Genomic DNA, 57,671 nt, shown 5'->3' on the forward strand with positions numbered 1-57,671 from the left:
AAGCGCAGCACTGGCAGTTCAAGGTCCTTGCGGGTGACGGATGCCGTAGAGAAGTCCATCACGTTGACCTGCAGGTTATCGATCAGGCCGTTGAAGTACACCTTGGCGTAATGACTGCCCTGTTTGTGTTCGAAGGCTTTCTGTTCATCCGTGAGCTGTTTTTCGAACCCTTGCGACCAGGCCTTCTGCTTTTGCATCTCAGCCAGTTGTTTCTCGTAGAACGCCACTTGCGCAGCGCTCTCGTTGATCGAGCCTGCGCGCGTGAGGAATTGGCCTGTACTGTCCCGCGCTTGCACCAGCAGAGGGTTCGGCGATTCGTCGCCGACTTGCGGTGCCAGCGGCGCGCTGTTGGTCAGCTCGATTTCCGCGTAGTTCTTCTCCAGCAGCAGCAAGTTGAGCGTGATAGTGCCTTCGGTGCGCTTGTGGCCCACGTCCTTTTTCGACAGATCAAACGTCAGCACCTTGCCCGGCGCGATGACTTCGACCGCGCCTTTGAGCGTGACGGGCTGCGGTTGGCTCTTGTTTTCCGTCTCGATACCGTCGATGAAGGGGTAGGTCACCGTCAGGTCATCGGGGTTGGTCAGGTTGGAGCTGCTGGGGCTTAACTGAATGCCGGGGTCGGTTTCCGACCATTCTGGCTGGAAGGGCACAACTTTGTTGTTGCTCAAGGTGACCGACTGCCATTCCAGGCCATGGGGGAAGGGGAATTGGTCGGGCATGTTGAAACTGAACGGGAAGACCGGTTGCAGATCCGTCAGGTAATCGGAATGGGAGGTCTTGCGCAGCACGAACAGGCCGTTGATGTAGGTGTCCACCAGCGCCTGGGGCGTTGGGTAGTGCTTGAGCAAGGCGAGGGTGTCTTCGCCGTACTCGGCTTCGATGGGCTTTGTGGCCAGCTTGACTCGCGCCCGTTCCAGCAATAACAGCGAACCGCCGAGGTCGGCGATGGCGTCGCGCAGTTTGGGGTCTTGGATGCTGTCGAGGGACTGCTCGAACGTGGCGGTTTTCTCTTCAAGCGTCGTCTGTTTCTGCTCGTCGCTGGGAGAGCAGCCGCTGGCCAGCAGCAATGCCGTGCACAGGCCGATGCTGGCCAAAGGGGATCGCACATCCATCATCTGAGTTTCTTCCTGTCCGACATCATCGAGCCGAGTTTAGGGGCTCGACACTAGCAGAAAAATTCTCTTACAGATGCCGCCTGGGTCAGTTTTCTCGTGCTTACAGGTGTCTTGTAGCGGCTGGTATACTCGCCGCCATTTTTAGCCAAGCTGTGTGAGATCCCATGGAACGCTTTATCGAAAACACTATGTACGCTTCACGCTGGCTGCTGGCGCCGATCTACCTGGGGCTGTCCCTGGGTTTATTGATCCTGGCGCTGAAATTCTTCCAGGAAATCATTCACGTGATTCCCAACATTTTTTCCATGCTGGAAGCGGAAGTGATCCTGCTGCTGCTGTCGTTGATCGACATGGCGCTGGTGGGTGGCTTGCTGGTGATGGTGATGATTTCCGGCTACGAGAACTTCGTGTCGCAGCTGGATATCGATGAAAACAAGGAAAAGCTCAACTGGCTGGGCACCATGGACTCTTCCTCGCTGAAGATGAAAGTGGCGGCGTCCATCGTGGCGATTTCCTCGATCCACCTGCTGCGCATCTTCATGGACGCCAAGAACGTCGATCCCGATCACCTGATGTGGTACGTGATCATCCATATGACCTTCGTGGTCTCGGCCTTTGCCATGGGCTATCTGGATAAGCTCACCAAGCACTGATCCCGCCGTGCGCTGGCCTTACTGCTCGATGAAGTAGTAAGGCTGGCGACCGATCTTCATCTCTTTGATCACCGTGACCTTCCCGCTCAGTTGGCGGGTGTTGTCCAGCAATGCAATGTTGCCGGGCTTGGCCGTGAGAAAGCTGCGTAACTGCGCTTCGGTTTGCAGGATCGGCAAGTAGGCCTGCAGATAGAACACGCTCGCCCCGGCAATGCGTTCATTGGGCTGGAACATCACCACATCCCGACCATCGGCTTGAAACGCCCGGGCCTGACTGATCACCGGCACGAAAGACTCACGCTTGTCTGCTTTGGGGGCGAACCAGAACGCAGCCGTCAGGTAGCTGGCAATTGCCAGGCTGAATGCGCTGATGATCACGCCCCGGTGGTAGCGGTACAGCGCTGGCTTGTGTGCCTTGAGCCACTCCAACAGCACCCCTGCATATTCTGCGGCGAGCACCGCAGCGGCCGGGGTCAGAGCCATCAGGTAAACCGTGCGCTTGCTGGAAGCCAGGGTCAGCAGGGTGAACTGCGCCACCAGCCACACGCTGAAAAACAGACGATATCGGTTGTGTACCAGGCTTTTTCGAAAGTGCCACAGGCCCAGGTAAACGAGGATATTCCAGGGTAGAAACGCCTCTGGCAGCTTCGCGATGTAGTAGTAGAACGGCTCGTAATGCCCGGCCTCGACAAACGAACCGCTGAAGCGCCCAACGCTGTTGGTCCACAACACTTCGCCGACCGCCTGCATCCCCCCACGTTGAAACAGAAACCCCAGCCAGATCAGCAGCGGCACCAAAGCCAGTAGCGTGAACAAGGCCGGCTTAAGCCAGTCGCCGATGCGCAGGCGTTTATCCATCAGGCTGGTGCTGGCCAGGTACACAAAGATCACGATGCCCGGCAACGCCAGCCCCAACACGCCTTTGCTCAGGGTGGCGATCACCATGCCGGCGGTAAACAACGCCCAGGCCCACACACTGGAACCTTCGCGCTCGGGCCGCAGAGCCTGGTAAAACCCAAGCAATGCCATGGTCACGCCGAGGCTGAGCAGTGAATCCTCACCCACACCGCGCACATTGCCCCAATAACTGGCCATGGTCGCCAGGATCAGCGCGGCGCTGAACGCCAGCGTCTGCGGCCGCCCGAAGCGACGCAGCATCCCATACAGCAGCATCACGCTGAACAACCCGGCAAACGCCGAAGCCAGGCGCACCGCCCCGGTGCTGGCGCCGAACAAACGAATCGCGCCGGCGTCCAGCCACAGGCTCAGGGGCGGTTTTTCCAGGAAAGGCTCTTGAAACAGGCGCGGCACCACCCAGTCATTGTCCAGGTGCATCGCCATGGCAATCCCGGACACCCTTGCCTCGGTGGAGCCCTGCAGCTCGTGGTTGCCAAGGGCGAAAAAGAACAACAGACCAGCAAGCAGGAGCAGCAGGGGAGCGGGACGCGTCATGGAATCTGGCTACCGGGGCATGAGACCGATCGGGCGACCGGTCATGGGTAGTCAAGGAGTATACGAGCGCGATTCTTAACCTTTGGTGAATGGCTGTGGAGTTTTTCTCGGGAGCATCAGGGCAGTTTCAACCTGGGCACTGCCGCTTTGCCTTGTTCGGTCAGCACCGGTTCCAACTGCTCCCAGGTGAAGGTCAGGTCGTTGTCGCAACCGTCACCATTGGCCGGTGTGGCGAGCCGCAGGCCCTGGGTGTTGAAGCTCAGGTCAAAGCTGGAGTAATCGGTAATCGCGGGGCAGCCCTCGTCGGTGCTGGTTTGCTTGGCCAGCCAGGTGCTGAAGGCGGCCGGCAGCTTCAAGTGCCCGGAATAGGCGTCGTACCACTGCTGATGGCCGCCGAACCAAGTCCAGGGGTCCACACTCTCGCCGGTTTGCAGATTCCAGGAGTGCAGCCCCCAACTGATGCCCCTGGCGCCTGTGCCCGCGGCCCAGCGGTAGAACCGCACGGTAATGAATTGCGACGACCAATAGCTAGGCTCAACCTCGATTTCACTGGTATAGGCCGAGCCGTTTCGACCCAGGTATTCACGTCGTTCATGAAAGTAGTCGGTTAGATCATCGTCATTGACGGCCAGAGCGGCGAGTTGCTGATTGATCTTCTGCACCGCCGGGCCGTCGCCCTCCAGCTTGAGCGTGACGCGGGGGCCCTGAGTCTTGAGTTGGTAGGCATGGTTTTCGAAAGTCTTCTTCTCGGTCTTGATAGGCAGCGGCGCGGCTTCCAGGGGCGCGTTATAGGCATCGCTGCCGCAGCCGTCCGTGGCAATGCGGCGTAAAGCCAGTGGCAGCGGCGTGCCGCCGGTGGTTTTGCTCCAGGCACCAGAAAGGGCATCGCCCTGAGGTTTTTGCAGGGCCCAGAAACCGGTGTTGCCTTCCTCCACCCAGGGAGCGTTGTCGTTGGCCTGAGTCAATTGGATAGGGGTACGAATGCGCTGGTAGTAATAACTGCCATGCTCCCCGTCGGCACCGTTGAAACAGACGGTGATCGCGGACTTGCCCAAAGTACCTTGCCAAACCCCGGCCAGCTCGGCAGCGGTGGCGAGTAAGGGCATGACAGAGAGGGCGATGATGGCGAAGGGCTTGAACACGGGTATCTGACTTCCGGTTGTCTGATAAAGGCCGTCAGGGTAATGGGAAGTGTGAGGGGATGCCAGCGGGCGAGAAACGGTGAGGTGCCTCGCCCGTTTTCGTGTTTTAGGGTTGTGGCGGATGGGTAGTGAATGGCTGGATGTTCAAGACTCGTTCGACCAGTAGCTCACCCAGAACGATCAATTGCTGAGCGGCGAGCAACTTGTGGCGGTGCGCGCCTTCAAGCTCGAAAGCCAGGTCGGTGGTCATCGCGTTGAGAGAGGCGAGGGTTTCGCTGGCTTGGATTAGCAGGGTTTCGGGGTGGATGTTTTCGGCGAGGGTGAAGAGGGTGGTTGGGGGATTGGGGGTGATTTTTTTCATGGCTGAAACTCCTTGATTGATGGAGTCGCCAGACATCGCTGCTAAACGAAAAGGGTGGCGACCGTACGCGGGTTAGCAGACCAGGAATCAAGGAACCCGGCGCACCCGAAAGTGCCCCACGCACAGCCGCCATGATACGAACCAGCGGATGCTGAGAGCATCGCTCGAACGGATGGTGGCTTTGCAGGCCTTGATATTAACCGAGCTGCTAAACCCGGTCGCTGATTTTGCAGCGACCGGGGGAGGCTAGGCTTGTTGGTTGGAGTGCGCTAGTTCATCAACAGCGCGGCATCTTGCGGGAAAATTCCGAAGCCCGGCCCTGTTGACCTCTCCCGTCGTCAGGTTCTGCTAAAAGCTCCAGTCCTCAGCCCGAACCAACTGGCAGAACGGTCCATTGAGCGTGGCGTTGTGATGAGCCACAATGGCCTCGGCTTTCATCAAGGGCGTATCAGAACAGGTATGACCGTCGGCGATAAGTACCGCATCGAAGCCAAGATCACGCGCGGCACGGCAGGTGCTGTCGACGCAGTATTGCGTTTTCATCCCCGTGACCACCACGCCGGTGGCGCCGCTGGAGCGCAGATTGTCAGCCAGGTCAGTCATCGAAAAAGCGTTAGGCCGACGCTTTTCGAACACCACTTCCCCGCCTAACAACTTCAGTTCCTGTGCAACCTGCGTAAGCGCGCTGCCAGGTTCGATCGGCGAGCCAGCGGGGCCGATATGACGCGCAAGAAAAATCGGCGCCCCTGCGCTGCGGGCCTTGTCCATCAGGGTGTTGAGCGTTTCCAACAGCTCGGCGCAGCGCCAGGGTTTTTCCGGCCCGTGGATGAGTCCGACTTGGATATCGAGTATCAACAGGGCGTACATGGGTGCATCTCCTTGCGTGTGAACCAGCGACACAAGGGCACAAAAAAGGCCCTGTCCATCGCTGGCGGGCCTTTGAAGTGTTCGTTTGCTATTGGCTCACGACACCTCGCACGCTCCGCTTGAAGCGGTCGTGGTGGTGGTTGTTGTGGTGAGGCAATGGGTAGTCATGGGGTGACGCTAGCATTGTGGGTGGTGGAATGCTAGGCACAAAAAAAGACGTCCGTGGACGTCTTTAGATGATGAAGTGGTGGGCCGGGGTGATCTGAATTGATTGGCTAAGCCACTCTTTTAGTTGAAAAACCTCGATTTAAAAATGGTCACGGAATACCAATTGGAATACCGAAAGCCCGCTTTCATGAGGCGCGGTCTCATTTAAAGCTGTGACGACGACCGTTCACTCTGAGGCTTTGTGTCTCAGAGACTGCACCACTCAAAGCTGACGGTCAGGATCAGAGCAGGTGGCGACTGGTGAAGACGCAGCCAAACACTGCGAAATTCGCATGAGCTGCATCGCCCTCAGCGAACCTATCCCTGCCGCACGGCATACCAACCTGCAATAGACACATTCCGGGAGGATCGAGTAGTGTTGTAGCCACGTTTGGTCGAGTAAACGCGGCTGCCCTTCCATGGTGTATAACTCCCTTATACGCTCATCTGCATGCTGAAAGCCTCAGCCTAGATACAGATAGCCAAAGGAACAAGGAGTGTTATACATCATGCCCGTGCAGGGAGTTATCCGCCACTTGGTGTCTATTTTCAGTTATGTGATTTGATGAAAATGAAACTTACCCCAAAAAGTGATTTGCATTTTTATAATTGTGAAAACACGGATTATAGACACGAGCTAGGAGAGTGGCTAAAAGCTCTTGACTTACTTTTAACAAAAAAACAAATGAAGTCACTTGTGGCGCATAAATTGCAATTTGAAAGATCCATATTCGATGTGGATCAATATATTCAAAGCGCATGCGAGTTTACTGTAATGTCCAGGATGTATGTTGATTTTAAAGATGGCTTTGAATATGAGCCGAAGCACAATGAAGGTAATCCCGAGCATCGAAAAAAAGATATAGACTTCTCTTTTAATTATTACCTTCTTCAGGTAAATGTTGAGGTTAAATGCTTCAGTAGACTGAAATTACAAGATCCTGCCCCCAGCGGAGAGCAAGGTGAGGGCCGCCCCAAAAGTAGATTCTTGCCGTTAAAAGATTTTTTTAAGAGCGCAAACGAAAAATTTCGCCCCGCAGGAGATTTTGAGTCAAATATTCTAGTCGTATGCTGTTACAGTCTTGATGACTTCATCGACGTTGCAAACTCACTGGCCGGGAGCTCAGGCGTATGCTTTAGAAAGAATAGACCTGATGAGCAAATTGAGTGTATTTTTGATGTAAAAGATTTTGATAAGGTTGATGGCGTGATAGTAACCAATCTAGCTTTTCATCATGAAAACTTTAATCGGCGCAGTGGCGGAAAGTATCTTAGCCCTTGGGAATTCACAAAAACATTTACGATGGGATTCCAAGTTCACGACAAGAGCAAGCCCGGTTTTAAAGGGGTTGTAGATCAATTAATAAAGCATGCTTTTAATATTCAAAACGATCGATACACTTCTTTTTGCAAAAAGGAAAATCTGGATAGATTTGATTTTAATGTTTCCCTAAGAAAACTTATCGAGCATTTAAATAACGATTTAAACGGTTACTACTTCGTGTCTGAGTGCGAATGAAAGCGCCACCAACATAACAACAGGCTCAAATCATTCGCTTCGCTCACTGGCACGGGCTTAAGCCCGCACTTTAGCCAAACGTTAGACCATAACAGGGAAAGTCCATGGCATTCGATGCAGAAATTCAGAAGACCATCAACGCATATGTTTCTGCGCACGTTGCCGACGAGGCTTGGCACGCCGCATACTTCGACTTCGTTGGTAACGCGACTCTTGCACAACGCCTTGGTGAGGAGTTCATCTCTACGCGCTATATCTACAAGATCCTGGAAGGACTTGAAGCCGATGACTGGATGCTGCGATCACAGATACGACTGCAAGTAATGTCATACGCTTCCATTTACGAAGCGGTACTTCATCACTTGCTCTTTGATTTTCTTAGTACAGAGCCACGAGTTGTCGCTCTTACGGAGTACCCCAAGAAGAAGATTTCAATTCCGCCGGCTAGCCTCGCGTTGCTTGAGAAGCATCTTGAGCATGATGGAAAGAAGATCATTCCCACGTATGAGGCCGTTGGGAGGACTGATGACACGAAGGTCCGATTCGACAAAAAAGCCGAATGTGCTGCCGCACTTGGAATGATTGAGCCTTGGCTCAAAGATGAGCTGGTCGAGTTCTATGAAGCGCGCAATGCGATACACATTCACGCAGAGATTAGAAAGAGCTTGAACTACCAACTGGACTTGTCAAAGCGGGCCTACCTCAGGATGCAGCCATTCAAGGAACAACTCTCGGCTTGGCGGTCCGCGCATGTGGGCTAACCAGTTGCTCGCGTTCGTCACGGTTCATGTGAAAACGCTGAGGGCAGAGCTGATTGTCAATCTTGACACCAGGTAGTCACCGGGCTAAGAACGAACTGAGCCAGTCCGCTGCGACATACAGAAAACGGTCAGGAGCTGTCTTCGGTTAGTCCGTCAACCAATTTGGGCTCAGCCACGTCGAGAGCCCATGCGATGTGTGACCTCAAGCCTGTGACAAACGCCGACCGGCATGTTGTGCATCTGCTCGAACGTAAAAGCGCGGAAAATTATTTACTGATTTTCCGCGATATTATTTGGTGGTGGAGCGATGGCGTATTGGGTCCAAATTCTAATAGGAATTTGAACCCGCCGTGCAAGCCCACAGGGGATGAACCAAATTGCCATAGGCGTTTCTTACCGTCATACCTCGGAACCGTAGGGTAGCAGCGGCAGCCCAAGTTCCTTGAGGAATTCATTGTGTTTATCGGTGGCTGTCTTGATCTTCTGATCCAGTGCCACAAGCTCGGCATGCACGGCCGTCAGGTCTATTTCTTCATCGGCCACCGCCGTGCTGACGTAGCGCGAGATATTCAGGTTAAAATCGTTCTTCTCGATCTCCTGCATGCTTACCCGTCGAGCATAGCGCAGCACTTCCGTTGGGCGTTGCTTGTAGGTCTCAATAATCTTGTCGATATGTCGATCTGCTAGCTGATTCTGCCGCCTACCCTTTTCGAAGTGCTCGGCCGCGTTGATAAACAGCACATCGTCCGATCTTTTGCACTTCTTCAGCACGAGAATACAAACCGGGATGCCTGTTGAATAAAAAAGATTGGCCGGAAGCCCGATCACGGTATCAATGTTTCCATCCTGCAGCAGTTTGCGGCGAATACGCTCTTCCGCACCACCCCGGAACAGCACGCCGTGCGGCAGGATGATGGCCATCACTCCATCGTCTTTGAGGTAGTGCAGCCCGTGCAGCAGGAAGGCGAAGTCCGCCGCACTCTTGGGTGCCACGCCGTGGTTCTTGAAGCGCATGTCTTCGCTGATGGCATCGCTCGGGTTCCAGCGATAGCTGAACGGCGGATTGGCCACCACCGCGTCAAAATGCGGTTTCTTCGCCGGATTGGTCTCGCGCAGGAAGTCCCATGCATTGGTCAGCGTGTCGCCGTGGTAAATCTCGAACTCGGTGTCCTTCACCCCGTGCAGCAACATGTTCATGCGCGCCAGGTTGTAGGTAGTAATGTTGTATTCCTGCCCGTAGATTTTGCCGATGTTACCACCCGCGTCCTTCATGCGGTGCCGGATGTTCAGCAGTAGCGAGCCCGAGCCACAGGCGAAGTCGAACACACTTTCCAGTTTTTTTCGGGGACCGGTCTCGGGCGCCTGGCCGTCGAGCGTGACGATGGCCGAAAGAATGTTCGAGACCTGCTGCGGGGTGTAGAACTCGCCCGCCTTCTTGCCCGAGCCTGCGGCGAATTGGCCGATTAGGTACTCATAGGCGTCGCCCAACGTGTCGGTGTCGGTGGAGAAAAGCGATATGCCGCGCGCCAGCTCCGAGAGGATCGAACACAGCTTGGCATTTCGATCCTCGTACTTTCGACCGAGCTTGTCGGACGCGAGGTTGATTTCCGAGAACAATCCTTGGAAGTTACTCTGGAAGGACTCGTTCTCGATGTACTTGAAGCCCCTTTGCAAGGTATCGAGCAGCTTGTCGCTCTGGGTCTTGGCCAGTTGAGCGATGTTGCCCCATAGGTACTCTGGCTCGATTACATAGTGCACCTTGCGGCGCATCTGCTTCTCGAACGCCACCACGTCGCTGGCATTATCTTCATACCAGATTTGCAGCGGTGTCGTGGCTTCGGTCTGCTCCATCACGTCCGGCGCCACGTCCGGATAATCCGGCCCCAGCTCCCGCTTCGCAGCCTGTTCGTAGTTGTCCGAGAGGTAGCGCAGGAAGAGGAAGGACAGCATGTAATCGCGAAAATCGTCAGCGTTCATCGACCCGCGTAGTTGGTCGGCAATCGCCCAAAGGGTTTTGCCCAGCTGTTTCTGGTCTTGTTCGGTCATGGTTTGGGCCGTTTCTTAAGTGTGTTTTCCAACGTCTTGAGTTCAGCTTCGTCCTGCGCGTCCGCCTGACGTGCCTCCTCCTGTTTGCGGCGTTGGTCATAATCGAGATAAAGCGCAATGGTGGCACGTTAAATTTGCGCGTAGCTCATCTTGCCGGCATGGGTGAGCAGCGGAAAACCGTTGCTATCGGTGATCTGGTCCACGTTCTGGCACCAGAAACTCATAGGTAACGCCTCGCGGCTCAACTCGCCATCGTGAAATATATTCTTCAGGTGCAGGCTGACTTTATTGGTACTGACGTCGAACAACTCCGCCCTTTCACGCTGAGAGAGCCAGACCGTCTGATCCTTGGCTAGCAGCTTGATCTGGCAGCGTTCGGCGCCAGTCGTATAGAGGATGGGTCCTCTCATGCGTCAACAGCCTGGGTCGCGCCCGCAATATTGAAAAGGTTCGGAAACAGTGTGCGATTGAAGGGGTGTCCGGTAATGAACTGCCGGAAGATCGTCCGGAAGTACGCTTTGTTCTCTTCCATCATTTCCCGAGGCTCATAGAGCGAATAGTCGCCATGGCTCATCAGATCAATGAAGCGCTTGTGCAGTGCCTTGTCTGCACCATCCGGCGCGGCAATGCAGGTCTTCCAGTCGTCCAGCCCCAGGAAATTTGCGGTCTGCTCCATGACTCGTCGCATCATGTTGAAGTGGTGGGTGTAAAGGGAACCACTAGACTGCGCGTCATACAGCTCAACTAGGTTTGATAGATGGTGAAGAAAGGGCCTGGCCGAGGTATCCACTAGCGAATAGCTACCCAGCGCAGCCCCCCTCTTCAGCAGATGCTTGTAGGCCTTGCCCTTGAACTCATTGCATAGCACGTTGAAGAAAAGTACATGATGCGTGGACACGACAACGCGCGGCCCTTTATCGGTGGTCATCAGTAATTGGGCCAAGTGGTGGGCCACAGCGATAGCATTGTTTTCGTCAAGCGATGAAATCGGATCGTCGATGTAGACGTACTTCACCCACTCGTATGCCTCGTCACCATCGAGCGCGAGCTGCACTATGGCCAGAAAGAAACACCAGATGAAGATGTTCTCTTCGCCACGTGAGACCTTGATGTCTTCTACCGTTGTCCTCTTACCGTCGATCTCCACTTCTCGGGAGAAGCTCACCTCCCACTCGGTGGTGTCGATGCGAAAGTCAAAGTCTGCGTAGCGGTTTAGCAGCGGGCGGATACGGTTATCCATTTCCTGCGTTTCTAGCCCTGAGAAGAAACGAGAATCGCCGTTGATTTTTAGCACTCGCTTTCGGTCGTTTTTGAGGTCGTTATCCCAGTTAAAAAGATCTTCAGTGAACGCATTGAAATAAAGCGTATCACGCTGCGTAACCTCGCGGTCCTCGCCGAACTTCTTACCCTGCTCCTTGAATTCTCCAGACAGCCTTGTTTTTCCCGTCCCATTGTAGGCGTAAATAATCGAGAACTTCTTTAATTCAAGACTCTCACGTAGGTATTGAGCTAGTGTCGACAAGTCTGAAAGCAATATGGCAGCCATTTGTCAAGCCACCCCTTGAGACGGAAACAACTGCTGCACGAGTCCTGCCTTATGAATTTTAATTGTTTCGATTGTTTTATATTCGGCAAAAATCTGCGCATCTAGAGAGGAAAGGCAAATAGCAATGCAGAGCTGCTCCTCTACTTGGGGGAAAACGAACTCCATTCCCTCTAGAACCTTATTAGAGCTATGTTTGACGGTAGTCCCAGTTGCAGTTCCTACTATAACCTTGCGGTAGGAGTCGCTTAGCAGAAACTGTTTTAGAAACCTCTTGTCAACCCGCGTCGATATTGGTTCGATCTTCACCACTCGTTGATTGAGTAGCAGGTTGCCGTCCGCCTCAGTCACTTCTAAGGGCTGGCCTAAAAGTGCGCAAGTAGGAGTTAGATCTGTCAAAAGCACAAGTAGATCACCTGGGCGACACTGGTATTTTTCTGGCACTTCCTCTTTTGTATATTTCGAGGTTGAACTCTCAAAATTTCCGAAGCCCGTCTTTGTAAAGTTCTTTGGGGTCACCAATTTCTGGCCTGAGTCCGAGAAGAAAATGCTTGAGAACGCGAATCCAGACTGCAGTTGGACAAGCTCTCCTAATGGCTTGGTTTGCCACTCTGGCGCACCTTGGAACTCGGGAAAGCGGTTACGGGGAAGGGTTTCACCTTCGCGGGGGAAGAGCTGCTGCATCAGGCTGCGCTTGTAAGTCTTTAATGCCTCGACCTTTCGCTCCTGGGCTGTAATCAGCTCGTCCAGAGAGGTGAGGCAGTCGGCGATTTTTTGTTGTTCTGCGACCGATGTTGTGCCCGCAGGAACGGGAATGGGCAGTGCCATCAAGTCGCCATCACTGATACTCAACGAACCATGCGCCCTAGCCCCAACCTGAATGAACTTGCGCAGCCAACGCCCGTGCAGGTTGTCTGAGAATTGATAGTTCAGAAACCGCGTATTTGGCGACGCGCCGTTGATCCGAAAGCAAGTGAATATACTGTTCGGAACCGCAGCCAGCTCAGTGCCCGAGTATAGAGTGAGAAAACCTTCAGGAAATTCCTTGGTGGCGCTCTTGTTGTAAGCAAAATCGTTTGGTTTCAAGAGCAAGTAGCTTTTGTATGAGTCGCCAGCGATTACACGGCCAAACTTGTCTTCTTGACTTACAAGCCCCACGCCGGATGTGATACTCATCGGCACGCAAATGTTATTGCCAACTTTTTCTGTGCTAATCGTCGCAACAGCCCCAAGCTTTACTGTCGTCCAGTCTTCCCCGTGTTGAAACTCCAGAAACCGCAACTGAGGTACCATCGCTTTATTGCCCGCCTTCACCATTGATCAATCCTCATATGCCTGGAGGCCTGAGATATCCTGCCCGCCGGCGCGCTTCTTCAGCATCGGTGCCAGCTCGCTCATCAAGACCAATTCCTTCTGCGTACGCGCCTTCCAACCCAGTTCCAGCGGGGCGAGCAATTCGGTTAGCTGTTCGCCGTCGAAGATGCGGCGCTCCAGTACCTCATCCATAAAACTTTGCAGTGCTGCAGTGGGGAGACCGTGCTTGGCCGCTAGCTCGGTCAGTTCACGGGAGGCTTTTACCGTCTTAAATTGCTGGTAGCCCATGCGAATGGCGCGTTCGTCCAGGCCCTCGCCGGCCTTGAGGCTCATCACGTATTCGGTGATGTTATCGCGCTCATCGATAAATTTGGCGTCGTTCGCGATCAGGCTGGTCAGCTGTTCGCGGCTCATGGTGGCTTTGCCAGGCTTCTTGGTGGAGAAGTCGGCGATCAGTCTCATGATGTAGTCGTAATCGATGGTGGTGGAAGCGAAGAGCACGAACTCGAAATCGAGCTGCTCCAGCTCCTCGCGCTTGGCATCGCCAGGCTTGGCTCGCTCGTCGCGCAGGCGTCTGGCCGTCTCCAGGTACTGGCCACGGAAGGCGTTAAGCTCGTCCGCCGGCAGGATGGTCTGGATAGCGACTTCCTGCTCGGGGGTGAGGTCGGTGTATTGATCGAGCTGGGTTTGCAGCTTCTGCACTTTCTTGAAGGCTTCGACAAAGCCAATGCGGGCTTCGTCGCCCTTGAGGGTGGCGATCTCCTCGGGCTTGCCTGAAAGCCCGTACGCCTCCATGAAGCTGTGCAGGCCTAGTGCGGCTTCTTGCAGCTTTTCGATGACGGCGGGGGCTTTGTCCACCAACCAGATCGTGCGCGCTTCATCGGCCTTCGCGCCGGAGAAAAGCGCGATGGCGGAGTCCACCGCGGCTTGCTGCCCACGGAAGTCTAGGATATGGCCAAAGGGCTTGGTGTCATTCAGTACGCGGTTGGTACGGCTGAAGGCCTGAATAAGGCCGTGGTGCTTGAGATTCTTGTCGACGTAAAGCGTGTTGAGGTACTTGCTGTCGAAGCCGGTGAGCAGCATGTCGACGACGATGGTGATGTCGATCTTGTGTTGCGGGGCCCTGGGGTTGACTTTGCGCAGGTCGGCATCCGGCCATTGCTGATCCTTGATGCGCTGCTGCACGTCCTGATAGTAGAGATCGAATTCCTCAATGCGGTGGTTCGTATCGAAGCGGGCGTTATAGCGGGCGATGATCGCTTGCAGCGCCGCCTTCTTGGCGTCCGGTTCTTGCTTGTTGTCCTCCAGTTCGGTCGGCAGGTCTTCCTGCAACTGCCGCACATCGGCACTCACGTCGCCCGGCGGAGAGAACACGGCGGCGATATTGAGTGGCACAAAGCCGGGATTGGCCTGCTGTTTCTCAGTCTGGGCCTCTTCAAATAGCGCGTGATAGGCGATGGCGTCATTGATGGAGGACGTGGCCAGAATCGCGTTGAACTTGCGCCCCCCCGTGGCGGCATCGTGCTTGCCGAGAATGGCGTCGACGACGGCGCGCTTGGCCAGGGTTTCACCGGGCTTGGGTGGGTTCTTCCCGTCGGGCTTGTAGTAGTCGACGTGAAACTTCAAGACATTGCGATCGTCGATGGCATCGCTGATGGTGTATTCGTGTAGCGACTGCTGAAACAGGTCCTGCGTGGTCTTCAGCGTCTTCTCCTCGCCACTGATCTGCTTAATACTGGCATTGGCCTCGAAGATGGGCGTGCCGGTAAAGCCGAAAAGCTGGGCATTGGGGAAGAACGTCTTAATGGCCTGATGGTTCTCGCCGAATTGGGAACGATGGCATTCATCGAAGATAAAGACCATGCGTTTGTCGCGCAGCGCTTCGAGCTGCTCGGCATAGGTGGCAAGCCCACGCTTCTCGCGGCTTTTGTTGCGTTTGCTGCTCTCGTCCAGCGCCAGGCCGAGCTTCTGAATGGTGCAGACGATGACCTTGTCGGCCGTATCGTCCGACAGCATACGGCGGACGAGCTCGCTGGTGTTGGTGTTGCTTTCGACGCAGCCTTCTTGGAAACGGTTGAATTCCTCGCGGGTTTGCCGGTCTAGGTCTTTGCGATCGACCACGAACAGGCACTTTTCGATGTTCGGATTGGCCTTAAGCAGGGTGGAGGCCTTGAAGCTGGTGAGCGTCTTGCCGCTGCCGGTGGTGTGCCAGATATAGCCGTTGCCACTGTTTTCTTCAATGCACTTGACAATATTTTTGACGGCATAGATTTGGTAGGGCCGCATCATGAGCAATTTCTGCTCGCTGGCGACAAGCACCATGTATCGGCTGATCATCTGGCCGAGCGTGCACTTGGGCAGGAAGGCATCGGCAAAATCATCCAGCCCAGTGATCCTGTTGTTATCCAGCGCAGCAAACTGGTAAATGGGTAGGAAGCGCTCATCGGCGTTGAAACTGAAGTGCCGAGCGTTGTTGTTGGCGAAGTAGTGGGTGGAGTGCTGGTTGCTGACGATAAACACCTGCATGAAGCACAACAGCGTGCGGCTGAAACCGTTACCAGGGTCGTTCTTGTATTCGACTATCTGCTCGATGGCGCGGCGCGGGTTGATGCCCAGCGTCTTTAGTTCGATTTGCACGACCGGCACACCATTGATGAGCAGAATGACGTCAAAACGGTGGTGGCTGTTGTCGGTATTGATTCGTAGCTGATTTACAACCTCGAAACTGTTCTTGCACCAGTCTTCGATGTTAACGAGGGTGTAGTTCAGCGGCGTGCCGTCTTCGCGAATGAAGCTATTGCGCGTGCGCAGCGTTTGCGCGGCGGTGAATACGTCGGGGCTAATAATCTCTTCCAGCAGGCGCGAGAACTCCTCATTGGTGAGATTGACGCGGTTGAGCTGCTGGAACTTTTCGCGAAAGTTGGCTTCGAGCCCGGCGCGGTCGCGGATCTCGGGCCGATACCTGTACTTGAGATCGCCGAGCTTGGCCAACAGGCCCTGCTCGATCTGGTGTTCGGTGATGGTCATGAATCAGTCCTGCCGTCGTAGAGGCTTCGATGTGGCGGATAGGCGACTACCTGTGGCGAATCAGAGCCACATCAAGCATTCGTCTTGGGCTCCCCGCCTGGGTGGTTCAGACTCAAGCCATGATTGCGCGCGTACTCGAGCACCAAAATCTCAACCATCGACGCCACCGAGCGGCGTTCGCGATCAGCCGCCATACGCAAAAGTTGCTTGATCTCAGCAGAGGTACGGATCGAAAGGGTTTCGTCCTTAAGGCGTGACATGGCAGGGCCTCGTCAAAAATGTCACGCAAATGTACTGCCTTTGCATATAATGTGACAACACAAATAAATAGCTCTGATGAAGTTGCAACGGGGTCGGGTTAGTCTGGGCGAATGCGCGAGCGGTGTCGGTCAGCTGCCAGTCGCCACGCTTGGCGCTGCTGGAGTAACCATCACGCTTTAGCCGATCATGCGCCCAGCCTGATGGATTCTTGTAGGTGGCCTGCCACTTGCGATGGTCTCCTGCCGCTGTGACTCGCTCAGGCCAAGAGACATGGCGGCGGCGTCGAGAGCCTCGCTCGCGGTGGAACTGTCAGGATGTGTGGCGAGAAAATGTAGGATGGGCTCTATGAACTGGTCGTAGGACAGGACTGACATGGCTCTTTCTATTCCTGATTAGAGGCTTAGTCCAACGTAGCAGCTCAGTGACTGCGCTTTGTCTTAGTGAGCCAAATTGCTGATCTCAACGCGGTGCCTACCATATTCACACCCATGACTTTTCTAAGCGCCGAGCGAGCAGTCGCAGGGTTAGGAGGTAGTAATACAGCGTTGCATTGCTGCGCTGGGCTAGACGTTTTTCGAGGAGCCAAATCACATGCTTCCGCTGCCAAGTCCAAGGCGTTTCTCGCTGCCAGTGCTCTGCAATCTCGGCCTGGATGATTTTCGCCTGTCGTACATGGCGTTGTCGAGTTGCGTGCGAGCCCGTCAACACCGCAGACAAGAACAGCTCCATGTCGAATGACTTGCTCATGCGCACCCTCCAATGTAAGCAGCGACCACGTCGATCCGCCCGTGCCCTAGCTCATAGCTGATTTGCCTTCGGGCCTCACGATCAATGTTCCTGTCAACCTGGCAACATTGGACGCCATTGATTGGCGCGGGGTATTGGGTTATCTGCTCGTAGCGCTCACATGCGTACGCCGCTCGTAGCTCATGGAAGCCCTTGAGGTTGTGCCCATGGAGGATGTCCCGCGCAGGTCGGACGAAATCCTGCAGAACCTCCAGGTAACGTTCGTTTGGTGCAATCAGGTTGCGGCTACCCGCAGGTGACACCTGCCGTGCAAACCCAAGTGCATCTCGAACACTGTCGTCCACCGCAATCCAACGTGGCACCGAGGCGCCGGCGCGGCCGCCTTTGGTGCCGTCCTGAATATTTATCCTGCCTAGGTCGTTAGCCTCACGGCTTAGCCGTGGCAGGTCAGCCAGGATGGCTTCACGTAAGCGAATGCCGGTGGCCCTTGCCAACAGAATGATCGCCGCAGCTCGTAACTGATGATGGCTGCAAAGCACATCAACAATCTGCTTAATCTGTTCGCGGTCTTGGCCCTGCGGCACTGAATGTCGAACTCCGGTACGCTGCATTCCCAGCGGCTTGCTCGGACTTGGCAACTTCACGTACTGATCACCGCGAAGCGCTGCCATGGTCCTGTTAACGCTGGATAGCCGATTTTGTGCGGTGCTGACGGCGACGTGACCGCGCCCAACATCGTCGCGCAAATACGCCGCGTAGTCAGCCAACACCTTCCGATCAATCCGCCGCGCATCATTGATACCCGGCCCCTTTTCGGAGCGGCACCACTTCACGAATGCCTGCCAGCGATCACAGTGCGCTTTGGCCGTGCCGTAGTGGCCGCCGCCGAACATATCTTTCAGCGCCTGCGGCCCTGCATAGCTCAATTGCCTGCCGTAGCCGAAATTACGACCATCGCGTTTACCCATCAATGGCATGGCGCTCACCTCATCTTTCGATCTTCGATCCTTGCCCCACGTCATCCCGCCAAGAATGCTGAGTGTTATCAGGGATCAAGGCCCCTGCGACCTGTGGGGATGTCCTCTAACGCGGGACTTGCGGCTCCTTACGACCGGGAGCAAGGGCATCTCATGATCTGGCCTCCTGAGCACCGTTACCGGTGGGCGGGTGGAGGCAGCACTGGCTGACGAGACCAGTGCTCGAGATCCTGAGCCGGGTGAAGGCAGTGAAGCGATGACCGGGGCATGCCTGACTGTCAGTCAGGTGCAGTCCATTCCCTGGGCTGCGGCACCATCATCTGCATCGCTGTTGCTGGTGACTTCGGTGTTTGTCACGCCGATTGTCACGAAGGGGAATGCCGCAAAGCCTTGTGCGATCAGAGCTGCAGCAGTGTTAGAAGCGCCCGTCTCTTTCCAGGAGAAAGAGACGGGCGCAGGTTGTCGCAAGATTTTGCCAAGCGGATAGGTTGCTGCAGGGCAGCGAAGTAGGAAGTGTCGTCTGGCGCACGTGGGCCATGATCTGAAGTAGGCATCCATCACCGGGGAGGTGACCGGGCGAGCTGCCGGACGCGAATCGCCTTTTGGGGGGAACCACCGCGAGAGCGGCGTGACCTTCAAGGTTCGGGCCACCTGGGTTGCTGTCATCGACAGCGCTTGCACGGCCAGTTCTACGCCTGTGGATAAACCCGGTCAAGGTTTGAAATTCAGCGCCACTTTGGACCTGAAGAACGGTTATCTACCGGTGGAATTCCGTGGTAAATCCTGGACAACGTCGTAGCTTTTAGCTCTTCAAAGTGAGGTCCATCCAAACAGGGCGGCTTTGCAGCCCTGTTTGGATGGACCCGCGCTGAGAAGCGGATAAGCGAGGCTGCTCGCCCTGAATCTTGAACGCTCAGTTGTTGCTGCCGTTATTGCGCCTGCATAGCGCTAGCGTATCGGCACCACGTTCTTGTCTCTGACTTGACCGTATGCAGAGGCGAGCAGGCTACCGGTGGCGGCCTTCTGGATGTACTCACTCCACCAAGCCATCATCGGGCGTCGGCGCTCGATGTAGTCGGCTCGGTTGTAGGCGCTGCGCACCTCATCCTTGTCGACATGCGCCAGTGCGACCTCAATAAGCTCCGGGTCCCAGCCATGCTCATTCAAGATGGTGCTGGCCATCGAGCGCATGCCGTGGCTGACCAGTCGATCTTGGAAGCCCATACGTTTCAACGCCATGTTGGCGGTCTGGCTATTGGCATGTGTGCGCGGATTTCTGTCTGCCGGAAAGACGTATTCGCGATGTCCGCTGTGAGACTTGAGTGACTCCAACAAGGCGACAGCGTGATCACTCAACGGGATGCTATGTGGGCGGCGCTTCTTCATCCGCTCCGCGGGGATAGTCCAAACACGCCTTTCAAAGTCGATGCCTGCCCAGCGAGTGGTCGCCGCCTCGGCGGGGCGAGTCATCGTGTGCAACTGCCATTCGATCAGGCAGCGGGTGGTGCGTTTGATGCTGGCGTTCGCGATCTCCAGCATGAGCTCGGGGAGCTCTTCGGGAGGCAGCGCAGCCATGTTCTCTTTCTTGGGCTTCTTGAATACTGCCCTGATGCCGGTGAGCGGGTTGGCGAAGATTAGGCCGGAATTTACGCCGTAGGTCATGATCTCGTTTAGCCGCTGGCTAAGACGTTTGACCGTTTCCAAGCTGCCTTTCGCTTCGATTGGACGAAGTAATCCGATCACCATCGGCGCAGTGATTTTTGCGAGTGGTGTCGTCCTCAAGTCGGGGAACACGTGCAGCGTGAGCGACCGCCAGATGTCCTCGGCGTAGGCCGGGGTGACCGAGTCTTTCTTGAGCTCGAACCAAGCGGTGGCCACGTTCTCGAAGGTGTGTTCCGTTTCTGCGCGCTTGGCTTCATTCAGCGTATTGCGCTGCACCTTCGGATCGATGCCCTGGGCGAGCAGCTCGCGCGCATCGACTGCCATCTTTCGTGCATTCGCCAGTGACAGTTCGGGATAGGTCCCGAAGCCAATGTTGATACGCTTCTTGGTCACCGGTTCGCGGTAATTGAAATTCCACAGTAACGAGCCGTTGCTGCGTACTCGGAGCTGCAAACCGTCACCGTCAGTAAGGACGTAATCCTTGGACGCGGGTTTGACTCCCTTGAGCTGTCGATCGGAGAGGCGGAGGGTTTGAGCAGGCATGAGATTGTCCTCAGGCACTGATTCGGTATTCCAAAGATTAGCACCGGATGAGCTGGAATACCGTCTGGAATACCCGAATGGCTGGAACTCCAAAACTCTCAAAAGACCGCAAAAGCGCTGGAAGCCGCGTATTTGCTGGATCGCAGGCACAAAAAAAGACGTCCGTGGACGTCTTTAGATGATGAAATGGTGGAGCCGGGGGGATTTGAACCCCCGTCCGCCAGTACTCCGCTGTCGGTACTACATGCGTAGCCGTTTCTATTAAGTTAACCCTCAGCGACCCGAAGGGCAGGGTGCTTTGGGCGAGTTGTGTAAGTTTTAGCCGCTTCGTCCACAACGTACTGCACGGCGATTCTGTTCTATATGACAATCACTTTGGGTTTACAGACATCCCCTGGTGATTGCTGGACCCGAAGGTACCAGAAGCTCAGGTCTAAGGCTGCTTACGCAGCGATAGCGAATTCCTGGCCGTAGTTTTCGTCATTGGCAACTATAAGTAGTTGCAACAGTGGATTTACGAGTTCTGTTACCAACTCGGCATGCACCTAAAGTTTCGCGACCGGCGTCGAATCCTAAACGGCCCCGTGCTTGTAACTCGTTGTTTCTTAGTGAGTGACAAGCCTGTGCAGTGTACGCCAAACGGTCACCGAAGGCCAACCCGAAGGTTGGCCCTATTGCTTACTTGCCGCCTTTGTTGCTGTTTTGCAGGTCTTGCAGGGCTTTGTTGGTGACTTCGATGCACTGCTTATCATCGCCAGACGCGTGAAATGCCATGGCTTGGGAGACGATCGTGTCGATTTCGCCACTTTTGCCGGTGGTGTCGGTGGCGAGCGTCGCTTTGGCGTTGTTGAGTTTATCCAGGTTGATCTGGCACAAGTCTTTGTCACTGCCGGCCGCGAAGACCGGGGACGCCAGCATCGCAGCGGTAATGAACAAGCCAGCAAGAGCGGAACGCTTCATAGGGTATCTCCTTGCGCAAAGGGCTCGACGCTGCTGGCGTTGAAGGGCTGCCAGCGACATCACTGATTGGCCTCGTTCGTTGAGGCCTATTCAAGTGACTGCATTGGCGCACAGGGGTTCTGTTTTTTTTCAGGATTAGTGGGCGCGGGCCTGGGTGACGCGGTCTACGAGGTACACCAGCCCGTGATAATCAATGCCCCCATGCTGACTCAAGCCGATTTCGCAGGTTCGGCTGGTGGAGATGCCTTCACTGCAATATTGCACGGCTTCCTTGAGGGATCGCAGTGAGTGGGCATTGAGTTCTGGCGTGGTAAAGCCCTTGTCGCCGGCAAACCCGCAGCAGTGGATGCCTTCCGGGATCACCACCGTTTTGGCGCAGCGGCGGGCAAGGTCGATCAGCGCCTGGCTTTCTCCCAGGTGTTGGGTGCTGCAGGTCACGTGTACGGCGATCGGTGCTTCCTGGGGCAGGAAATCCAGGCGGTCCATCAGGTGCGTGCGGATAAAACGGACGGGGTCGTAGAGGTCCAGCCGGGTTTCGCCCAGGTCCTGCACCAGGCGCAGGGTGCATGGGCTGGTGTCGCAATAGATCGGGTCAAGGCCGCCACGGCTGGCGTGGAGCAGGGCGCCGATCAACTCCTGGCGCTTGTGCTCTGCCTGTTCGGCGTAGCCTTTGGAGGCGAAGGGCTGGCCACAGCACAGGCTGTCCTGATTGTCGGGAAAGACGACCTGGTAACCAGCTTTTTCCAGCAGGCCACGGGTTTTGTCGTACAGCGACATTTGCTCTTTATCACCGGCCGCCGGGCCCATTGCACGTGAGACGCAGGCGGCCAGGTAGACCACCCGAGGCCGCTCATCCATCACAGTTGGGTTGAACCGAATGGCTTTTTCCGGCTGTGGCATGGCGTTGCTCCACTGCGGAATTTGCCCCTTGGACAGTTTGGTCACGCAGGCAGACAGCTTCGCCAGGCGAGGTGCGCCGAGCAGCATGCGTGCACCATTGGCCACATGTAGGGTAAAGCGCGCACCTTGCAATGCTGTGGCGAAATGGGTGGCGAGCCATTCGGCGGTTTTCGTACGGTCGGCGTCACGGCTGCGCAGCTTTTTCACCAGCTCGCCGGTATTGATTCCCACGGGGCAGCGCTGGGCACATAACCCAGTGGCGGCGCAGGTGTCGATGCCTTGATAGTGGTAGGCGGCTTCCAGTTCGGTGGTGTCGACGCCGGTGCGTTTTTTCGCCTGTATGTCGCGCCAGATCACGATGCGCTGGCGCGGGCTCAACGTCAGGCCTTTAGAAGGGCACACCGGCTCGCAAAAGCCACACTCGATGCATTTATCCACAAGCTCGTCGGCCGCAGGCAGTGGCTTGAGGTGCTTGAGGTGGATCTGCGGGTCGTTGCTGAGCACCACGTCCGGGTTGAGAATGCCGTTGGGGTCGAGCAGGCGCTTGAGCTGCCACATCAGTTGGTAGGCATCGCTGCCCCATTCCAACTCGACGAATGGCGCCATATTGCGGCCGGTACCGTGTTCGGCTTTTAGTGAGCCGCCGAACTCCACGGCCACCAGTTGCGCGACGTCATCCATGAACGCTTGATAGCGTGTGACTTCTTCCGCGCTGTTGAAGCCTTGGGTGAATACAAAGTGCAGATTGCCTTCCAGGGCGTGTCCGAAAAGGATGGCTTCGTCGTAGTGGTGTTTGTCGAACAGTTCGATCAGGCGGTTCACGCCAGTGGCCAGTTGTTCGACAGGAAACGTCACGTCTTCGATGATCACCGTAGTGCCGGTTTTGCGCACAGCGCCGACGGCGGGAAAGGTGTCCTTGCGGATTGCCCACAGGCGGGCGTTTTCTACAGGGTCTTCAGTGAAGTCGACTTGTTTCTCTACGGGGAAAGCGGCCAGGGAGGCCATGATCAGCGCCAGTTGCTCGTGCAGTAAAGAGGGCGATGCCGCGCGGGACTCGATGAGCAGCGCACAGGCATTTTCCGACAGGTGCTGTACGAAGGCGGGCATGCCCGGTTTGCTCTGCACCGAGCGCATGCTGCGTCGATCCAGCAACTCTACGGCTGAGACCGGCTGGGTTTTCAGCACGGTTACCGCGTTGCAGCACGTCTCGACATCGGGGAACACAATCAAGGCCGACGCTTTGTTCGGATGATCGATCACGGTGTCGTAGGTCACTGCGCTGATAAAGCCCAGCGTGCCCTCGGAACCGACCAGCAGATGGCTGAGGATATCCAGGGGTTCATCGAAGTCCACCAAGGCATTGAGTGACAGCCCAGTGGTGTTTTTCAGACGGTATTTGTGGCGAATTTTTGCGGCGAGTTCGACATTTGCGCGTGTCTCGCGACCTAGTGTCGCCAAGCGTTCAAGCAGCGCACTGTGATGCTCACGAAAAGCCCTGACGCTGGCCGCATCTTCGGTGTCCAGGCAACTGCCGTCGGCCAGCACGAGACGAATCCCGGCCAAGGTGTGATAGGTATTTTGTGCGGTGCCGCAGCACATGCCGCTGGCATTGTTGGCGACGATTCCGCCGATCTTGCAGGCATTGATCGACGCCGGGTCGGGGCCGATCTTGCGCCCGAACGGCGCCAGCCAGGCGTTGGCCTGGGCGCCGATCACGCCGGGTTGCAGGCGAATCTGAGTGCCTTGCCCGCGAATCTCGCGGCCGTTCCAATTGTCCCCCAGCACGATCAGTACCGAATCGCTTATCGCCTGCCCGGACAAGCTGGTGCCGGCCGCGCGGAAGGTCACCGGCACGCGCTCGCGCTGGGCCAGTTGCAGGAGTGCTACCACCTCGTCTTCCGACTCCACACGGATCACCAGTTGTGGGATCAATCGGTAAAAACTGGCGTCGGTGCCGAATGCGAGGGTGGAAAGCGGGTCGTCGAAACGCCGATCTTTTGGGATCAGTTGTGCGACGTCAGCAAGGAAAGCAGCAGGCAGGCTCATTGATCCTCCAGAAATGGCTGACGCCGGAATCGTCATCCGGCGTCGGTTCTTACCCTATTACGTGTAGGTCTTAGTGCACCAGCATGCCGGTAAACCAGTAGGCCTGAGCCAGTGTGATCAGCCCGACGATCGTGGCGAAGAACAGGCTGTGCTTAAGGGTAAAGCGGAACAGGTCGGACTCCTTGCCCACCAGGCCGGTAGCGGCGCAGGCCACTGCGATCGATTGCGGCGAGATCATCTTGCCGGTGACGCCACCGCTGGTGTTGGCGGCTACCAGCAGCGTGTCATTGACGCCTATCTGGTGCGCCGTAGTGGCTTGCAATGAGCTGAACAGGGCATTGGACGATGTGTCGGAACCTGTCAGGAAAACCCCCAGCCAGCCGAGGAACGGCGAGAAGAACGGGAAGGCTGCACCGGTGCCGGCCAATACCAGCGCCATGGTCGACGACATGCCGGAGTAGTTGGTGACAAAGGCGAATGCCAGCACCATGCCGATAGACAGGATCGGCCAGCGCAGTTCGTAGAACGTTTCTTTTAAAGTGGTAAGGCCAATCTTGATGTTTATTTTCAGCACTAGCATCGAGATCAGTGCGGAAAAGAAAATCGCGGTGCCGGTCGCTGAAATCGGGTCCAGCTTGAATACCGCTGGAATGGCAGTCGGGTTGGTCACGATGGGGGCGACCTTGACCACCAGTTGATCCAGGTGCGGGATCGCGAAGTTGAATACCCAGCTGTACATCGAGCCGCCGGCGGCGAACATCGCCTTGAACGGCTTGAGCGTCCAGATAGTGACCAGTACCGTGAGGATCAGGAACGGCGACCAGGCCTTGAATATCTGACCCAGGCTGTAAGGCGAGGCGACGGTGCTGCGTGGCAACCCGAAGCCGCCGGCACTGGCGGTAATGGCTACGCCGGAGGTGGCGCCCGCTATCTGCGCGCCGGCGGTGCGCTTGGGTTGCCAGACTTTCAGGAACAGGGTCAGGGAAATCAGGCTGGCCAGGGCCGAGGTGATGTCCGGCAGTTCCGGGCCGATGAAGTTGGACGTGAAGTATTGGGTGATGGCGAAGCTCAAGCCCGCGACCAGCGCAGCCGGCCAGGTTTCACGAACGCCGCGCAGGCCATCCATCATGAACACCAGCCAGAACGGCACGAACAGCGACAGCAGCGGCAACTGGCGGCCGGTCATGGCGCCGATCTTGAAGGCATCGATTCCAGTCACCTGCCCGGCAACGATGATCGGAATGCCCAGGGCGCCAAAGGCGACCGGCGCGGTGTTGGCAATCAGGCACAAGCCGGCGGCGTACAGCGGATTGAAGCCCAGGCCTACCAGCAACGCAGCGGTAATTGCTACGGGAGCGCCGAAACCGGCAGCGCCTTCCAGGAACGCGCCAAAGCAGAAGCCGATCAGCAATACCTGAAGACGTTGGTCGTCAGTGATCGACAGCACCGAGCTGCGGATGATCTCGAACTGGCCGCTCTTGACTGTGAGTTTGTACAGAAACACCGCTGCAACGATGATCCAGGCAATAGGCCAAAGACCGTAGGCAAAGCCGTAGCCGGCTGCGGCCAGCGCCATGTCCACTGGCATCTGGAAGGCAAAGATCGCCACCAATATCGACAGTGCAAGGGTAATGCTGCCGGCCACGTGGCCTTTGAGGCGAAACACGGCCAGGGCCAGGAAGAAAAATACGATGGGAATAACGGCGGCCAATGCGGACAGGCCGAGGCTGCCGAGCGGGCTGTAAAGCTGTTGCCAGGTTTGCATATGGGGTGGCCCCTAATTGTTGTTGGTCAGGCACATCTAAGTTGACTTGGATAATTGGTATTACCAATTTACAATCGCTGGAGGCTAGGTTAAAAGCCTTCAGGGGGATGTGTCAATTTGCCGCTCACGAAACTTTGGTCGTAGGTTGGAGGGCGAGACCATCTGATCGGATGAATCGAGGCTGTTCTGATAGGTGCTGGAAGGGCGGTGATAGGCCAGAATAGAGGGCCCGGCGAGTGGTCGGGATGGTGGAGAGTGAGTTATGGGGTTTGATCAGGTGCGTCAGCGCCGTTTGTCTGACGATATTGTCGAGCAGCTTGAGGGGATGATCCTTGAGGGCACGCTGAAGTCGGGTGAGCGTTTGCCGGCTGAGCGCGCTTTGGCTGAGCAGTTTGGCGTGTCGCGCCCGTCGCTGCGTGAGGCCATTCAGAAACTGGCCGCTAAAGGGTTGTTGGTGAGTCGCCAGGGTGGAGGCAATTATGTTGCCGAGTCACTGGGTTCGACGTTCAGTGATCCGCTGTTGCACCTGTTGGAAAACAATCCCGAGGCGCAGCGTGATCTGCTGGAATTTCGCCAGACCCTCGAAGCGTCCTGTGCTTATTACGCCGCGTTGCGTGCAACCGAGGTCGACCGTGAGCGGCTGACCGCTGCATTCGAAGCGTTGCAGGATTGCTATACCCGCGTTGATGAAGTGAGTCGAGTGGAGGAGGGGGCTGCGGATGCGAGGTTCCACCTGGCCATTGCCGAGGCCAGTCATAACGCAGTGTTGCTGCACACCATTCGCGGCTTGTTCGACCTGCTCAAGCGTAACGTGGTGACCAACATTGGTGGTATGTATCAGCAGCGTACAGAGACCCGAGACATGCTGATCAGTCAGCATCGGGAGTTGTACCAGGCAATTATTGAGGGGCGGGCCGAACAGGCGCGAGACGTCTCGACGCGACATCTGGAGTACGTGCAGGAGGTACTGGCGGAGGTGCGTCAGGAGGTTCAGCGCGTGGCGCGTGCGGAGCGGCGAAAAGGGATGTAGCCGACGGACTTGTTCCGAGGCTACATCACTGCAAGGACTACTCTTCCTTGCCTTTGTTGCGCACGGCGCGATGCAGTTCGCGATTGGAGTCGCGTTCGCGCTCGGTATCACGCTTGTCGTATTCCTTCTTGCCCTTGCCCAGTGCGATCTCGCACTTGACCAGGTGCTTGCTCCAGTACCAGGACAGGCAGATGCAGGCGTAGCCTTTCTGCTGTACGGCGGCGGCGAGCTTTTCCAGTTCGCGCGCATTGAGCAATAGTTTGCGTGTGCGCACCGGGTCGGCAATTACGTGGGTGCTCGCGGTAGTCAGCGGGGTGATATGACTGCCCAGCAGCCATGCCTCGCCATCCTTGAGCAATACGTAGCTGTCGACCAGTTGCAACTTGCTGGCGCGCAGACTCTTTACTTCCCAGCCGGCCAGGACCAGACCAGCCTCGAACCGATGTTCGATGAAGTAATCGTGTCGCGCCTTTTTATTTTGCGCGATGGTCCCTGTGGGGTGTTTCTTTTGTTTAGCCATAGGGGCGGCATTATAGGGAGTTGCGAGCGTGTCGGCTACGGTCAACCTGCGTGCTTGAGCGTGTTGGTCGAATCCCGGACAATGCGGGCAGTTCTTTGGTTTTTTTCTCTCGCGGATCGGGCTGTTCTTTCGCGATGTTTGCCGCTCAGCTGTGGAAATAACGCACACATGACGACGCATATTCAACGTTCGGCCCTGCTGCCCTATCCGGCTCAGGCGCTCTATGACCTGGTCAACGACGTGGCGCGTTACCCGGAATTCTTGCCTTGGTGTTCTAAGGCTGAGGTGCTGGAAAGCACTGATGAATACATGGTCGCCAGCGTCGGGGTGGCGAAAGGTGGGCTGGGCCAGCACTTTGTCACGCGTAATGTGCTGGTGCCGGGCAAGTCCATTGAAATGAATCTGCAGGAGGGGCCTTTTACCCAGTTGCACGGTGTCTGGGTATTCAAGGCGCTGACCGACAAGGCCTGCAAGATCAGCCTCGACTTGTCGTTTGATTACGCTGGCCCGCTTGTGCGGGCTACATTGGGGCCCTTGTTCAACCAGGCGGCCAACACACTGGTAGATGCGTTCTGTCAGCGGGCCAAGCAACTGCATGGTTGAGATTGAGGTGGTGTATGCCGCTGCAGATCGCCAGGTTTTGCTGGCGTTGACGGTGGCGTCCGGCACAAGTCTGCGAGCGGCGGTGCAGGCGTCCGCAATTACAATGCTGTTTCCTGATCTGGATCTGGCTGATTGCCCTTTGGGGGTATTCGGTAAAGTTGTCGCGGATGCTGAGGTGCGCGTTGTGCAGCCAGGTGATCGTATTGAGATCTATCGCCCCTTGCTGGTTGATCCTAAAGAGGTGCGTAGATTGCGGGCGGCCAAGGCGGCGATGACCAGGCAGCAGAATTCATAAGCTTGTTAAACATCAGGCAACAAAAAGCCCGGCATGCCGGGCTTTTTTGCAGGCGCCGCACTGTTACTGCGGGCTGGTGTCCAGCGGCTGAGGCGTCGGGACCGGAACGGTTTCCACGCCATCGACGTCTTTCTGGATCTTGTCGAGCAGCGAGCCTGGCTTGGCCGGTACTTCGGATTTCGGCTTCTCGCTCTCCTGCGCAGGCGCAGTCACGTTGGTGCCGTTGTCTTTGCCGAGCAGGGCTTCATCGCGGCTTACGCCGGGCATGAAGTCACCGGACAGGCTGACAAGCTGGTCATTGCCATTAAAAATGACGCTGACGCGTTCCTGTTGGCGTTCACCGCCGCCAGGCTGCAGGCTGTAGAGATAATCCCAGCGATCGGCATGGAAAGTGTCAGTCAGCAGGGGGTTGCCCATAATAAACCGTACTTGCCGTCGGGTCATTCCCGGACGTAACTGGTCTATCATGTCCTGCGTGACGACATTGCCCTGCTGGATGTCGATTTTGTAAACCCCGGGGAATGAACAACCGGCGAGTGCGAGCAGTCCCACAAAGGTGAAACTGGTTAGCAAGAGCTTGGTGTTTTGCATCGGTGGGCGACTTCCACTATCTTGGCTGGGACAACGTAAACGCCGATCATACCCGTATTAAGAGAAGCTGCGAAGCAGCATCCGCGAGAAAGCTAACCATGGTTGAAAATAGCGAACTACGCAAAGCCGGTCTTAAAGTGACTCTGCCACGAGTCAAGATTCTACAAATGCTCGATTCTGCTGAGCAGCGTCACATGAGTGCCGAGGATGTATACAAGGCGCTGATGGAGTCTAACGAGGACGTCGGCCTGGCCACGGTTTACCGTGTACTGACCCAGTTTGAAGCCGCAGGGCTGGTGGTTCGTCATAATTTCGACGGCGGTCATGCAGTGTTCGAATTGGCTGACGGTGGTCATCACGATCACATGGTCGACCTGGATACCAATGAGGTTATCGAGTTCACCAGCCCGGAAATCGAAGCGCTTCAACATAAGATTGCTGAGGAGCATGGCTTCGACTTGGTCGACCACAACCTTGTGTTGTACATCCGTAAGAAAAAGTAAAAACGACGCAGAATGGCTCTGCGAAACGATCGAAGGCGACCCTAGGGTCGCCTTCGTGCTTTCTATATCAAGAAAAGTTCGGCTCAAGCCTTGGTGGCGACAACCATTTTCTTCGCGTGCGCCAAAGACTCCTTGGTGAGATCGATCCCGCCGAGCATTCGGGCTACTTCTTCCACGCGCTCCGACTTGTTCAGCTTGGATACCGCAGTGTGTGTTGCATCATTGCCACGCACCTTGTGCACAAATAAGTGTTGATGGCCCTGTGCGGCCACTTGTGGCAAGTGGGTGACCGTCAGTACCTGGCCTCGATCTCCCAGGCGACGCAACAACTGACCAACAATTTCCGCAGTCGGACCTCCAATGCCTACGTCCACTTCATCGAACACCAGCGTAGGCACCCGTGACGTCTGCGCAGTAATCACCTGGATCGCCAGGCTGATGCGCGAAAGCTCACCACCGGACGCGACTTTTGCCAGAGCCTTGAGCGGTTGCCCAGGGTTGGCGCTGACCAGTAGTTCAACCTGCTCCAGGCCGTGAGGTTGCAATTCATTATTGGCGTTGGCGCGCAGCTCGATGGTGAAGCGTCCTCCCGGCATGCCCAGGCGCTGAATTTCCTGTTCAACGGCGTGGGCCAGGCTGCTGGCGGCTTGCTGGCGTAGATCGCTCAGTTCGCGGGCCTTCTCCTGATAGTGACGGGCAAAAGAGCCGAGTTCTTCGCCTAGTCGCTCAATGGATTCGTCATTCGCGTTCAGGGTTTCGATTTCATCCAGCAGCTTTTGCTGCATGGTTGCCACTTCGGTGGGCTGGATTCGATGTTTGCGCGCCAGGGTATAGATGGTATCGAGGCGTTCTTCTATTTCCTGCAGGCGCGCCGGGTCGGCATCGAAGTGATCCAGGAAGCGGTTGAGTTCACCGACGGCTTCTTCGATCTGGATTTGTGCACTGGTCAATAGGGTGGTGGCCTCACTCAGCGAGCCTGAAGCATTGTTAACGCTGGACAGTCGGTTGAGGCTGGCCGTGAGCGCGTTGAGCACGTTTCCGGAATCGCTCTCGCTGCATTGCTCTACCACTTGGCGGCAGATACCCAGCAGGGTTTCGGCGTTGGTGAGGTTTTTGTGCTCCTGCTCCAGTTGTTCCAGCTCGGTCTCGCCAAGGCCCAGGCTTTCGAGTTCTTCAAGCTGATAACTGAGCAGTTGGTGGCGAGCACGTTGCTCGTCGCCGGAGTTGGATAGGCGTTCCAGCTCCTGGCGGGTCTGCCGCCAGCGCTGGGCAGCCAGTTGCACCTGCCGGGCAAGGTCTGTGGCGCCGGCGTATTCGTCGAGCAGGCGGCGGTGGGTGTCGGTTTTCAGCAGGGACTGGTGTTCATGCTGGCTATGGATGTCGATCAGCAATTCACCGAGGGCTTTCAGGTCGCCAAGGGGGCACGGTGTTCCGTTGATATAGCCGCGTGAGCGGCCTTCGGCGGTGATGACTCGGCGCAGAATGCAGGGGCCGTCATTGTTGAGGTCGCGCTCGGCCAGCCAGGCTTCGGCTTCTGGGATGTCCGCCAGGTCGAAGGTGGCCAGGATGTCGGCCTTGTCGGCACCGGGACGCACCACGCCACTGTCGGCGCGGTCGCCCAGGGTCAGGCCCAGGGCGTCGAGCATGATCGACTTGCCGGCGCCGGTTTCGCCTGTGATAACGCTCATCCCGCGATCCAGTTCGAGATCCAGATGTTCAACGATGGCGTAGTTATGTACGGACAGGTGCACGAGCATGACGGCCGCTCCCAGGCTTTAGGTCTGGTTATTTATACAGTGTTTTGTTTGGGGCTGACAATCCTGATGCTTAGCTCGATTTGCTCGGTCGAGGAGGTTTTTTAGTGCAAAGAAGAATGGTGGTGCGGGAATTGATCTGCAGCAGGCGAAAGACTTTTGGTAACGCTTGCGCCCTTGAAGCTGGAAATTGTGGCCCCATATACCGGAACAGAAGCGCGAGTTGAGTTCGCGCATGATTTTGAAAGGAGAAATCTATGGCTGACGAACAGACGCAGGATACGCAAACTCCAGACGCCAATTCGGCTGTCGGTGATGAACTGGCGACCCGTGTGCAAGTGCTCGAAGAGCAATTGGCCGCTGCGCAGGATCAGTCTTTGCGTGTTGCCGCCGATCTGCAGAACGTCCGCCGCCGTGCCGAGCAGGATGTAGAGAAAGCTCACAAATTCGCGCTTGAAAAATTCGCCAATGACTTGCTGCCGATCATCGACAGCCTGGAGCGTGGCCTTGAATTGTCCAACCCGGATGACGAAAACATCCGCCCGATGCGCGAAGGGATCGAGCTCACCCTGAAAATGTTCCAGGACACCCTGAAGCGTTATCAGCTCGAAGCCATCGATCCGCAAGGCGGTGAACCGTTCAACGCTGAGCATCACCAGGCAATGGCCATGCAGGAAAGCCATGACCTGGAACCCAACAGTGTGTTGAAGGTGTTCCAGAAGGGTTACCAGCTCAACGGCCGCCTGCTGCGTCCGGCAATGGTAGTGGTGAGCAAGGCTCCTGCACCTGTTGCACCTTCTATTGATGAGCAGGCTTGAAATTCGCCGCAAGGCCCCCATTTATAAGTCAAGCGTTTAAGTGCTACCGCAGTTAGCCACCACTGCTGCGGCAACCAAATTCAAGTTTCGGGAGAGTAAATCATGGGCAAAATTATCGGTATTGACCTGGGGACCACCAACTCCTGCGTCTCCGTGCTGGAAAACGGCGTTGCAAAAGTAATCGAGAACGCCGAAGGCGCGCGTACCACGCCGTCGATCATTGCTTACGCCAACGACGGTGAAATCCTCGTTGGTCAGTCGGCCAAGCGTCAGGCTGTCACCAACCCGCACAACACTTTGTACGCGGTAAAGCGCCTGATCGGTCGTAAGTTCGACGAAGAAGTCGTACAGAAAGACATCAAGATGGTTCCGTACAAAATCGCCAAGGCTGACAACGGTGACGCCTGGGTTGAAGTGAACGGCCAGAAAATGTCGCCGCCACAAATTTCGGCTGAAATCTTGAAAAAGATGAAGAAAACCGCCGAAGACTATCTGGGCGAAGCAGTGACTGAAGCGGTAATCACCGTTCCAGCCTACTTCAACGACAGCCAGCGCCAGGCGACCAAAGACGCCGGCCGCATCGCTGGCCTGGACGTAAAACGTATCATCAACGAGCCAACTGCAGCCGCTCTGGCTTACGGTATGGACAAGGCCAAAGGCGACCACACTGTGATCGTTTATGACCTGGGTGGCGGTACCTTTGACGTTTCCGTGATCGAAATTGCCGAAGTTGACGGCGAGCACCAGTTCGAAGTGTTGGCTACTAACGGCGACACTTTCCTGGGCGGTGAAGACTTTGACATTCGTCTGATCGACTATCTCGTTGACGAATTCAAGAAAGAAAGCGGCATGAACCTCAAAGGTGACCCGCTGGCAATGCAGCGCCTGAAAGAAGCTGCTGAAAAAGCCAAGATCGAGCTGTCTTCCGCTCAGTCGACCGACGTCAACCTGCCTTACATCACTGCAGACGCTACCGGTCCTAAGCACTTGAACGTGAAGATTTCTCGCGCCAAGTTGGAAGCGCTGGTCGAAGATCTGGTTCAACGCACCATCGAGCCTTGCCGCATTGCGCTGAAAGACTCCGGTATCGACGTTGGTGCAATCAACGACGTGATCCTGGTAGGCGGTCAGACCCGTATGCCGCTGGTTCAGAAGCTGGTTACCGAGTTCTTCGGCAAAGAAGCGCGTAAAGACGTGAACCCGGACGAAGCGGTCGCCATGGGTGCTGCCATCCAGGGTGCGGTATTGGCTGGTGACGTGAAAGACGTGTTGCTGCTGGACGTGAGTCCGCTGACCCTGGGTATCGAAACCATGGGTGGCGTGATGACTGCGCTGATCGAGAAAAACACCACGATTCCTACCAAGAAATCCCAGGTGTTCTCGACTGCCGATGACAATCAAGGCGCTGTGACCATTCACGTGCTGCAAGGTGAGCGTAAGCAAGCTGCCCAGAACAAGTCCCTGGGCAAGTTCGACCTGGCTGAGATTCCACCAGCACCTCGTGGCGTGCCGCAAATTGAAGTGACTTTCGACATCGACGCCAACGGCATCCTGCACGTCGGCGCGAAAGACAAGGCTACCGGCAAAGAGCAGAAGATCACCATCAAGGCCAACTCCGGTCTGTCTGATGAAGAAATTCAACAGATGATTCGTGATGCTGAAGCCAACGCTGATGCAGATGCCAAGTTCGCAGAGTTGGCCGGCGCCCGTAACCAGGGTGATGCACTGGTGCACTCGACACGTAAAATGATCGCCGATGCCGGCGAGAAAGTGACCGCTGAAGAGAAAACTGCAATCGAAGCCGCCGTGGTTGCCCTGGAAGCCGCTGTTAAAGGCGACGACAAGGCTGCTATCGACGCCAAGATTGAGGAGCTGTCCAAAGTCTCCGCACCGGTTGCCCAGAAGATGTATGCCGAGCAAGGCCAGCCAGCTGAAGGTGCTGCGCAACAGGCAGAGCCTGAAGCCAAGCACGACGACGCTGTCGATGCCGAGTTCGAAGAAGTCAAAGAGACCAAGTAAGTTGGTCGCCCGGTTGACCGCTATCAAGCGGTGACTGGTAGGATGTCGCCGCGCGGGAGCTTGCTCCCGCGTTGGCGTGTCTGGGGTATGTGAATTTTTACAGCATGCGACAACGCTCGGATGCTGGCGGTGTGATCGGGGATGCTCCTGCTTTCCGAGCATTAAATACCGCGTTTTTGGCCGGGTCCCTGGCTAAAAGGTAGTAATGACCAGGATCGTTGAATTGACGTGAGTTGGGTCCGGGCCTGTATTGGGGCTCAACGAGTTTAGTCAGGCTCAGGAGGGTCTGGCTGAACGTCCTTAAGAGTGCAAAGACTTATGGCAAAGCGTGACTATTACGAAGTGTTGGGTGTGGAGCGCGGCTCCAGCGAGGCGGACCTGAAAAAGGCTTACCGTCGCCTGGCGATGAAGCACCACCCGGACCGTAATCCGGATAGCAAAGAATCCGAAGAAATGTTCAAAGAGGCCAACGAGGCCTACGAATGTCTGTCTGATCCCAATAAGCGTGCGGCCTACGACCAGTATGGCCATGCTGGTGTCGACCCAAGCATGGGCGGCGGCGGTGCCGGTTTTGGCGGTCAGAACTTCTCCGATATTTTCGGTGACGTATTCAGTGACTTCTTTGGCGGTGGTCGGGGTGGTCAGCGCGGTGGCGCCCAGCGTGGCAGCGACTTGCGCTACACGCTGGAGCTGAACCTGGAAGAAGCTGTTCGCGGCACAAGCGTCAACATTCGCGTGCCGACGCTGGTCAACTGCAAGCCGTGTGATGGTTCGGGTGCCAAGAAAGGCTCCTCGCCGATTACTTGCCCGACGTGCGGCGGTATTGGCCAGGTCCGTATGCAGCAGGGTTTCTTCTCGGTGCAGCAGACCTGCCCGCGTTGCCATGGCCAGGGCAAGATCATTTCCGATCCGTGCGACTCCTGCCACGGCGAAGGTCGTGTCGAAGAGTACAAGACCCTTTCGGTGAAAGTGCCGGCGGGCGTGGATACCGGTGATCGCATTCGCCTGTCTGGCGAGGGCGAGGCGGGTACTCAGGGCGGTCCAACGGGTGATCTGTACGTGGTGATCAATGTGCGCGAGCACTCGATCTTCCAGCGTGACGGCAAGCACCTGTTCTGCGAAGTGCCGATCAGTTTTGTCGATGCTGCCTTGGGCGGTGAGTTGGAGATTCCGACCCTTGATGGTCGGGTCAAGCTGAAGATCCCTGAGGGGACGCAGACGGGTAAACAGTTCCGCATTCGTGGCAAGGGCGTAGCGCCAGTGCGCGGTGGCGGTGCTGGCGACCTGATGTGCCGTGTGGCGGTGGAAACTCCGGTCAACCTGGGTCGCCGTCAGCGTGAACTGCTTGAAGAGTTCCGTAGTTCGTTGGAAGGCGATGACTCTCACTCGCCGAAAACCACGGGCTTTTTCGATGGTGTGAAGCGCTTCTTCGGCGATCTGTAAGGAAGTGAGTATGCGACGTATAGCCGTAATGGGCGCTGCCGGGCGCATGGGCAAGACGCTGGTCGAAGCGGTGCAGCAGCGTTCTCCAGCCTCCGGCCTGACTGCGGCGATTGTTCGTCCTGGCAGCACATTGATTGGTGCGGATGCGGGTGAGTTGGCTTCACTGGGTCGTATCGGTGTGTCGTTGTCCGGCAACCTGGAGCAGGTGGCGGATGAATTCGACGTGCTGATCGACTTCACGTTGCCGGAAGTGATGCTGAAAAATCTCGCCTTCTGCCGAAAGGCGGGCAAGGCGATGGTGATCGGTACTACGGGTTTGACTGCCGAGCAGAAGCAGTTGCTGGTGGAGGCGGGCAAGGATATCCCTGTCGTCTTTGCTGCCAACTTCAGTGTCGGCGTGAACCTGTCGCTCAAGTTGCTGGATCTGGCCGCGCGCGTGCTGGGTGATGAAGCGGATATCGAGATTATCGAAACGCATCACCGTCACAAGATCGATGCGCCGTCGGGTACCGCGCTGCGCATGGGCGAGGCTATTGCTGATGCGCTGGGACGCGACCTGTCCAAGGTGGCGGTTTACGGTCGCGAAGGCCATACCGGTGCGCGCGCCCGTGACACTATTGGTTTTGCGACCGTTCGTGGTGGTGATGTCGTAGGTGATCACACTGTGCTGTTCGCCACCGAAGGCGAGCGCCTGGAAATCACGCACAAAGCTTCCAGTCGCATGACGTTCGCCAAGGGTGCGGTGCGCGCTGCGCTTTGGTTGGAAGGTCGTGATGCGGGTCTGTACGACATGCGCGATGTGCTGGAACTGCACTAATCAGTAGCTAAAACGGGGCCTCAGGATTATCCTAAGGCCCCGTTTTTACCCGCTAAGCGACGTCCTGTCGCATTCTCCTGCCTTTAAGGCTCATTAGCGGTGGACCCAAAAAGCCTTTTTCTGTAAGCTACAGCTTTAGTGTGTCCACTAAAAGCGCGCAGAATAATTCAGTGAAGAAGCGGGGTGACGTGTCCATACGTCACTCCGCTTTTTTACAACCTGCGATCGCCCTTTCAGGCTTTATTTACGGGAGGTCTTCTTGACTAAGCCAGCCATACTCGCCCTTGCTGATGGCAGCATTTTTCGCGGCGAAGCCATTGGAGCCGACGGTCAAACCGTTGGAGAGGTAGTGTTTAACACTGCCATGACCGGCTATCAGGAAATCCTTACCGATCCTTCCTACGCCCAACAGATCGTTACCCTGACCTATCCACACATCGGCAATACCGGTACTACACCGGAAGACGTCGAGTCTGATCGTGTCTGGTCGGCCGGTCTGGTGATTCGTGACCTGCCACTGGTTGCGAGCAACTGGCGTAACACGATGTCGCTGTCCGATTACCTGAAAGCCAACAATGTTGTGGCGATCGCCGGTATCGATACGCGCCGCCTCACACGCATCCTGCGTGAAAAAGGCTCGCAGAACGGCTGCATCATGGTCGGTGACAATATTTCCGAAGACGCGGCGATTGCCGCAGCGCAAGGCTTCCCTGGCTTGAAGGGCATGGACCTGGCGAAGGTCGTCAGCGTCAAAGAGAAGTACGAATGGCGCTCCACTGTCTGGGACTTGAAGACCGACAGCCACGCGACCATCGAAGCCAGCGAGTTGCCTTACCATGTGGTCGCGTACGACTACGGTGTGAAGTACAACATCCTGCGCATGCTGGTTGAGCGCGGTTGCCGCGTGACTGTGGTGCCTGCGCAAACCCCAGCCAGCGATGTGCTGGCCTTGCAGCCGGACGGTGTGTTCCTGTCCAACGGTCCGGGTGATCCGGAGCCTTGCGACTACGCCATCCAGGCCATCAAGGAAGTACTGGAAACCGAGATTCCGGTATTCGGTATCTGCCTGGGCCACCAACTATTGGCACTGGCTTCCGGCGCCAAGACCCTGAAAATGGGTCACGGCCATCACGGTGCCAACCACCCAGTGCAAGACCTGGACACTGGCGTCGTGATGATCACCAGCCAGAACCACGGTTTTGCGGTGGATGAAGCGAGCTTGCCGGGCAACGTCCGCGCAATTCACAAGTCGCTGTTCGACGGCTCCCTGCAAGGCATCGAACGCACCGACAAGAGCGCGTTCAGCTTCCAGGGCCACCCTGAAGCGAGCCCGGGCCCGAACGACGTAGCGCCGCTGTTCGACCGTTTCATCAATGAGATGGCCAAGCGACGCTGACTGAGCGGCCTGCGGGCGGCCCCGAATCCCGGTGGCCCCTGCAGGCTCTTCAAAGATTGTTCAAGACGGCTTGCCGACTGACCTGCGGATTTGAGTGACAAACCCATGCCAAAACGTACAGACATAAAAAGCATCCTGATTCTCGGCGCTGGCCCGATCGTGATCGGCCAGGCCTGCGAATTCGACTACTCCGGCGCCCAGGCCTGTAAAGCCCTGCGCGAAGAGGGCTACCGCGTCATCCTGGTGAACTCCAACCCGGCCACCATCATGACCGACCCGGACATGGCCGACGCCACCTACATCGAGCCGATCAAGTGGCAGACCGTTGCCAAGATCATCGAGAAAGAGCGTCCGGACGCCCTGCTGCCAACCATGGGTGGCCAGACCGCACTGAACTGCGCGCTGGACCTGGAGCGCGAAGGCGTTCTGGAAAAGTTCGGCGTAGAGATGATCGGCGCCAATGCCGACACCATCGACAAGGCTGAAGACCGTTCGCGTTTCGACAAGGCCATGAAGTCCATCGGCCTTGATTGCCCGCGTTCCGGTATCGCCCACAGCATGGAAGAGGCCAACGCGGTTCTCGAAAAGCTGGGCTTCCCGTGCATCATCCGTCCGTCCTTCACCATGGGCGGCACGGGTGGCGGTATTGCTTACAACCGTGAAGAGTTCGAAGAGATTTGTGCGCGTGGTCTGGACCTGTCGCCGACCAAAGAGCTGCTGATCGACGAATCCCTGATCGGCTGGAAAGAGTACGAGATGGAAGTTGTCCGCGACAAAAAGGACAACTGCATCATCGTCTGCTCCATCGAAAACTTTGACCCGATGGGCGTGCACACCGGTGACTCGATCACCGTTGCTCCGGCACAGACCCTGACGGACAAGGAATACCAGATCATGCGTAACGCCTCGTTGGCGGTACTGCGTGAGATCGGCGTTGAAACCGGCGGTTCCAACGTTCAGTTCGGTATCTGCCCGGACACAGGCCGTATGGTCGTGATCGAGATGAACCCGCGTGTATCGCGTTCTTCGGCGCTGGCATCGAAAGCTACCGGCTTCCCGATTGCGCGCATCGCAGCCAAGCTGGCGATCGGTTACACCCTGGACGAATTGCAGAACGAAATCACTGGCGGCGCTACGCCGGCGTCCTTCGAGCCGTCGATCGACTACGTCGTCACCAAGCTGCCACGCTTCGCTTTCGAGAAATTCCCGAAAGCCGATGCCCGCCTGACCACTCAGATGAAGTCGGTCGGTGAAGTCATGGCCATCGGCCGGACCTTCCAGGAATCCCTGCAGAAAGCCCTGCGTGGCCTGGAAGTGGGCGTTTGCGGTCTGGACGAGAAGCTCGACCTGAGCAACCCGGAAAGCATGAGCGTGCTCAAACGCGAGCTGACCGTTCCGGGCGCTGAGCGTATCTGGTACGTGGCCGATGCTTTCCGCGCCGGCATGACCGTCGAAGATATCTTCGGCATGAACATGATCGATCCGTGGTTCCTGGTACAGATCGAAGATCTGATCAAGGAAGAAGAGAAGGTCAAGACCCTCGGTCTTTCCTCTATCGACCGCGACCTGATGTTCCGCCTCAAGCGCAAAGGCTTCTCCGACCAGCGTCTGGCCAAGCTGCTTGGCGTGACCGAGAAGAACCTGCGTACGCATCGCCACAAGCTGGATATCTTTCCGGTCTATAAGCGCGTTGACACCTGCGCTGCAGAGTTCGCCACCGACACCGCGTACCTGTACTCCACCTACGAGGAGGAGTGCGAGGCCGCACCGTCGGGTCGCGACAAGATCATCATCCTGGGTGGCGGTCCAAACCGTATCGGCCAGGGCATCGAGTTCGACTACTGCTGCGTACACGCCGCTCTCGCCCTGCGCGAAGACGGGTACGAGACCATCATGGTCAACTGCAACCCAGAAACCGTTTCCACTGACTACGACACTTCCGACCGCTTGTACTTCGAGCCGGTTACGCTGGAAGACGTGCTGGAAATCTGTCGCGTCGAGAAGCCAAAAGGCGTGATCGTCCAGTACGGCGGCCAAACCCCGCTGAAATTGGCACGCGCTCTGGAAGCTGCCGGTGTGCCAATCATCGGCACCAGCCCGGACGCTATCGACCGTGCTGAAGACCGTGAGCGTTTCCAGCAAATGGTTGAGCGCCTGAACCTGCGTCAGCCGCCAAACGCTACCGTGCGCAGCGAAGACGAAGCTATCCGCGCAGCCAGCAAGATCGGCTACCCGCTGGTGGTGCGTCCGTCCTACGTGCTGGGCGGCCGGGCGATGGAAATCGTCTACGAAGAAGAAGAACTCAAGCGTTACCTGCGCGATGCAGTGAAAGTGTCCAATGACAGCCCTGTGCTGCTGGATCACTTCCTCAACTGCGCCATTGAAATGGACGTGGACGCGGTTTGCGACGGCACTGATGTAGTGATCGGCGCGATCATGCAGCACATCGAACAGGCGGGCGTTCACTCCGGTGACTCCGCGTGCTCGCTGCCGCCGTACTCGTTGCCGCTGCACATCCAGGACGAGATGCGCGAGCAGGTCAAGAAAATGGCCCTGGAATTGGGCGTGGTCGGCTTGATGAACGTTCAGTTGGCGCTGCAAGGCGAAGACATCTACGTCATCGAAGTCAACCCACGTGCTTCGCGGACCGTACCTTTCGTGTCCAAGTGCATCGGTGTGTCCCTGGCGATGATCGCTGCCCGTGTAATGGCCGGTAAGACCCTGAAGGAAATCGGCTTCACCAAGGAAATCATTCCGAACTTCTACAGCGTGAAAGAGGCAGTGTTCCCATTCGCCAAATTCCCTGGTGTGGACCCGATCCTGGGCCCAGAGATGAAGTCCACCGGTGAAGTGATGGGCGTGGGCGATACCTTCGGTGAAGCGTTCGCCAAGGCTCAGATGGGTGCCAGCGAAGTGCTGCCGACCGGCGGTACTGCGTTTATCAGTGTGCGTGATGACGACAAGCCACTGGTTGCAGGTGTTGCCCGTGATCTGATCAACTTGGGCTTTGAAGTCGTGGCTACTGCCGGTACTGCCAAGCTGATCGAAGCGGCGGGCCTGAAAGTGCGTCGCGTAAACAAGGTGACGGAAGGCCGTCCGCACGTGGTCGACATGATCAAGAATGACGAAGTCACGCTGATCATCAATACCACCGAAGGTCGTCAGTCGATCGCGGACTCCTACTCCATTCGTCGTAATGCCTTGCAGCACAAGATCTACTGCACCACCACCATTGCTGCTGGCGAAGCTATCTGTGAAGCGCTCAAGTTCGGTCCGGAAAAAACCGTACGCCGCTTGCAGGATCTACACGCAGGATTGAAGGCATGATCAAATACCCAATGACCGTCCAGGGCGCAAAGGCCCTGGAAGAGGAGCACGCTCACCTGACCAAGGTCGTACGTCCGAAGCTGAGCCAGGACATCGGTACGGCCCGCGAGCTGGGTGACTTGAAGGAAAACGCTGAATACCACGCGGCTCGCGAGCAGCAGGGTATGGTTGAGGCGCGGATTCGTGACATTGAGGGCCGGATCCAGAATCAGGTCGTCATCGACGTTACGAGCATTCCTCACACTGGCAAAGTGATCTTCGGTACCACCGTCGAAATCGCCAATGTGGAGACTGATGATCGCGTGACTTACCATATTGTTGGCGAAGACGAAGCTGACTTTAAGCTCGGAAAAATCTCCGTCGGTTCGCCGCTGGCCCGCGCCTTGATTGCCAAGGAAGAGGGTGATGTGGTGGCTGTAAAAACACCCGGTGGCGTGATCGAGTACGAGATTGTTGAAGTTCGCCACGTCTGAAAGGCGGCGCCCGCTTCGTGCGGGCGCCATGCTTTGGCAGCTTGCCCAGATGCTTTGGGTGGGTGGCCTGTGGTTGCTGCACATTGGTGTGCTGCCGGCGCTGGGCCTTATTGGCCTGGCTCCGTTGCTGATCGATGAGATCGATGGATTACTGAGTGCGTTGCTGGTGGGTTTTGCAGCAGCGTGCGTGACCCTTCAGGCATTGGTGCTGGTCAAGGCCGAGGGCTTGGGGAGTTTGTGGCGGGATATTTGCGGCCAACTGCTGTTGATGGCGCTGTATGCGTGTGCAATGTTTTGCATCGTGCATGTGTGGCTGCCGGAAGCGTTGCGCTGGCAGCTATTCAGCTATCTTGTATTAGGGTTCTCCGGCCTGGTGCTGGTTGTACAGCCCGCGCCAGGATGGAGTGGCAGGGCGCGCAAAGCACGCCCGTGACCCTTGTGTCATTTGAAGCGATGCACGTTCGACAGTTGCTTGTTGACGCTGAAGTTCTTGCGATACAGCAGCGCCATCTTGCCGATGACCTGAACCAGGTCCGCTTTGCCAACCTTGCACAGTTCTGCAATGGCGGCCAGGCGCGCTTCGCGGTCAAGGATGTTGACCTTGATCTTGATCAGTTCATGATCGCCCAATGCGCGTTCAAGTTCGGCTAACACACCTTCAGTCAAACCGTTGTCTGCCACAATCAGAACTGGTTTCAGATGGTGGCCAATGGATTTGTACTGTTTCTTCTGCTCTTGAGTGAGCGGCATAATCTGACCCCTGCGTCTGATCTTGTAAAAAGCGGCGGCCAGTTTACCCGAGCGAGTCCGGGACCGCCCAGTTAATCACGACCCGTTTTATTTTCGAGGTGGCCCGTGGCCCGTTCCAAAACTAGCCTTAAGTGGCTGCAAGAGCATTTCAACGATCCTTACGTCAAAAAGGCGCAAAAGGACGGGTACCGTTCGCGGGCCAGCTACAAGCTCCTGGAGATCCAGGACAAGGACAAATTGATCCGTCCGGGCATGAGCGTTATCGATCTGGGTGCCGCTCCAGGTGGTTGGTCCCAGGTGACCAGTCGTCTGATTGGTGGGCAAGGCCGGTTGATCGCCTCCGACATCCTTGAGATGGACAGCATCCCGGATGTGACCTTCGTACACGGCGACTTCACCCAGGACTCGGTGTTGGCCGAGATCCTGGAGGCTGTGGGAAATTCGCAGGTAGACCTTGTGATTTCCGACATGGCCCCCAATATGAGTGGATTACCGGCCGTCGATATGCCGCGAGCCATGTTCCTCTGCGAACTGGCGCTGGATTTGGCGGGTCGGGTGTTGCGTCCCGGTGGAGATTTCCTTGTGAAAGTCTTCCAGGGCGAAGGTTTTGACGAGTATCACAAGAACATTCGCAAGCTGTTCGACAAGGTGCAAACTCGCAAGCCAGACTCGTCCCGAGACCGTTCTCGTGAGCAATACCTGCTGTGCCGTGGGTTCCGCGGGGTTGAAGGTGCGGCGAGCGAAGAGCGTTTTTGATTTATTCGAGGAGGGTGATAGGTTTTTTTATATCGCTTTCGTCACGAAGCTTTACGAATATTGTGTAGTCAAAGTTTCACAAAGGGTTACAGACGGCGCCTGCCAGAGTTGTAGGTAATGTAGTAAGTTAGGCCGGTGAATATCATGCGAAGCGCGCGCCAGTAGCGGAGCTTGCTTCAGAGGGTAGTTAATTGAACGATATGGCAAAGAATCTGATCCTGTGGTTGATCATCGCGGCTGTCCTGGTGACGGTGATGAACAACTTCTCCAGCCCTAACGAGCCGCAGACCCTCAACTACTCCGACTTCATCCAGCAAGTTAAGGATGGCAAGGTCGAGCGCGTAGCGGTTGATGGCTACGTGATCACCGGCAAACGCAACGATGGCGACAGCTTCAAGACCATTCGTCCGGCAATCCAGGACAACGGTCTGATCGGCGACCTGGTGGATAACCATGTGGTGGTCGAAGGCAAGCAGCCTGAGCAGCAGAGCATCTGGACTCAGCTCCTGGTGGCAAGCTTCCCGATCCTGGTAATCATTGCCGTGTTCATGTTCTTCATGCGCCAGATGCAGGGCGGCGGCGGAGGCAAGGGCGGGCCGATGAGCTTCGGCAAGAGCAAGGCGCGCCTTCTCTCAGAAGATCAGGTGAAAACTACCCTGGCTGATGTTGCAGGCTGCGATGAGGCCAAGGAAGAAGTCGGCGAACTGGTCGAGTTCCTGCGCGATCCAGGCAAGTTCCAGCGCCTGGGTGGTCGTATTCCTCGCGGCGTTCTGATGGTAGGTCCTCCGGGTACCGGTAAAACCTTGCTGGCCAAGGCGATTGCTGGCGAAGCCAAGGTGCCGTTCTTCACCATTTCCGGTTCTGACTTCGTTGAGATGTTTGTCGGCGTGGGTGCCAGTCGTGTCCGCGATATGTTCGAGCAGGCCAAGAAGCACGCTCCGTGCATCATCTTCATCGATGAAATCGACGCTGTTGGTCGCCATCGTGGTGCTGGCATGGGTGGTGGTCACGACGAGCGTGAGCAGACTCTCAACCAGTTGCTGGTCGAGATGGATGGTTTCGAGATGAATGACGGCATCATCGTCATCGCCGCAACCAACCGTCCAGACGTGCTGGACCCTGCGCTGCTGCGTCCGGGCCGTTTCGACCGTCAGGTTGTGGTCGGCCTACCGGACATCCGTGGTCGTGAACAGATTCTGAAAGTGCATATGCGCAAAGTGCCAATGGGGGATGACGTGGCTCCGGCCGTGATTGCCCGTGGTACTCCAGGCTTCTCCGGTGCCGACTTGGCCAACCTGGTGAACGAAGCTTCGTTGTTTGCGGCTCGTACCGGCAAGCGCATCGTTGAAATGAAAGAGTTCGAGCTGGCGAAAGACAAGATCATGATGGGCGCCGAGCGCAAGTCCATGGTCATGTCCGAGAAAGAGAAGCAGAACACTGCCTATCACGAAGCCGGCCACGCCATTGTTGGGCGCGTTGTGCCTGAGCATGATCCGGTCTACAAGGTGTCGATCATTCCTCGTGGTCGTGCGCTGGGTGTCACCATGTTCCTGCCGGAAGAGGATCGTTACAGCCTCTCCAAGCGTGCGCTGATCAGCCAGATCTGCTCGCTGTACGGCGGCCGTATTGCAGAAGAGATGACGCTGGGCTTCGACGGCGTAACCACTGGTGCTTCCAACGACATCATGCGTGCAAGCCAGATTGCTCGGAACATGGTGACCAAGTGGGGATTGTCGGAAAAGCTGGGCCCGTTGATGTATGCCGAGGAAGAAGGCGAAGTGTTCCTGGGGCGTGGTGGTGGCGGTCAAAGCGCCAGCTTCTCCGGTGAGACAGCCAAGCTGATCGACTCTGAAGTGCGCAGCATCATTGATCAGTGCTACGGCACAGCCAAGCAGATCCTGACCGACAATCGCGACAAGCTGGATGCAATGGCTGATGCGCTGATGAAGTACGAAACCATTGATGCGGACCAGATCGACGACATCATGGCTGGTCGGGCGCCTCGTGAGCCTCGCGATTGGGAAGGTGGTTCGGGTACTTCGGGTACACCGCCCGTGGTTCAAAACGAGCGTCCTGAAACCCCGATCGGCGGTCCGGCAGCGGATCACTAAGGTTTGAAATGACTTTTGGTACGTCCTCCACCCGGTTGCCTTGCGGCAACCGGGTTCTTGATTTGGCCCATGCGCATGTCATGGGTATTCTTAATGTAACCCCCGATTCCTTTTCCGATGGTGGCCGCTTCAGCCAGGTTGATGCTGCATTGCGTCATGCCGAGTCAATGGTGGCTGCCGGCGCGACACTGATTGATATCGGTGGCGAGTCGACCCGGCCGGGTGCTCGTGTTGTTTCTCCGCTGGAGGAGCTGGAGCGTGTAGCGCCGATTGTCGAGCGCATTGCCCGTGAGCTGGATGTGATTATTTCGGTAGACACGTCAACGCCGGCCGTTATGCGCGAGACGGCTCGGCTGGGGGCCGGATTGATCAATGATGTGCGGTCTCTGCGGCGCGACGGAGCTCTGGATGCGGCCGCGGCTACCGGTCTGCCCGTGTGCCTGATGCATATGTTGGGTGAGCCCGGCAATATGCAGGACAGCCCGCACTACGATGATCTGGTCGGCGAGGTAAGTGGTTTTCTCTCCGAGCGGGTTGCCCAGTGCGCCGCGGTAGGCATTGCGCCGGAGAAAATAATTCTTGATCCGGGTTTTGGTTTTGCCAAGACCCTGCAACACAATTTAAGTCTGTTCAAGCACATGGAGTCCCTTCATGCCCTTGGTCGCCCCTTACTGGTTGGCGTTTCACGCAAGAGCATGATCGGGCTGGCGTTGAATCGGCCTGTGGGTGAGCGATTATACGGTGGCCTCGCGCTGGCCGCGCTGGCCTTGACCAAGGGTGCGCGCATCTTGCGTGTGCATGACGTCGCAGAAACCGTTGATGTGGTGCGCATGATTGCCGCTGTAGAATCAGCCGAATAAGAATGATGGAGCACTTATGACTAAAAAATACTTTGGCACCGACGGGATCCGTGGTCGGGTCGGCGAATTTCCAATTACTCCTGATTTTATGCTCAAGCTGGGTTGGGCGGCGGGTATGGCCTTTCGCAGCATGGGCGCTTGCCGGATCCTGGTGGGCAAGGACACCCGAATCTCGGGGTACATGTTTGAGTCTGCGCTTGAGGCAGGTTTGTCCGCCGCAGGTGCTGACGTGATGTTGCTAGGCCCGATGCCGACCCCGGCGATTGCATACCTGACGCGTACCTTCCACGCTGAAGCCGGTATTGTGATCAGCGCCTCGCACAACCCTCATGATGACAATGGCATCAAGTTTTTCTCGGGGCAGGGCACCAAGTTGCCGGACGAGATTGAGCTGATGATTGAAGAACTGTTGGACGCGCCGATGACTGTGGTCGAATCCAGTAAGTTGGGCAAGGTTTCGCGGATCAATGACGCGTCGGGCCGGTATATCGAGTTCTGCAAGAGCAGCGTGCCAACCAGCACCAACTTTGCAGGCCTGAAGATTGTGGTCGATTGCGCCCATGGTGCGACCTACAAAGTCGCCCCAAGCGTGTTCAAGGAATTGGGCGCAGATGTCACAGTGCTCTCGGCCCAGCCCAATGGATTGAACATCAACGAAAACTGCGGCTCCACCCATATGGGGCAGTTGCAGGCCGCTGTCCTGGCTGAGCATGCGGACCTCGGGATTGCCTTTGACGGTGATGGCGACCGCGTGCTGATGGTTGATCACACGGGGGCCGTGGTGGATGGCGATGACCTGTTGTTCATCATTGCTCGTGACCTGCACGAGCGTAACAAGCTCCAGGGCGGTGTCGTCGGTACGTTGATGAGCAACCTGGGGCTTGAGCTTGCATTGGCAGACTTGGGTATTCCTTTTGTCCGTGCCAACGTGGGTGATCGTTATGTGATTGCCGAGCTGCTGGAGCGTAATTGGCAGGTAGGCGGTGAAAACTCTGGGCACGTCGTATGCTTCCAGCACACCACCACGGGCGATGCGATTATCGCGGCTTTGCAGGTGTTGCTGGCTTTGCGTCGTCGTGAAGAGAGCTTGGCGCAGGCGCGTCAGGCTTTACGCAAATGCCCGCAAGTTTTGCTTAACGTGCGTTTCTCGGGCGGCGAAAACCCGATCGAGCACCCTGCTGTCAAAGAGGCTTGCGAGCGCGTGACCCTGGCAATGGCGGGGCGCGGGCGGGTACTGCTGCGCAAGTCCGGCACAGAGCCTTTGGTGCGCGTTATGGTCGAAGGTGACGACGAAATACAGGTTCGCGGCCACGCCGAACACCTGGCAAAACTGGTAACTGAAGTTTGCGCCTGAATTCGGCTTGCCAGTAATGATGTGGTTGGGTAACATCTGCGCCCACTTTGACCGACGAGGTACAGCATGCGTCGCACTATGGTAGCTGGTAACTGGAAGATGCACGGTACCCGCGCCAGTGTCGCTGAGCTGATCAATGGCCTTCGTCACCTGGCCTTGCCTAGCGGTGTTGATGTCGCGGTTTTCCCGCCTTGCTTGCATATCACCCAAGTGGTTGATGGCTTGAAAGGTAAGTCGATTCAGGTCGGCGCGCAGAATTCTGCGGTGGAGGCCATGCAAGGTGCGTTGACCGGTGAGATTGCACCGAGTCAGCTGGTCGATGCGGGTTGTTCCTATGTGCTTGTTGGGCACTCCGAGCGTCGTCAGATGATGGGCGAGCGTGATGGAACACTCAATCGCAAGTTCGCAGCGGCACAGGCTTGTGGCTTGATTCCAGTGTTGTGCATAGGCGAGACCCTAGAGCAGCGCGAATCAGGCAAGACTCTTGAAGTTGTCTCGCGTCAGTTGGGCGGCATCATCGAGGAGCTGGGTGTTGGTGCGTTTGCAAAGGCGGTAATTGCTTACGAGCCGGTCTGGGCCATTGGTACCGGGCTGACTGCTACACCGCAACAGGCGCAGGATGTGCACGCAGCCATCCGCGCGCAGTTGGCGGCAGAGAATTCTGAAATCGCACAAGGTGTGCGGCTTCTATACGGCGGCAGCGTGAAGGCGGCCAATGCGGTCGAACTGTTCGGCATGCCGGATATCGATGGGGGGCTCATTGGTGGAGCTTCCCTGAATGCAGATGAGTTCGGTGCGATCTGTCGCGCCGCGGGAAACTGAAAAAATGCTGGAAACAGTCGTAGTCGTTTTTCATCTGTTGGCTGCCCTGGGCGTAGTTGCCCTGGTTTTGTTGCAACAGGGTAAAGGTGCGGATGCTGGTGCGTCTTTCGGTGCAGGTGCTTCAAATACTGTGTTCGGAAGCCAAGGTTCCTCTACCTTTCTTAGTAAGTTTACTGCTATACTTGCCGCCGGTTTCTTCATAACCAGCTTAGGGTTAGGTTACTTTGCTAAAGAGAAAGCTCATGTGCTGACTCAAGTAGGTTTGCCAAACCCAGCAGTGTTGGAAGTTCCAAAAGCAAAACCGGCTTCTGATGATGTCCCGGTGCTTCAAGAGCAAAAGTCGGCTACTCCAGCGACTGACGTACCTCCAGCTCAAGAGCAGAAGTAAGAAGGGTTGTAAGCGCTGTATTGCCGAGGTGGTGGAATTGGTAGACACGCAACCTTGAGGTGGTTGTGCCCATAGGGTGTAGGGGTTCGAGTCCCCTTCTCGGTACCAATTATCAGAAGAGCCCGCTGTTGCGGGCTTTTTTGTAGGTGGAAGGTTACATTGACCCTGTAAGGGATCGGTCGTATACTTCCGCCCCAGCTTTGTCGCGGGGTGGAGCAGTCTGGTAGCTCGTCGGGCTCATAACCCGAAGGTCGTCGGTTCAAATCCGGCCCCCGCAACCAGTTTTAGCGGAGCCCCTTTTAAGGGGCTTTTTGTTAGCTGGACACTTTCAACGCCGCTGTTCGACGGCGTTTCAAGGATGGGCGTTTCGCCCATTTTTTTATTTTGCACAGCATGCACATACATGCACGAGGGGGTTCAGGTGTCGAGCAAGCTAGAAGAGTTGCAGGCCTTGCTGGCCCCGGTGGTCGTGGCCCTAGGCTATGAATGCTGGGGTATTGAGTTTTCGGCTCAAGGTCGCCACTCAATGTTGCGCGTTTATATCGATAAAGAGGGCGGTGTGCTGGTGGACGATTGTGCCATTGTCAGCCGTCAGATCAGCGGTGTCCTGGATGTTGAAGATCCAATTTCCGTTGAATACACCCTCGAAGTTTCCTCGCCAGGCATGGAACGCCCACTGTTCACTATTGAGCAGTTTGCAAAATTTGCCGGTGAACAAGTGAAGATCAAGCTGCGGTCTCCTTTTGAAGGGCGACGCAACTTTCAGGGCCTTCTGCGCGGTGTAGAAGAACAGGATGTCGTGGTGCAGGTAGAAGACCATGAGTTCCTGTTGCCGATCGATATGATCGACAAGGCCAACATTATTCCCAGTTTTGACTGAGACGCGGATCCCGCGGATCCAATGGCTTGCGAAAGGCGAGGCGTACGATGAGCAAAGAAGTACTGCTGGTTGTTGAGTCGGTATCCAATGAAAAGGGCGTACCGGCAAACGTGATTTTTGAAGCGCTGGAGCTGGCCCTGGCCACTGCTACCAAAAAGCGTTTTGAAGACGAAGTTGATCTGCGTGTGGAAATTAACCGCCACACCGGTGCCTATGAGACTTTCCGTCGCTGGACGGTCGTCGAAGAAGCCGATCTTGATGATCCGGCCATCGAAACCTGGCCAAGCAAGGTTGCTGAAACGCACCCGGGCGCCCAGGTCGGTGATGTCGTCGAAGAAAAGATCGAATCCATCGAGTTCGGCCGTATTGCTGCACAGACCGCCAAACAGGTGATCGTGCAAAAGGTTCGCGAAGCTGAGCGCGCTCAAGTTGTCGACGCTTATCGCGAGCGCCTGGGTGAAATCATCTCCGGCACCGTGAAAAAAGTGACCCGCGACAATGTGATCGTCGACTTGGGCAACAACGCCGAAGCGTTGCTGGCCCGCGAAGACATCATCTCTCGCGAAACCTTCCGTGTCGGCGTGCGTCTGCGTGCGCTGCTCAAGGAAATCCGCACCGAGAACCGCGGCCCTCAGTTGATCCTGTCGCGTACCGCGCCGGAAATGCTGATCGAGCTGTTCCGTATCGAAGTGCCGGAAATCGCCGAAGGCCTGATTGAAGTCATGGCTGCGTCCCGCGACCCGGGCTCGCGCGCCAAGATCGCGGTCCGCTCCAAGGACAAACGCATCGACCCGCAAGGTGCTTGCATTGGTATGCGCGGTTCGCGCGTCCAGGCAGTGTCGGGCGAATTGGGCGGTGAGCGTGTGGACATCGTCCTGTGGGACGATAACCCGGCGCAGTTCGTGATCAACGCAATGTCGCCTGCAGAAGTGGCGGCAATTATCGTTGACGAAGATGCCCATGCAATGGACATCGCCGTTGGCGCAGACAATCTGGCTCAGGCCATTGGTCGTGGTGGTCAGAACGTGCGTCTGGCCAGCCAACTGACCGGTTGGACCCTGAACGTGATGACCGAATCGGACATCCAGGCTAAGCAGCAAGCTGAAACCGGTGACATCCTGCGCAACTTCATCGACGAGTTGGAAGTCGACGAAGACCTGGCACAGGTGCTGGTAGATGAAGGCTTTACCAGCCTGGAAGAGATTGCCTACGTACCGTTGGAAGAAATGCTCAACATCGACGGCTTTGACGAAGACACCGTCAACGAGCTTCGCGCTCGGGCCAAGGATCGTTTGTTGACTAAAGCCATCGCTACTGAGGAAAAGCTGGCAGACGCCCATCCGGCCGAAGACCTGCTCTCGCTTGAGGGTATGGACAAGGATTTGGCGATGGAACTGGCGGTGCGCGGCGTAATTACCCGCGAAGACCTGGCCGAGCAGTCTATTGACGACCTGCTCGACATCGACGGCATTGACGATGATCGTGCCGGCAAGTTGATCATGGCCGCCCGAGCCCATTGGTTCGAGTAATTAGGCGCGGCCTGAGGAGAGAAGTGCATGACGCAAGTCACGGTGAAACAACTGGCCGATGAGGTCAAAACACCGGTAGAGCGCCTGTTGCAGCAGATGCGTGAGGCAGGTCTGCCGCACACCGCCGCCGATGAAGGTGTGAGCGATAGTGAGAAGCAGTCTTTGCTGACTCACTTGAAGAGCAGCCACAAGGCGAAAGTGGAAGAACCGCGCAAGATTACATTGCAGCGCAAAACTACCAGCACCCTGCGTGTTGCTGGTAGCAAGAGCATCAGCGTTGAAGTACGCAAGAAAAAAGTCTTCGTACAGCGCAGCCCGGAAGAAATCGAAGCCGAGCGCAAACGCGAACTGGATGAACGTCGCGCAGTAGAAAATGCTGCTCGTCAGAAGGCTGAAGAAGAATCCAAGCGTCGCGCCGAAGAAGAAGCGCGCCGTCAGCCTGCTGCTGCGCAAACTGCTTCGACTGATGCGGTCGCTGCTCCTGCAGAAGCTGTGCGTGAGGCCGCTCCGGTTGCCGCTGCACCAGCACCTGCTGCCGATGCCCGCAAGCGCGAGGAACCTCGTCGTCCGGACAAACCACGTGCCGACGATAACAATCGTCGCGGTGGCGGTGGCGATGGCGAGCGCAAAAACGCTCCGCATCGCGCTTCGGTCAAAGAGAAAGCGCCTGCGCCACGCGTTGCCCCACGTACTACCGACGAAGAAAGCGATGGCTTCCGTCGTGGTGGTCGCGGCAAGGCCAAGCTGAAGAAGCGCAACGCCCACGGTTTCCAGAGCCCAACCGGCCCTGTCGTGCGTGATGTGCAGATCGGCGAGACCATCACTGTTGGCGATCTCGCCAACCAGATGTCGGTCAAGGCTGCTGAAATCATCAAGTTCATGTTCAAACTGGGTACTCCAGCGACCATCAACCAGGTGCTTGATCAGGAAACTGCTCAGCTGGTAGCCGAAGAACTGGGCCACAAAGTGACCCTGGTCAGCGACACCGCCCTGGAAGACTCCCTGGCAGAGTCCCTGAAGTTTGAAGGTGAGACGTTCTCCCGTGCGCCAGTTGTGACCGTAATGGGCCACGTTGACCATGGTAAGACGTCGCTGCTCGACTATATCCGTCGTGCCAAGGTAGCTGCTGGCGAAGCCGGCGGTATCACCCAGCACATCGGTGCATACCACGTTGAAACCGAGCGCGGCATGGTCACCTTCCTCGACACCCCTGGTCACGCCGCGTTTACTGCAATGCGTGCCCGTGGTGCCAAGGCGACTGACATCGTGATCCTGGTAGTTGCAGCGGACGACGGCGTGATGCCGCAGACCATTGAAGCTGTCCAGCACGCCAAGGCCGCTGGTGTTCCACTGGTTGTTGCCGTGAACAAAATCGACAAGCCGGGCGCCGATCTTGATCGCATCCGTAGCGAACTGTCGGTTCACGGCGTGACGTCTGAAGAGTGGGGCGGTGATACGCCGTTCGTTTCGGTTTCGGCGAAAGTCGGTACTGGCGTGGACGAACTGCTCGAAGCGGTCCTGCTGCAAGCTGAAGTACTCGAACTGAAAGCAACCCCATCGGCCCCAGGTCGTGGCGTTGTGGTTGAATCGCGTCTCGACAAAGGTCGTGGCCCGGTTGCAACCGTTCTGGTTCAAGACGGTACCCTGCGCCAAGGCGACATGGTCCTGGTCGGTTCGAACTATGGCCGTGTACGTGCCATGCTCGACGAGAACGGCAAGCCAATCAAGGAAGCCGGTCCTTCCATCCCTGTCGAGATCCTCGGCCTGGACGGTACCCCGGACGCTGGCGACGAGATGAGCGTGCTGTCGGACGAGAAGAAAGCCCGTGAAGTGGCTCTGTTCCGTCAAGGCAAGTTCCGCGAAGTCAAACTGGCTCGCGCTCACGCCGGCAAGCTGGAAAACATCTTCGAGAACATGGGCCAGGCAGAGAAGAAGACGCTGAATATCGTCCTCAAATCTGACGTTCGTGGTTCCCTCGAAGCGTTGAACGGCGCCTTGAATGGCCTGGGTAACGACGAAGTGCAAGTGCGTGTTGTGGGTGGCGGTGTCGGTGGTATCACCGAATCCGACGCTAACCTGGCACTGGCTTCCAACGCTGTATTGTTCGGCTTCAACGTGCGTGCCGATGCTGGCGCACGGAAGATCGTCGAGCAGGAAGGCCTGGACATGCGTTACTACAACGTCATCTACGACATCATCGAAGACGTCAAGAAAGCCCTCACCGGTATGCTTGGCAGCGACGTTCGGGAAAATATCCTGGGTATCGCCGAGGTGCGTGACGTGTTCCGCTCGCCGAAATTCGGTGCGATCGCCGGTTGCATGGTTATCGAAGGTACTGTGTACCGTAACCGTCCGATCCGTGTACTGCGTGAAGACATCGTTATCTTCGAAGGCGAGCTGGAATCCCTGCGCCGCTTCAAGGATGACGCTTCCGAAGTACGTGCCGGCATGGAATGCGGTATCGGCGTCAAGAGCTACAACGACGTCAAGCCTGGCGACAAGATCGAAGTCTACGAGAAGGTTCAGGTTGCTCGCAGCCTCTAACTCGCGCACTTCCGGAGCCACGTCGCGTGTGGGCATGAAAATGCCCCGCGCAGCGTACGGACTCTAAACGCAACGCCCGGTCTGGCTTTTGTCAGGCCGGGCGTTTGCCGCTTTCAGACCCCACGGGTTTCACCGTGTGGCAGTAACAGGTAACAAGACATGGCAAAAGAATACAGCCGTACCCAACGTATCGGCGATCAGATGCAGCGCGAGCTGGCCCAACTGATCCGTCGCGAAGTCAAAGACCCGCGCGTTGGCCTGGTCACTATCACCGCCGTTGAAGTGAGCCGTGACGTGGGTCACGCCAAGATCTTCATCACTGTGATGGGGCAGGACAACAGCGAAGAAATCGCACAAAGCATCAAGGTGCTCAACTCTGCCGCCGGTTTCCTGCGCATGCAGTTGGCCCGCGAAATGAAGTTGCGCAGTGTTCCGCAGTTGCACTTCCACTACGACGAAAGCGTCGTGCGTGGTGCGCACCTGTCGGCGTTGATCGAGCGCGCCGTGGCTGAAGACAGCCAGCATCCGTCCACACCTGAAGACGCCAAGGAGTAAGCGGTGGCTCAGGTCAAACGTATCCGTCGCAACGTCAGCGGCATCATTCTGCTCGACAAGCCCATTGGCTTTACCTCCAATGCCGCGTTGCAGAAGGTCCGCTGGCTGCTCAATGCCGAGAAAGCCGGGCATACCGGTAGCCTGGATCCCCTGGCTACCGGCGTACTGCCGTTGTGCTTTGGCGAAGCGACCAAGTTCTCGCAATACCTGCTGGATTCCGACAAGGGTTACGAAACCCTGATGCAACTGGGCAAGACCACCACCACGGCGGATGCCGAAGGTGATGTTTTGCAGGTTCGCGAGGTGACCGTTGGTCGTGCTGATATCGAAGCCGCTTTACCCGCTTTTCGTGGGCAAATCAGTCAGATACCGCCGATGTACTCGGCTCTCAAACGTGACGGGCAGCCACTTTACAAGCTGGCACGTGCGGGCGAAGTAGTGGAGCGTGAACCGCGTTCTGTTACTATTGCGCGCTTGGAATTGCTCGCCTGTGAAGGTGAAACCGCACGCCTGGCCGTGGACTGCAGCAAAGGCACCTATATCCGTACCCTGGTGGAAGATATTGGTGAACAGCTCGGTTGCGGCGCGTACGTTGCAGAACTGCGACGCACCCAGGCCGGACCTTTCAGCCTCGCTCAGACGGTCACGCTGGAAGAGTTGGAAGCGGTACACGCCGAAGGCGGCAATGAAGCGGTTGATCGCTTCCTGATGCCATCGGACAGCGGTTTGCTGGATTGGCCGTTGCTGCACTTCTCGGAGCACAGCGCGTTCTACTGGCTCAACGGCCAGCCGGTACGTGCCCCGGATGCTCCGAAGTTCGGCATGGTGCGGGTACAGGATCATAACGGTCGCTTTATCGGTATCGGTGAAGTGAGCGAAGACGGGCGCATCGCGCCGCGTAGACTGATTCGGTCAGAATGACCGGACGAGTGTGGCTGTTAACAGGCACGGTCAACACTCATTTTTAGATACAGGGATTTGTCCCTGGCCTGTTGAAACTGCCCTTTGGGTGGTTTCCTGAAAAAAGGATTGCCTCATGGCTCTCGACGTTCAAGAAAAAGCACAAATCGTTGCTGACTATCAGCAAGCTGTTGGTGACACTGGTTCGCCAGAAGTGCAAGTTGCACTGCTGACCCACAACATCAACAAGCTGCAAGGTCACTTCAAGGCCAACGGTAAAGATCACCACTCCCGTCGTGGTCTGATCCGCATGGTAAACCAGCGTCGTAAGCTGCTGGATTACCTGAAAGGCAAGGATCTGGGTCGTTATCAGGCTCTGATCGGTCGCCTGGGTCTGCGTCGCTAATAAGCGATTGCGCTAGAGGTTGGTTGTCTGCCGTGTGTCATCGGGATTCCCGTTGGCTCATGGTAGGCTCCCAGCCTCAAGTTTTATCTGGATACACGTTTTACCCCCTGGACAAGGGTTGGGCCGATTCCCGACATTGCCCAAGAATTTCGCAAGAAAACAAGTTCCCCAAGAGCCACAAAGAAGGTAGGACACCGTGAACCCGGTTATCAAAAAATTCCAGTTCGGTCAGTCGACCGTTACCCTTGAGACAGGCCGTATCGCCCGTCAAGCCTCCGGCGCAGTGCTGGTTACCGTTGATGACGACGTTACCGTATTGGTGACCGTTGTTGGCGCCAAGACCGCTGATCCGAGCAAGGGCTTCTTCCCTCTTTCTGTTCATTACCAGGAAAAGACTTACGCTGCCGGTAAGATCCCTGGCGGTTTCTTCAAGCGTGAAGGTCGTCCTTCCGAGAAAGAAACCCTGACTTCCCGACTGATCGACCGTCCGATCCGTCCGCTGTTCCCTGAAGGCTTCATGAACGAAGTGCAGGTTGTCTGCACCGTCGTTTCCACCAGCAAGAAAACCGATCCGGACGTTGCTGCAATGATCGGTACGTCGGCTGCCCTGGCGATCTCCGGTATTCCTTTCGATGGCCCGATCGGCGCTGCCCGCGTTGCTTTCCACGAAAGCACCGGCTACCTGCTGAACCCGACTTACGAGCAACAGAAAGCATCGAGCCTGGACATGGTCGTTGCCGGTACCTCGGAAGCCGTATTGATGGTTGAATCGGAAGCCAAAGAGCTGACCGAAGACCAGATGCTGGGCGCCGTATTGTTTGCTCACGACGAATTCCAGGTTGTGATCAACGCAGTTAAAGAACTGGCTGCCGAAGCTGCCAAGCCTACTTGGGCCTGGGCTCCACAAGCCGAAGCTACCGAACTGCTGGGCGCTATCCGCTCCGAGTTCGGCGCTGCCATCTCCGACGCCTACACCATCACCGTCAAGGCCGACCGTTACGCTCGCCTGGGCGAGCTGAAGGATCAGGTTGTAGCCAAGCTGTCCGGTGAAGAAGGCCAGCCTTCTTCCAGCGAAGTCAAAGCTGCATTCGGTGAAATCGAATACCGCACCGTTCGCGAAAACATCGTTAACGGCAAGCCACGTATCGACGGTCGTGACACCCGCACCGTACGTCCGCTGAACATCGAAGTCGGCGTTCTGCCGAAGACCCACGGTTCGGCACTGTTCACCCGTGGTGAAACTCAGGCTCTGGTAGTTGCGACCCTGGGTACCGCCCGTGACGCACAGCTGCTGGACACCCTGGAAGGCGAGAAAAAAGACCCGTTCATGCTGCACTACAACTTCCCTCCGTTCTCGGTGGGCGAGTGTGGTCGTATGGGTGGTGCTGGTCGTCGCGAAATCGGTCACGGCCGTCTGGCCCGTCGTTCGATTTCCGCAATGTTGCCTGCTGCTGACGTGTTCCCGTACACCATCCGTGTTGTGTCGGAAATCACTGAATCCAACGGTTCCAGCTCCATGGCTTCCGTTTGCGGTGCTTCCCTGGCCCTGATGGACGCCGGTGTACCGATGAAGGCACCGGTTGCCGGTATCGCCATGGGTCTGGTTAAAGAAGGCGAGAAGTTCGCCATCCTGACCGACATCCTGGGCGACGAAGATCACCTGGGCGACATGGACTTCAAAGTAGCCGGTACCGCTAAAGGTGTTACCGCGCTGCAGATGGACATCAAGATCAAAGGCATCACCGAAGAAATCATGGAGATCGCTCTGGGCCAAGCCCTGGAAGCGCGCCTGAACATTCTCGGCCAGATGAACCAGATCATTGGCCAGTCGCGCACCGAGCTGTCGGAAAATGCTCCGACCATGATCGCGATGAAAATCGACACCGACAAAATCCGTGATGTTATCGGTAAAGGTGGCGCGACCATCCGTGCGATCTGCGAAGAAACCAAGGCTTCGATCGACATCGAAGACGACGGCTCGATCAAAATCTTCGGCGAAACCAAGGAAGCGGCTGAAGCTGCACGTCAGCGCGTCCTGGGCATCACCGCTGAAGCCGAGATCGGCAAGATCTATGTTGGTAAGGTTGAGCGCATCGTCGACTTCGGCGCATTCGTCAACATCCTGCCGGGCAAAGACGGTCTGGTTCACATCTCCATGCTGAGCGACGCTCGTGTTGAGAAAGTGACCGACATTCTGAAAGAAGGCCAGGAAGTGGAAGTGCTGGTACTGGACGTGGACAACCGCGGCCGTATCAAGCTGTCCATCAAGGACGTAGCAGCAGCCAAGGCTTCGGGCGTTTAATTACCCGCAGGTTTAAGCTGAACAAAAGGACCCTTCGGGGTCCTTTTTTCATGGGCG

The 57,671-nt window shown here is 56.7% G+C and carries 51 protein-coding genes, 2 tRNA genes and 1 other RNA gene (1 of these 54 cut by a window edge); 31 read left to right on the plus strand and 23 right to left on the minus strand.

Annotation, left to right across the window (positions count from 1 at the left end; all coding sequences use genetic code 11):
• Positions 1–1,115, minus strand: partial view of a hypothetical protein gene (locus tag AOA60_RS12975; protein WP_099584760.1) — the 5' portion only. Its footprint begins 709 nt before the window's first position; the window shows 1,115 of its 1,824 coding nt (coding positions 1–1,115); it begins with the start codon at positions 1,113–1,115; its stop codon lies beyond the left edge, outside the window.
• Positions 1,116–1,279: 164 nt separating this feature from the next.
• On the opposite strand from AOA60_RS12975, the gene AOA60_RS12980 reads away from it, so the two are divergent.
• Positions 1,280–1,768, plus strand: a complete 489-nt coding sequence (locus AOA60_RS12980; RefSeq protein ID WP_099584761.1) for a TIGR00645 family protein — start codon at positions 1,280–1,282, stop codon at positions 1,766–1,768.
• Positions 1,769–1,786: 18 nt separating this feature from the next.
• Here AOA60_RS12980 and AOA60_RS12985 read toward each other — a convergent pair whose 3' ends face one another.
• The 4 genes from AOA60_RS12985 to AOA60_RS13000 all read right to left on the minus strand — a co-directional run bounded on the left by AOA60_RS12985 (position 1,787) and on the right by AOA60_RS13000 (position 5,590).
• Positions 1,787–3,220, minus strand: coding sequence for a glycosyltransferase family 39 protein (locus AOA60_RS12985; RefSeq protein ID WP_099584762.1), 1,434 nt, complete (start codon positions 3,218–3,220; stop codon positions 1,787–1,789).
• A gap of 116 nt (positions 3,221–3,336) precedes the next feature.
• Entirely contained in the window at positions 3,337–4,362 is a 1,026-nt protein-coding gene (locus AOA60_RS12990; RefSeq protein ID WP_099584763.1) for a hypothetical protein, read from the minus strand.
• 106 nt (positions 4,363–4,468) lie between these two features.
• Positions 4,469–4,723: a DUF6124 family protein gene (locus AOA60_RS12995; protein WP_099584764.1), complete on the minus strand. Its 255-nt coding sequence runs from the start codon at positions 4,721–4,723 to the stop codon at positions 4,469–4,471.
• A gap of 348 nt (positions 4,724–5,071) precedes the next feature.
• Positions 5,072–5,590, minus strand: coding sequence for a cysteine hydrolase family protein (locus tag AOA60_RS13000; protein WP_099584765.1), 519 nt, complete (start codon positions 5,588–5,590; stop codon positions 5,072–5,074).
• 772 nt (positions 5,591–6,362) lie between these two features.
• Here AOA60_RS13000 and AOA60_RS13005 point away from each other — a divergent pair.
• Positions 6,363–7,316 carry a hypothetical protein gene (locus AOA60_RS13005; protein ID WP_143522429.1) on the plus strand — a complete coding sequence of 318 codons (954 nt, stop codon included), beginning with the start codon at positions 6,363–6,365 and terminating at the stop codon, positions 7,314–7,316.
• A gap of 104 nt (positions 7,317–7,420) precedes the next feature.
• A complete protein-coding gene (locus AOA60_RS13010; RefSeq protein ID WP_099584767.1) occupies positions 7,421–8,077 on the plus strand; it encodes a hypothetical protein in 657 nt (218 codons plus the stop codon).
• Between the two features lie 399 nt (positions 8,078–8,476).
• Here AOA60_RS13010 and AOA60_RS13015 read toward each other — a convergent pair whose 3' ends face one another.
• The 9 genes from AOA60_RS13015 to AOA60_RS13055 form a co-directional block, all read right to left on the minus strand.
• Entirely contained in the window at positions 8,477–10,123 is a 1,647-nt protein-coding gene (locus tag AOA60_RS13015; protein ID WP_099584768.1) for a type I restriction-modification system subunit M, read from the minus strand.
• A gap of 128 nt (positions 10,124–10,251) precedes the next feature.
• Entirely contained in the window at positions 10,252–10,533 is a 282-nt protein-coding gene (locus AOA60_RS13020; protein WP_218240631.1) for a hypothetical protein, read from the minus strand.
• Complete coding sequence (locus AOA60_RS13025; RefSeq protein WP_099584769.1) at positions 10,530–11,669, minus strand: AAA family ATPase; 1,140 nt, start codon at positions 11,667–11,669, stop codon at positions 10,530–10,532. Before AOA60_RS13025 ends, AOA60_RS13020 begins: the two co-directional genes overlap by 4 nt.
• A 3-nt stretch (positions 11,670–11,672) precedes the next feature.
• On the minus strand, positions 11,673–12,983 hold the full coding sequence (locus tag AOA60_RS13030) for a restriction endonuclease subunit S (RefSeq protein ID WP_099584770.1): 1,311 nt from the start codon (positions 12,981–12,983) through the stop codon (positions 11,673–11,675).
• Between the two features lie 3 nt (positions 12,984–12,986).
• Positions 12,987–16,007 (minus strand): type I restriction endonuclease subunit R, encoded by a 3,021-nt coding sequence (locus AOA60_RS13035; RefSeq protein WP_099584771.1) that lies wholly within the window; start codon positions 16,005–16,007, stop codon positions 12,987–12,989.
• Positions 16,008–16,078: 71 nt separating this feature from the next.
• On the minus strand, positions 16,079–16,267 hold the full coding sequence (locus AOA60_RS13040; RefSeq protein ID WP_099584772.1) for a hypothetical protein: 189 nt from the start codon (positions 16,265–16,267) through the stop codon (positions 16,079–16,081).
• A gap of 177 nt (positions 16,268–16,444) precedes the next feature.
• Complete coding sequence (locus tag AOA60_RS33905) at positions 16,445–16,642, minus strand: winged helix-turn-helix domain-containing protein (protein WP_256592827.1); 198 nt, start codon at positions 16,640–16,642, stop codon at positions 16,445–16,447.
• Between the two features lie 106 nt (positions 16,643–16,748).
• Positions 16,749–17,015, minus strand: a complete 267-nt coding sequence (locus tag AOA60_RS13050) for a hypothetical protein (RefSeq protein WP_099584773.1) — start codon at positions 17,013–17,015, stop codon at positions 16,749–16,751.
• The gene (locus AOA60_RS13055; protein ID WP_099584774.1) at positions 17,012–17,992 is read right to left on the minus strand and encodes an integrase domain-containing protein; all 981 of its coding nucleotides are present in this window, start codon (positions 17,990–17,992) and stop codon (positions 17,012–17,014) included. The genes AOA60_RS13050 and AOA60_RS13055 overlap by 4 nt, the downstream gene beginning before the upstream one ends.
• A gap of 628 nt (positions 17,993–18,620) precedes the next feature.
• On the opposite strand from AOA60_RS13055, the gene AOA60_RS33030 reads away from it, so the two are divergent.
• Entirely contained in the window at positions 18,621–18,791 is a 171-nt protein-coding gene (locus AOA60_RS33030; protein WP_178075354.1) for a hypothetical protein, read from the plus strand.
• Positions 18,792–18,940: 149 nt separating this feature from the next.
• Here the strand turns inward: AOA60_RS33030 and AOA60_RS13065 are convergent, their stop codons facing one another.
• From AOA60_RS13065 to AOA60_RS13085, 5 genes are all read right to left on the minus strand, one after another.
• Positions 18,941–20,197, minus strand: a complete 1,257-nt coding sequence (locus AOA60_RS13065) for an integrase domain-containing protein (RefSeq protein ID WP_099584775.1) — start codon at positions 20,195–20,197, stop codon at positions 18,941–18,943.
• A 187-nt stretch (positions 20,198–20,384) separates the two neighbouring features.
• Positions 20,385–20,781, minus strand: a transfer-messenger RNA (tmRNA) gene (ssrA, locus tag AOA60_RS13070).
• 94 nt (positions 20,782–20,875) lie between these two features.
• Entirely contained in the window at positions 20,876–21,157 is a 282-nt protein-coding gene (locus AOA60_RS13075) for a hypothetical protein (protein WP_099584776.1), read from the minus strand.
• A 135-nt stretch (positions 21,158–21,292) separates the two neighbouring features.
• A complete protein-coding gene (locus AOA60_RS13080) occupies positions 21,293–24,103 on the minus strand; it encodes an FAD-binding and (Fe-S)-binding domain-containing protein (RefSeq protein ID WP_099584777.1) in 2,811 nt (936 codons plus the stop codon).
• 70 nt (positions 24,104–24,173) lie between these two features.
• Positions 24,174–25,868, minus strand: a complete 1,695-nt coding sequence (locus AOA60_RS13085; RefSeq protein WP_099584778.1) for a lactate permease LctP family transporter — start codon at positions 25,866–25,868, stop codon at positions 24,174–24,176.
• A gap of 262 nt (positions 25,869–26,130) precedes the next feature.
• Here AOA60_RS13085 and AOA60_RS13090 point away from each other — a divergent pair, with 262 nt between their 5' ends.
• Positions 26,131–26,898, plus strand: a complete 768-nt coding sequence (locus AOA60_RS13090; protein ID WP_099584779.1) for an FCD domain-containing protein — start codon at positions 26,131–26,133, stop codon at positions 26,896–26,898.
• Positions 26,899–26,935: 37 nt separating this feature from the next.
• Here the strand turns inward: AOA60_RS13090 and smpB are convergent, their stop codons facing one another.
• Positions 26,936–27,418 (minus strand): SsrA-binding protein SmpB, encoded by a 483-nt coding sequence (smpB, locus tag AOA60_RS13095; RefSeq protein ID WP_003176160.1) that lies wholly within the window; start codon positions 27,416–27,418, stop codon positions 26,936–26,938.
• A gap of 168 nt (positions 27,419–27,586) precedes the next feature.
• On the opposite strand from smpB, the gene AOA60_RS13100 reads away from it, so the two are divergent.
• Together AOA60_RS13100 and AOA60_RS13105 are read left to right on the plus strand one after the other, a co-directional pair.
• Positions 27,587–28,021: a type II toxin-antitoxin system RatA family toxin gene (locus tag AOA60_RS13100; RefSeq protein WP_099584780.1), complete on the plus strand. Its 435-nt coding sequence runs from the start codon at positions 27,587–27,589 to the stop codon at positions 28,019–28,021.
• The gene (locus AOA60_RS13105) at positions 28,014–28,316 is read left to right on the plus strand and encodes an RnfH family protein (protein WP_099584781.1); all 303 of its coding nucleotides are present in this window, start codon (positions 28,014–28,016) and stop codon (positions 28,314–28,316) included. Before AOA60_RS13100 ends, AOA60_RS13105 begins: the two co-directional genes overlap by 8 nt.
• Positions 28,317–28,379: 63 nt before the next feature.
• Here the strand turns inward: AOA60_RS13105 and AOA60_RS13110 are convergent, their stop codons facing one another.
• Positions 28,380–28,907 (minus strand): outer membrane protein assembly factor BamE, encoded by a 528-nt coding sequence (locus AOA60_RS13110; protein ID WP_017528805.1) that lies wholly within the window; start codon positions 28,905–28,907, stop codon positions 28,380–28,382.
• A 98-nt stretch (positions 28,908–29,005) separates the two neighbouring features.
• Between AOA60_RS13110 and fur the strand changes: the two genes are divergently transcribed.
• A complete protein-coding gene (gene fur, locus AOA60_RS13115) occupies positions 29,006–29,410 on the plus strand; it encodes a ferric iron uptake transcriptional regulator (RefSeq protein WP_003194220.1) in 405 nt (134 codons plus the stop codon).
• Positions 29,411–29,493: 83 nt separating this feature from the next.
• Here the strand turns inward: fur and recN are convergent, their stop codons facing one another.
• Positions 29,494–31,167, minus strand: a complete 1,674-nt coding sequence (recN, locus tag AOA60_RS13120; protein WP_099584782.1) for a DNA repair protein RecN — start codon at positions 31,165–31,167, stop codon at positions 29,494–29,496.
• A gap of 254 nt (positions 31,168–31,421) precedes the next feature.
• Here recN and grpE point away from each other — a divergent pair, with 254 nt between their 5' ends.
• The 8 genes from grpE to AOA60_RS13160 all read left to right on the plus strand — a co-directional run bounded on the left by grpE (position 31,422) and on the right by AOA60_RS13160 (position 41,890).
• The gene (gene grpE / locus AOA60_RS13125) at positions 31,422–31,982 is read left to right on the plus strand and encodes a nucleotide exchange factor GrpE (protein WP_094951702.1); all 561 of its coding nucleotides are present in this window, start codon (positions 31,422–31,424) and stop codon (positions 31,980–31,982) included.
• 102 nt (positions 31,983–32,084) lie between these two features.
• Positions 32,085–34,001: a molecular chaperone DnaK gene (dnaK, locus tag AOA60_RS13130; protein WP_099584783.1), complete on the plus strand. Its 1,917-nt coding sequence runs from the start codon at positions 32,085–32,087 to the stop codon at positions 33,999–34,001.
• A 318-nt stretch (positions 34,002–34,319) separates the two neighbouring features.
• Positions 34,320–35,444, plus strand: a complete 1,125-nt coding sequence (gene dnaJ / locus AOA60_RS13135) for a molecular chaperone DnaJ (RefSeq protein WP_015885930.1) — start codon at positions 34,320–34,322, stop codon at positions 35,442–35,444.
• Positions 35,445–35,454: 10 nt separating this feature from the next.
• Entirely contained in the window at positions 35,455–36,261 is an 807-nt protein-coding gene (dapB, locus tag AOA60_RS13140) for a 4-hydroxy-tetrahydrodipicolinate reductase (protein WP_099584784.1), read from the plus strand.
• 259 nt (positions 36,262–36,520) lie between these two features.
• Complete coding sequence (gene carA, locus AOA60_RS13145) at positions 36,521–37,657, plus strand: glutamine-hydrolyzing carbamoyl-phosphate synthase small subunit (protein ID WP_099584785.1); 1,137 nt, start codon at positions 36,521–36,523, stop codon at positions 37,655–37,657.
• Positions 37,658–37,762: 105 nt separating this feature from the next.
• Positions 37,763–40,984: a carbamoyl-phosphate synthase large subunit gene (gene carB, locus AOA60_RS13150; protein WP_099584786.1), complete on the plus strand. Its 3,222-nt coding sequence runs from the start codon at positions 37,763–37,765 to the stop codon at positions 40,982–40,984.
• Positions 40,981–41,457, plus strand: coding sequence for a transcription elongation factor GreA (greA, locus tag AOA60_RS13155; protein WP_099584787.1), 477 nt, complete (start codon positions 40,981–40,983; stop codon positions 41,455–41,457). Before carB ends, greA begins: the two co-directional genes overlap by 4 nt.
• A 28-nt stretch (positions 41,458–41,485) precedes the next feature.
• Complete coding sequence (locus AOA60_RS13160) at positions 41,486–41,890, plus strand: MFS transporter (RefSeq protein ID WP_099584788.1); 405 nt, start codon at positions 41,486–41,488, stop codon at positions 41,888–41,890.
• 8 nt (positions 41,891–41,898) lie between these two features.
• Here AOA60_RS13160 and AOA60_RS13165 read toward each other — a convergent pair whose 3' ends face one another.
• The gene (locus AOA60_RS13165; protein ID WP_017139256.1) at positions 41,899–42,207 is read right to left on the minus strand and encodes a YhbY family RNA-binding protein; all 309 of its coding nucleotides are present in this window, start codon (positions 42,205–42,207) and stop codon (positions 41,899–41,901) included.
• A gap of 105 nt (positions 42,208–42,312) precedes the next feature.
• Here AOA60_RS13165 and rlmE point away from each other — a divergent pair, with 105 nt between their 5' ends.
• From rlmE to pnp, 15 genes are all read left to right on the plus strand, one after another.
• A complete protein-coding gene (rlmE, locus tag AOA60_RS13170; RefSeq protein WP_003235041.1) occupies positions 42,313–42,963 on the plus strand; it encodes a 23S rRNA (uridine(2552)-2'-O)-methyltransferase RlmE in 651 nt (216 codons plus the stop codon).
• A gap of 200 nt (positions 42,964–43,163) precedes the next feature.
• A complete protein-coding gene (gene ftsH / locus AOA60_RS13175; protein WP_099584789.1) occupies positions 43,164–45,074 on the plus strand; it encodes an ATP-dependent zinc metalloprotease FtsH in 1,911 nt (636 codons plus the stop codon).
• Between the two features lie 8 nt (positions 45,075–45,082).
• Positions 45,083–45,934 carry a dihydropteroate synthase gene (gene folP, locus AOA60_RS13180; RefSeq protein ID WP_099584790.1) on the plus strand — a complete coding sequence of 284 codons (852 nt, stop codon included), beginning with the start codon at positions 45,083–45,085 and terminating at the stop codon, positions 45,932–45,934.
• Between the two features lie 16 nt (positions 45,935–45,950).
• The gene (glmM, locus tag AOA60_RS13185) at positions 45,951–47,288 is read left to right on the plus strand and encodes a phosphoglucosamine mutase (protein ID WP_099584791.1); all 1,338 of its coding nucleotides are present in this window, start codon (positions 45,951–45,953) and stop codon (positions 47,286–47,288) included.
• A 66-nt stretch (positions 47,289–47,354) separates the two neighbouring features.
• On the plus strand, positions 47,355–48,110 hold the full coding sequence (tpiA, locus tag AOA60_RS13190; RefSeq protein ID WP_099584792.1) for a triose-phosphate isomerase: 756 nt from the start codon (positions 47,355–47,357) through the stop codon (positions 48,108–48,110).
• Positions 48,111–48,114: 4 nt separating this feature from the next.
• Positions 48,115–48,498, plus strand: coding sequence for a preprotein translocase subunit SecG (gene secG, locus AOA60_RS13195; protein WP_010206600.1), 384 nt, complete (start codon positions 48,115–48,117; stop codon positions 48,496–48,498).
• Between the two features lie 22 nt (positions 48,499–48,520).
• Positions 48,521–48,606, plus strand: a tRNA-Leu gene (locus AOA60_RS13200).
• A gap of 96 nt (positions 48,607–48,702) precedes the next feature.
• Positions 48,703–48,779, plus strand: a tRNA-Met gene (locus AOA60_RS13205).
• Between the two features lie 140 nt (positions 48,780–48,919).
• Positions 48,920–49,378 carry a ribosome maturation factor RimP gene (rimP, locus tag AOA60_RS13210; protein ID WP_038843818.1) on the plus strand — a complete coding sequence of 153 codons (459 nt, stop codon included), beginning with the start codon at positions 48,920–48,922 and terminating at the stop codon, positions 49,376–49,378.
• A 47-nt stretch (positions 49,379–49,425) separates the two neighbouring features.
• A complete protein-coding gene (gene nusA / locus AOA60_RS13215) occupies positions 49,426–50,907 on the plus strand; it encodes a transcription termination factor NusA (protein ID WP_003212187.1) in 1,482 nt (493 codons plus the stop codon).
• A 27-nt stretch (positions 50,908–50,934) separates the two neighbouring features.
• Positions 50,935–53,451, plus strand: coding sequence for a translation initiation factor IF-2 (gene infB / locus AOA60_RS13220; RefSeq protein WP_099584793.1), 2,517 nt, complete (start codon positions 50,935–50,937; stop codon positions 53,449–53,451).
• 159 nt (positions 53,452–53,610) lie between these two features.
• Positions 53,611–54,006 carry a 30S ribosome-binding factor RbfA gene (gene rbfA, locus AOA60_RS13225; protein WP_003176137.1) on the plus strand — a complete coding sequence of 132 codons (396 nt, stop codon included), beginning with the start codon at positions 53,611–53,613 and terminating at the stop codon, positions 54,004–54,006.
• 3 nt (positions 54,007–54,009) lie between these two features.
• Complete coding sequence (truB, locus tag AOA60_RS13230) at positions 54,010–54,927, plus strand: tRNA pseudouridine(55) synthase TruB (protein WP_099584794.1); 918 nt, start codon at positions 54,010–54,012, stop codon at positions 54,925–54,927.
• 115 nt (positions 54,928–55,042) lie between these two features.
• Positions 55,043–55,312 (plus strand): 30S ribosomal protein S15, encoded by a 270-nt coding sequence (gene rpsO / locus AOA60_RS13235; protein ID WP_003176135.1) that lies wholly within the window; start codon positions 55,043–55,045, stop codon positions 55,310–55,312.
• Positions 55,313–55,508: 196 nt separating this feature from the next.
• A complete protein-coding gene (gene pnp, locus AOA60_RS13240) occupies positions 55,509–57,614 on the plus strand; it encodes a polyribonucleotide nucleotidyltransferase (protein WP_099584795.1) in 2,106 nt (701 codons plus the stop codon).
• Positions 57,615–57,671: the final 57 nt, after the last annotated feature.

The organism is Pseudomonas sp. 2822-17, from assembly GCF_002742485.1.
GTDB lineage: Bacteria > Pseudomonadota > Gammaproteobacteria > Pseudomonadales > Pseudomonadaceae > Aquipseudomonas > Aquipseudomonas cyclaminis.

Excerpts from the sequence above, each read along its gene's own strand:
- AOA60_RS12980 (WP_099584761.1), top strand. The coding sequence starts at position 1,280 with ATGGAACGCTTTATCGAAAACACTATGTACGCTTCACGCTGGCTGCTG.
- AOA60_RS12985 (WP_099584762.1), bottom strand. The coding sequence starts at position 3,220 with ATGACGCGTCCCGCTCCCCTGCTGCTCCTGCTTGCTGGTCTGTTGTTC.
- AOA60_RS12995 (WP_099584764.1), bottom strand. The coding sequence starts at position 4,723 with ATGAAAAAAATCACCCCCAATCCCCCAACCACCCTCTTCACCCTCGCC.
- AOA60_RS13000 (WP_099584765.1), bottom strand. The coding sequence starts at position 5,590 with ATGTACGCCCTGTTGATACTCGATATCCAAGTCGGACTCATCCACGGG.
- AOA60_RS13005 (WP_143522429.1), top strand. The coding sequence starts at position 6,363 with ATGAAAATGAAACTTACCCCAAAAAGTGATTTGCATTTTTATAATTGT.
- AOA60_RS13010 (WP_099584767.1), top strand. The coding sequence starts at position 7,421 with ATGGCATTCGATGCAGAAATTCAGAAGACCATCAACGCATATGTTTCT.
- AOA60_RS13015 (WP_099584768.1), bottom strand. The coding sequence starts at position 10,123 with ATGACCGAACAAGACCAGAAACAGCTGGGCAAAACCCTTTGGGCGATT.
- AOA60_RS13020 (WP_218240631.1), bottom strand. The coding sequence starts at position 10,533 with ATGAGAGGACCCATCCTCTATACGACTGGCGCCGAACGCTGCCAGATC.
- AOA60_RS13025 (WP_099584769.1), bottom strand. The coding sequence starts at position 11,669 with ATGGCTGCCATATTGCTTTCAGACTTGTCGACACTAGCTCAATACCTA.
- AOA60_RS13030 (WP_099584770.1), bottom strand. The coding sequence starts at position 12,983 with ATGGTGAAGGCGGGCAATAAAGCGATGGTACCTCAGTTGCGGTTTCTG.
- AOA60_RS13035 (WP_099584771.1), bottom strand. The coding sequence starts at position 16,007 with ATGACCATCACCGAACACCAGATCGAGCAGGGCCTGTTGGCCAAGCTC.
- AOA60_RS13040 (WP_099584772.1), bottom strand. The coding sequence starts at position 16,267 with ATGTCACGCCTTAAGGACGAAACCCTTTCGATCCGTACCTCTGCTGAG.
- AOA60_RS33905 (WP_256592827.1), bottom strand. The coding sequence starts at position 16,642 with ATGTCAGTCCTGTCCTACGACCAGTTCATAGAGCCCATCCTACATTTT.
- AOA60_RS13050 (WP_099584773.1), bottom strand. The coding sequence starts at position 17,015 with ATGAGCAAGTCATTCGACATGGAGCTGTTCTTGTCTGCGGTGTTGACG.
- AOA60_RS13055 (WP_099584774.1), bottom strand. The coding sequence starts at position 17,992 with ATGCCATTGATGGGTAAACGCGATGGTCGTAATTTCGGCTACGGCAGG.
- AOA60_RS13065 (WP_099584775.1), bottom strand. The coding sequence starts at position 20,197 with ATGCCTGCTCAAACCCTCCGCCTCTCCGATCGACAGCTCAAGGGAGTC.
- AOA60_RS13075 (WP_099584776.1), bottom strand. The coding sequence starts at position 21,157 with ATGAAGCGTTCCGCTCTTGCTGGCTTGTTCATTACCGCTGCGATGCTG.
- AOA60_RS13080 (WP_099584777.1), bottom strand. The coding sequence starts at position 24,103 with ATGAGCCTGCCTGCTGCTTTCCTTGCTGACGTCGCACAACTGATCCCA.
- AOA60_RS13085 (WP_099584778.1), bottom strand. The coding sequence starts at position 25,868 with ATGCAAACCTGGCAACAGCTTTACAGCCCGCTCGGCAGCCTCGGCCTG.
- AOA60_RS13090 (WP_099584779.1), top strand. The coding sequence starts at position 26,131 with ATGGGGTTTGATCAGGTGCGTCAGCGCCGTTTGTCTGACGATATTGTC.
- smpB (WP_003176160.1), bottom strand. The coding sequence starts at position 27,418 with ATGGCTAAACAAAAGAAACACCCCACAGGGACCATCGCGCAAAATAAA.
- AOA60_RS13100 (WP_099584780.1), top strand. The coding sequence starts at position 27,587 with ATGACGACGCATATTCAACGTTCGGCCCTGCTGCCCTATCCGGCTCAG.
- AOA60_RS13105 (WP_099584781.1), top strand. The coding sequence starts at position 28,014 with ATGGTTGAGATTGAGGTGGTGTATGCCGCTGCAGATCGCCAGGTTTTG.
- AOA60_RS13110 (WP_017528805.1), bottom strand. The coding sequence starts at position 28,907 with ATGCAAAACACCAAGCTCTTGCTAACCAGTTTCACCTTTGTGGGACTG.
- fur (WP_003194220.1), top strand. The coding sequence starts at position 29,006 with ATGGTTGAAAATAGCGAACTACGCAAAGCCGGTCTTAAAGTGACTCTG.
- recN (WP_099584782.1), bottom strand. The coding sequence starts at position 31,167 with ATGCTCGTGCACCTGTCCGTACATAACTACGCCATCGTTGAACATCTG.
- grpE (WP_094951702.1), top strand. The coding sequence starts at position 31,422 with ATGGCTGACGAACAGACGCAGGATACGCAAACTCCAGACGCCAATTCG.
- dnaK (WP_099584783.1), top strand. The coding sequence starts at position 32,085 with ATGGGCAAAATTATCGGTATTGACCTGGGGACCACCAACTCCTGCGTC.
- dnaJ (WP_015885930.1), top strand. The coding sequence starts at position 34,320 with ATGGCAAAGCGTGACTATTACGAAGTGTTGGGTGTGGAGCGCGGCTCC.
- dapB (WP_099584784.1), top strand. The coding sequence starts at position 35,455 with ATGCGACGTATAGCCGTAATGGGCGCTGCCGGGCGCATGGGCAAGACG.
- carB (WP_099584786.1), top strand. The coding sequence starts at position 37,763 with ATGCCAAAACGTACAGACATAAAAAGCATCCTGATTCTCGGCGCTGGC.
- greA (WP_099584787.1), top strand. The coding sequence starts at position 40,981 with ATGATCAAATACCCAATGACCGTCCAGGGCGCAAAGGCCCTGGAAGAG.
- AOA60_RS13160 (WP_099584788.1), top strand. The coding sequence starts at position 41,486 with ATGCTTTGGCAGCTTGCCCAGATGCTTTGGGTGGGTGGCCTGTGGTTG.
- AOA60_RS13165 (WP_017139256.1), bottom strand. The coding sequence starts at position 42,207 with ATGCCGCTCACTCAAGAGCAGAAGAAACAGTACAAATCCATTGGCCAC.
- ftsH (WP_099584789.1), top strand. The coding sequence starts at position 43,164 with ATGGCAAAGAATCTGATCCTGTGGTTGATCATCGCGGCTGTCCTGGTG.
- folP (WP_099584790.1), top strand. The coding sequence starts at position 45,083 with ATGACTTTTGGTACGTCCTCCACCCGGTTGCCTTGCGGCAACCGGGTT.
- glmM (WP_099584791.1), top strand. The coding sequence starts at position 45,951 with ATGACTAAAAAATACTTTGGCACCGACGGGATCCGTGGTCGGGTCGGC.
- tpiA (WP_099584792.1), top strand. The coding sequence starts at position 47,355 with ATGCGTCGCACTATGGTAGCTGGTAACTGGAAGATGCACGGTACCCGC.
- secG (WP_010206600.1), top strand. The coding sequence starts at position 48,115 with ATGCTGGAAACAGTCGTAGTCGTTTTTCATCTGTTGGCTGCCCTGGGC.
- nusA (WP_003212187.1), top strand. The coding sequence starts at position 49,426 with ATGAGCAAAGAAGTACTGCTGGTTGTTGAGTCGGTATCCAATGAAAAG.
- infB (WP_099584793.1), top strand. The coding sequence starts at position 50,935 with ATGACGCAAGTCACGGTGAAACAACTGGCCGATGAGGTCAAAACACCG.
- rbfA (WP_003176137.1), top strand. The coding sequence starts at position 53,611 with ATGGCAAAAGAATACAGCCGTACCCAACGTATCGGCGATCAGATGCAG.
- rpsO (WP_003176135.1), top strand. The coding sequence starts at position 55,043 with ATGGCTCTCGACGTTCAAGAAAAAGCACAAATCGTTGCTGACTATCAG.